49 protein-coding genes (2 of these 49 running past the window's edge) are annotated in these 57,671 nt (G+C 44.2%); 16 read left to right on the forward strand and 33 right to left on the reverse strand.

Annotated elements, in window-relative coordinates; all coding sequences use genetic code 11:
• Both ACVFI8_RS05290 and ACVFI8_RS05295 read right to left on the reverse strand, forming a co-directional pair.
• A protein-coding gene (locus ACVFI8_RS05290; protein WP_457873256.1) for an IS3 family transposase occupies positions 1-311 on the reverse strand; the annotation gives its coding sequence in 2 pieces (ribosomal slippage) (positions 1-26 and positions 26-311; 1,188 coding nt in all); it reaches 876 nt to the left of the window's first position.
• 254 nt (positions 312-565) lie between these two features.
• On the reverse strand, positions 566-754 hold the full coding sequence (locus ACVFI8_RS05295) for a hypothetical protein (RefSeq protein ID WP_457873257.1): 189 nt from the start codon (positions 752-754) through the stop codon (positions 566-568).
• 321 nt (positions 755-1,075) lie between these two features.
• Between ACVFI8_RS05295 and ACVFI8_RS05300 the strand changes: the two genes are divergently transcribed.
• A complete protein-coding gene (locus ACVFI8_RS05300) occupies positions 1,076-1,636 on the forward strand; it encodes a hypothetical protein (protein ID WP_457873258.1) in 561 nt (186 codons plus the stop codon).
• Here the strand turns inward: ACVFI8_RS05300 and ACVFI8_RS05305 are convergent, their stop codons facing one another.
• On the reverse strand, positions 1,637-2,281 hold the full coding sequence (locus ACVFI8_RS05305; protein WP_457873259.1) for a MarC family protein: 645 nt from the start codon (positions 2,279-2,281) through the stop codon (positions 1,637-1,639).
• A 245-nt stretch (positions 2,282-2,526) separates the two neighbouring features.
• On the opposite strand from ACVFI8_RS05305, the gene ACVFI8_RS05310 reads away from it, so the two are divergent.
• Both ACVFI8_RS05310 and ACVFI8_RS05315 read left to right on the forward strand, forming a co-directional pair.
• Entirely contained in the window at positions 2,527-3,120 is a 594-nt protein-coding gene (locus tag ACVFI8_RS05310) for a LemA family protein (protein ID WP_248714500.1), read from the forward strand.
• 17 nt (positions 3,121-3,137) lie between these two features.
• A complete protein-coding gene (locus ACVFI8_RS05315; protein ID WP_457873260.1) occupies positions 3,138-5,126 on the forward strand; it encodes a M48 family metallopeptidase in 1,989 nt (662 codons plus the stop codon).
• Between the two features lie 56 nt (positions 5,127-5,182).
• On the opposite strand, the gene add is transcribed toward ACVFI8_RS05315, so the two are convergent.
• Complete coding sequence (add, locus tag ACVFI8_RS05320) at positions 5,183-6,181, reverse strand: adenosine deaminase (protein ID WP_457873261.1); 999 nt, start codon at positions 6,179-6,181, stop codon at positions 5,183-5,185.
• Between the two features lie 272 nt (positions 6,182-6,453).
• Here add and ACVFI8_RS05325 point away from each other — a divergent pair, with 272 nt between their 5' ends.
• Together ACVFI8_RS05325 and ACVFI8_RS05330 are read left to right on the forward strand one after the other, a co-directional pair.
• Entirely contained in the window at positions 6,454-7,392 is a 939-nt protein-coding gene (locus ACVFI8_RS05325) for an aldo/keto reductase (RefSeq protein WP_457873262.1), read from the forward strand.
• A gap of 213 nt (positions 7,393-7,605) precedes the next feature.
• Positions 7,606-8,619 (forward strand): DUF1214 domain-containing protein, encoded by a 1,014-nt coding sequence (locus ACVFI8_RS05330; RefSeq protein WP_457873263.1) that lies wholly within the window; start codon positions 7,606-7,608, stop codon positions 8,617-8,619.
• A gap of 55 nt (positions 8,620-8,674) precedes the next feature.
• Here ACVFI8_RS05330 and ACVFI8_RS05335 read toward each other — a convergent pair whose 3' ends face one another.
• The 7 genes from ACVFI8_RS05335 to ACVFI8_RS05365 form a co-directional block, all read right to left on the reverse strand.
• A complete protein-coding gene (locus ACVFI8_RS05335; protein ID WP_457873264.1) occupies positions 8,675-9,073 on the reverse strand; it encodes a MerR family transcriptional regulator in 399 nt (132 codons plus the stop codon).
• A 49-nt stretch (positions 9,074-9,122) separates the two neighbouring features.
• Positions 9,123-9,698: a DUF4136 domain-containing protein gene (locus ACVFI8_RS05340; protein ID WP_457873265.1), complete on the reverse strand. Its 576-nt coding sequence runs from the start codon at positions 9,696-9,698 to the stop codon at positions 9,123-9,125.
• A 94-nt stretch (positions 9,699-9,792) separates the two neighbouring features.
• Positions 9,793-10,422 carry a hypothetical protein gene (locus ACVFI8_RS05345; RefSeq protein ID WP_248714496.1) on the reverse strand — a complete coding sequence of 210 codons (630 nt, stop codon included), beginning with the start codon at positions 10,420-10,422 and terminating at the stop codon, positions 9,793-9,795.
• 189 nt (positions 10,423-10,611) lie between these two features.
• Complete coding sequence (locus tag ACVFI8_RS05350) at positions 10,612-12,513, reverse strand: transglutaminase family protein (RefSeq protein WP_457873266.1); 1,902 nt, start codon at positions 12,511-12,513, stop codon at positions 10,612-10,614.
• Entirely contained in the window at positions 12,510-13,490 is a 981-nt protein-coding gene (locus ACVFI8_RS05355; RefSeq protein ID WP_457873267.1) for a hypothetical protein, read from the reverse strand. Before ACVFI8_RS05355 ends, ACVFI8_RS05350 begins: the two co-directional genes overlap by 4 nt.
• Positions 13,491-13,492: 2 nt before the next feature.
• A complete protein-coding gene (locus ACVFI8_RS05360; RefSeq protein WP_248714493.1) occupies positions 13,493-14,404 on the reverse strand; it encodes an AAA family ATPase in 912 nt (303 codons plus the stop codon).
• A gap of 486 nt (positions 14,405-14,890) precedes the next feature.
• Complete coding sequence (locus tag ACVFI8_RS05365) at positions 14,891-15,370, reverse strand: hypothetical protein (protein ID WP_457873268.1); 480 nt, start codon at positions 15,368-15,370, stop codon at positions 14,891-14,893.
• Between the two features lie 542 nt (positions 15,371-15,912).
• On the opposite strand from ACVFI8_RS05365, the gene ACVFI8_RS05370 reads away from it, so the two are divergent.
• A complete protein-coding gene (locus ACVFI8_RS05370) occupies positions 15,913-16,218 on the forward strand; it encodes a hypothetical protein (RefSeq protein ID WP_457873269.1) in 306 nt (101 codons plus the stop codon).
• A gap of 297 nt (positions 16,219-16,515) precedes the next feature.
• On the opposite strand, the gene ACVFI8_RS05375 is transcribed toward ACVFI8_RS05370, so the two are convergent.
• From ACVFI8_RS05375 to ACVFI8_RS05385, 3 genes are all read right to left on the reverse strand, one after another.
• Positions 16,516-17,256 carry a PhzF family phenazine biosynthesis protein gene (locus tag ACVFI8_RS05375; RefSeq protein WP_248714492.1) on the reverse strand — a complete coding sequence of 247 codons (741 nt, stop codon included), beginning with the start codon at positions 17,254-17,256 and terminating at the stop codon, positions 16,516-16,518.
• A 125-nt stretch (positions 17,257-17,381) separates the two neighbouring features.
• Entirely contained in the window at positions 17,382-17,774 is a 393-nt protein-coding gene (locus ACVFI8_RS05380; protein ID WP_457873270.1) for a hypothetical protein, read from the reverse strand.
• Positions 17,775-17,894: 120 nt separating this feature from the next.
• On the reverse strand, positions 17,895-18,308 hold the full coding sequence (locus ACVFI8_RS05385) for a DUF6559 family protein (RefSeq protein WP_457873271.1): 414 nt from the start codon (positions 18,306-18,308) through the stop codon (positions 17,895-17,897).
• A 126-nt stretch (positions 18,309-18,434) separates the two neighbouring features.
• Here ACVFI8_RS05385 and ACVFI8_RS05390 point away from each other — a divergent pair, with 126 nt between their 5' ends.
• Positions 18,435-18,758 (forward strand): hypothetical protein, encoded by a 324-nt coding sequence (locus tag ACVFI8_RS05390; protein ID WP_457873272.1) that lies wholly within the window; start codon positions 18,435-18,437, stop codon positions 18,756-18,758.
• A 785-nt stretch (positions 18,759-19,543) separates the two neighbouring features.
• On the opposite strand, the gene ACVFI8_RS05395 is transcribed toward ACVFI8_RS05390, so the two are convergent.
• Together ACVFI8_RS05395 and ACVFI8_RS05400 are read right to left on the reverse strand one after the other, a co-directional pair.
• Positions 19,544-20,173 carry a hypothetical protein gene (locus tag ACVFI8_RS05395; protein WP_457873273.1) on the reverse strand — a complete coding sequence of 210 codons (630 nt, stop codon included), beginning with the start codon at positions 20,171-20,173 and terminating at the stop codon, positions 19,544-19,546.
• A 120-nt stretch (positions 20,174-20,293) separates the two neighbouring features.
• Entirely contained in the window at positions 20,294-20,818 is a 525-nt protein-coding gene (locus ACVFI8_RS05400; protein ID WP_457873274.1) for an SMI1/KNR4 family protein, read from the reverse strand.
• A gap of 412 nt (positions 20,819-21,230) precedes the next feature.
• On the opposite strand from ACVFI8_RS05400, the gene ACVFI8_RS05405 reads away from it, so the two are divergent.
• Positions 21,231-21,569, forward strand: coding sequence for a cytosolic protein (locus ACVFI8_RS05405; RefSeq protein WP_457873809.1), 339 nt, complete (start codon positions 21,231-21,233; stop codon positions 21,567-21,569).
• Positions 21,570-21,801: 232 nt separating this feature from the next.
• On the opposite strand, the gene ACVFI8_RS05410 is transcribed toward ACVFI8_RS05405, so the two are convergent.
• The 5 genes from ACVFI8_RS05410 to ACVFI8_RS05430 all read right to left on the reverse strand — a co-directional run bounded on the left by ACVFI8_RS05410 (position 21,802) and on the right by ACVFI8_RS05430 (position 26,201).
• Positions 21,802-23,028 (reverse strand): hypothetical protein, encoded by a 1,227-nt coding sequence (locus ACVFI8_RS05410; protein WP_457873275.1) that lies wholly within the window; start codon positions 23,026-23,028, stop codon positions 21,802-21,804.
• 389 nt (positions 23,029-23,417) lie between these two features.
• Positions 23,418-23,675, reverse strand: coding sequence for a CBU_0592 family membrane protein (locus tag ACVFI8_RS05415; RefSeq protein WP_248714487.1), 258 nt, complete (start codon positions 23,673-23,675; stop codon positions 23,418-23,420).
• 219 nt (positions 23,676-23,894) lie between these two features.
• Positions 23,895-24,851 (reverse strand): S1 family peptidase, encoded by a 957-nt coding sequence (locus ACVFI8_RS05420; protein ID WP_457873276.1) that lies wholly within the window; start codon positions 24,849-24,851, stop codon positions 23,895-23,897.
• Positions 24,852-25,010: 159 nt separating this feature from the next.
• Complete coding sequence (locus tag ACVFI8_RS05425) at positions 25,011-25,832, reverse strand: DUF4037 domain-containing protein (RefSeq protein WP_457873277.1); 822 nt, start codon at positions 25,830-25,832, stop codon at positions 25,011-25,013.
• Positions 25,833-25,928: 96 nt separating this feature from the next.
• Positions 25,929-26,201, reverse strand: coding sequence for a DUF2960 domain-containing protein (locus tag ACVFI8_RS05430; RefSeq protein WP_248714484.1), 273 nt, complete (start codon positions 26,199-26,201; stop codon positions 25,929-25,931).
• Between the two features lie 398 nt (positions 26,202-26,599).
• On the opposite strand from ACVFI8_RS05430, the gene ACVFI8_RS05435 reads away from it, so the two are divergent.
• Both ACVFI8_RS05435 and ACVFI8_RS05440 read left to right on the forward strand, forming a co-directional pair.
• Positions 26,600-27,727, forward strand: a complete 1,128-nt coding sequence (locus ACVFI8_RS05435; RefSeq protein WP_457873278.1) for an efflux RND transporter periplasmic adaptor subunit — start codon at positions 26,600-26,602, stop codon at positions 27,725-27,727.
• Positions 27,728-27,739: 12 nt separating this feature from the next.
• Entirely contained in the window at positions 27,740-30,892 is a 3,153-nt protein-coding gene (locus ACVFI8_RS05440) for an efflux RND transporter permease subunit (RefSeq protein ID WP_457873279.1), read from the forward strand.
• 68 nt (positions 30,893-30,960) lie between these two features.
• Here the strand turns inward: ACVFI8_RS05440 and ACVFI8_RS05445 are convergent, their stop codons facing one another.
• Positions 30,961-31,677, reverse strand: a complete 717-nt coding sequence (locus ACVFI8_RS05445) for a substrate-binding periplasmic protein (protein ID WP_457873280.1) — start codon at positions 31,675-31,677, stop codon at positions 30,961-30,963.
• Between the two features lie 548 nt (positions 31,678-32,225).
• On the opposite strand from ACVFI8_RS05445, the gene ACVFI8_RS05450 reads away from it, so the two are divergent.
• Together ACVFI8_RS05450 and ACVFI8_RS05455 are read left to right on the forward strand one after the other, a co-directional pair.
• A complete protein-coding gene (locus tag ACVFI8_RS05450) occupies positions 32,226-33,887 on the forward strand; it encodes an AMP-binding protein (protein WP_457873281.1) in 1,662 nt (553 codons plus the stop codon).
• A gap of 314 nt (positions 33,888-34,201) precedes the next feature.
• Complete coding sequence (locus ACVFI8_RS05455; RefSeq protein ID WP_457873282.1) at positions 34,202-35,299, forward strand: endo-1,4-beta-xylanase; 1,098 nt, start codon at positions 34,202-34,204, stop codon at positions 35,297-35,299.
• Between the two features lie 98 nt (positions 35,300-35,397).
• On the opposite strand, the gene ACVFI8_RS05460 is transcribed toward ACVFI8_RS05455, so the two are convergent.
• Positions 35,398-36,687 carry a carbohydrate porin gene (locus tag ACVFI8_RS05460; RefSeq protein ID WP_457873283.1) on the reverse strand — a complete coding sequence of 430 codons (1,290 nt, stop codon included), beginning with the start codon at positions 36,685-36,687 and terminating at the stop codon, positions 35,398-35,400.
• A gap of 654 nt (positions 36,688-37,341) precedes the next feature.
• Complete coding sequence (locus tag ACVFI8_RS05465) at positions 37,342-38,649, reverse strand: carbohydrate porin (RefSeq protein WP_457873284.1); 1,308 nt, start codon at positions 38,647-38,649, stop codon at positions 37,342-37,344.
• A gap of 438 nt (positions 38,650-39,087) precedes the next feature.
• Here ACVFI8_RS05465 and icd point away from each other — a divergent pair, with 438 nt between their 5' ends.
• Both icd and ACVFI8_RS05475 read left to right on the forward strand, forming a co-directional pair.
• Positions 39,088-40,359 carry an NADP-dependent isocitrate dehydrogenase gene (gene icd, locus ACVFI8_RS05470; protein WP_457873285.1) on the forward strand — a complete coding sequence of 424 codons (1,272 nt, stop codon included), beginning with the start codon at positions 39,088-39,090 and terminating at the stop codon, positions 40,357-40,359.
• 191 nt (positions 40,360-40,550) lie between these two features.
• The gene (locus tag ACVFI8_RS05475; RefSeq protein WP_457873286.1) at positions 40,551-42,926 is read left to right on the forward strand and encodes a methyl-accepting chemotaxis protein; all 2,376 of its coding nucleotides are present in this window, start codon (positions 40,551-40,553) and stop codon (positions 42,924-42,926) included.
• A 40-nt stretch (positions 42,927-42,966) separates the two neighbouring features.
• Here ACVFI8_RS05475 and ACVFI8_RS05480 read toward each other — a convergent pair whose 3' ends face one another.
• From ACVFI8_RS05480 to ACVFI8_RS05505, 6 genes are all read right to left on the reverse strand, one after another.
• A complete protein-coding gene (locus ACVFI8_RS05480; RefSeq protein WP_457873287.1) occupies positions 42,967-43,839 on the reverse strand; it encodes a hypothetical protein in 873 nt (290 codons plus the stop codon).
• Positions 43,840-44,097: 258 nt separating this feature from the next.
• Complete coding sequence (locus tag ACVFI8_RS05485) at positions 44,098-44,661, reverse strand: hypothetical protein (protein WP_457873288.1); 564 nt, start codon at positions 44,659-44,661, stop codon at positions 44,098-44,100.
• A gap of 148 nt (positions 44,662-44,809) precedes the next feature.
• Positions 44,810-45,757, reverse strand: coding sequence for a LysR family transcriptional regulator (locus ACVFI8_RS05490; RefSeq protein WP_457873289.1), 948 nt, complete (start codon positions 45,755-45,757; stop codon positions 44,810-44,812).
• 243 nt (positions 45,758-46,000) lie between these two features.
• The gene (locus tag ACVFI8_RS05495) at positions 46,001-48,022 is read right to left on the reverse strand and encodes a methyl-accepting chemotaxis protein (RefSeq protein ID WP_457873290.1); all 2,022 of its coding nucleotides are present in this window, start codon (positions 48,020-48,022) and stop codon (positions 46,001-46,003) included.
• A 382-nt stretch (positions 48,023-48,404) separates the two neighbouring features.
• On the reverse strand, positions 48,405-49,754 hold the full coding sequence (locus tag ACVFI8_RS05500; protein WP_248714468.1) for a carbohydrate porin: 1,350 nt from the start codon (positions 49,752-49,754) through the stop codon (positions 48,405-48,407).
• A gap of 415 nt (positions 49,755-50,169) precedes the next feature.
• On the reverse strand, positions 50,170-51,126 hold the full coding sequence (locus ACVFI8_RS05505) for a MalM family protein (RefSeq protein WP_248714467.1): 957 nt from the start codon (positions 51,124-51,126) through the stop codon (positions 50,170-50,172).
• A gap of 315 nt (positions 51,127-51,441) precedes the next feature.
• Here ACVFI8_RS05505 and ACVFI8_RS05510 point away from each other — a divergent pair, with 315 nt between their 5' ends.
• Both ACVFI8_RS05510 and ACVFI8_RS05515 read left to right on the forward strand, forming a co-directional pair.
• Positions 51,442-52,731 carry a GGDEF domain-containing protein gene (locus tag ACVFI8_RS05510; protein WP_457873291.1) on the forward strand — a complete coding sequence of 430 codons (1,290 nt, stop codon included), beginning with the start codon at positions 51,442-51,444 and terminating at the stop codon, positions 52,729-52,731.
• 41 nt (positions 52,732-52,772) lie between these two features.
• Positions 52,773-53,591, forward strand: a complete 819-nt coding sequence (locus ACVFI8_RS05515; RefSeq protein ID WP_457873292.1) for a hypothetical protein — start codon at positions 52,773-52,775, stop codon at positions 53,589-53,591.
• Positions 53,592-53,659: 68 nt separating this feature from the next.
• Here ACVFI8_RS05515 and ACVFI8_RS05520 read toward each other — a convergent pair whose 3' ends face one another.
• The 3 genes from ACVFI8_RS05520 to ACVFI8_RS05530 all read right to left on the reverse strand — a co-directional run.
• Complete coding sequence (locus ACVFI8_RS05520) at positions 53,660-55,747, reverse strand: carboxypeptidase-like regulatory domain-containing protein (protein WP_457873293.1); 2,088 nt, start codon at positions 55,745-55,747, stop codon at positions 53,660-53,662.
• 135 nt (positions 55,748-55,882) lie between these two features.
• The gene (locus tag ACVFI8_RS05525) at positions 55,883-57,214 is read right to left on the reverse strand and encodes a glycoside hydrolase family 16 protein (RefSeq protein ID WP_457873294.1); all 1,332 of its coding nucleotides are present in this window, start codon (positions 57,212-57,214) and stop codon (positions 55,883-55,885) included.
• A 160-nt stretch (positions 57,215-57,374) separates the two neighbouring features.
• Positions 57,375-57,671 carry the 3' end of a hypothetical protein gene (locus ACVFI8_RS05530; RefSeq protein WP_457873295.1) on the reverse strand. 1,596 nt of this gene lie beyond the right edge of the window, so 297 of the gene's 1,893 nt are visible here — the last part of the coding sequence; its start codon lies off the right edge, out of view — the gene reads right to left on this strand; the stop codon is at positions 57,375-57,377.

Genomic DNA, 57,671 nt, shown 5'->3' on the forward strand with positions numbered 1-57,671 from the left:
GCGACGAATCGTTGCCACTTTTTTAGCAAATCATTCTCCAGTTCAAGTTGTTTTACTTTCTTTTGAAGTTCAGCAATTTTTTCATTTTCAGAAAGATTCATGGGTTTGCTTAGTTTTTTCCGTCTTCTATCAGACATGATTTTCCCCTCGCGATAATCCTTTCGCCACCGAGATAACATGAACGGATGAATGTCGAGTGACTCTGCAACTCCTTTAACTGTAGCACCTGCCAAGTGGGTTAATTTGACGGCGGTTGCTTTGAATTCAGTTGTGTATTGCTGAGTTTTTTTACCTGTTTTATAAGCTGGCATAAACACCTCATCTTGTTTGAGTGAAGTGTCTACTGAATCGGATCAACTACAATAGGCGCTTCATTTGGCTTGTTATCGGCAGGACTATTTATGCTCTGGCAGTATATCTGTTTAAAACGTTGTAATTTGACTTTAAGCGCTAAACACTTATCTACAAAGGCTCTAGCAGTAATAGTAACTATCGGTTTTCTTTTCATCTTTCCAGGCCAATCTATAGAAAAATCCCGTATAGAAAAAATAGCTGAGCAACATGGTTACCAACCTTGTTCCCCCTTCACATTACTAATGAGCTCGGCAACCATCGACGCTTGGGTTAAGGACTTTAGCCTGTGTAACGATTCTGAAGTTGACCAACGAGCTAGATACGGGTATTCAGACGAACCAGCAAAAATAGCAGCTCTACTCTCTAAACGTGAAGAGACGAACAAAGAGTAATACGCCATTGCACTCCATTGTTCCAGAGAAGCTAATTCCCTTTTTTTGTTATCGACTTATATTCGGAACGGCCACCGCTATTTTAACAAGTGTTACTATTATCCCTATTGCTATCGGCATAACAGTCGCGTTTACTTTTAATACAGTATTTAACTACTTGGATAGCAGGTATCAAATTAGCGAAAAAATCATTAGTGCATTAAACAAGCATGTTGAGGAGCAAGCAAACAACGACGTAATTAAATTAGAGCAAGGCATAAATAGAATGAGTGCCATCTCCAACATGAAAGCAAATGGTTTTTATTTCTAATAGTAGGTAATGTAGTTTAATGAAAGATACTAAGATCAAAAAAGTCCGTTTACTTCAACTTACGATACTGATTGCTATCACTACGATACCAATACTAGTTTTCATGATATATGAGGGAAAGCCTTTCTCTCTAATTCCTAACCAAATATCAATGAATTATCCTGTAATATACATTGATGTTGGATATTGCTTTATTATCGCAGGGTTGCTAATACTGTCTGCGTTTACAATAACTGCCACTCTAAAGATACTGGAAATCAAAAGTGACAATCCAAATAGATTTGGAAAAGCCATTACATTTTTATCTCTTTTTATGCTGGTAAGCGCATTAATAGCGTTTCCAGGTCGAAGCATCGAAAAGTGGAGATTAGAACAACTTATAACAGTGCATGGTTATCAAGCTTGCCCTGATCTAACATTACTATTTGGAACACCGACTATCGATGCTTGGGTTACTGATTTTGGATTGTGTAGTGATCCAGAGATTCAAAAGATTGCGCAAAGTGGCTATCACCTCGAGCCTGCAAAAATTGCTGAGCTTATCGCTATGCGCAACAAAGCATTAACGCGTCCCCAATAACTAAACCGCGCTATGTTGAAACAAGGTAAACGCATCATGTACCCCTTGTATCAACATTTGCATGCCAATTACCGTTAGAATTAAGCCCATTAAACGGGTGGTAATGTTGATACCACTTGCGCCAACTTTATCGATTAGCTTTGGTCCAAACAAAAAGCAAACAAACGTAATAACACACAGTAGGGCAAACGCACACATGGTAACGATGATGTTGAGCACTTCACCTGAAGCCGAATAGTTCATGGCCGTGGCAATGGTGCCTGGGCCCGCTAATATGGGTAAGGCTAAGGGAGAAATGGCAATGTCTTTACCGTCGTCATCGTCTACTTCGCCCGGGATATGAGAGTGCAATTTGGAGCTACTCCCCTGCAGCATATGGTAGCCCACCAAAAAGACCAAAATACCGCCCGCTAAACGCAGCGCGGGTAAGGTAATCCCAAATAGCTCAAAAATAGCTTTGCCTAACAAGCAAAAGGCAGAGATGATAAAAAAGGCACTTATTAAGGCTTTAAACGCGGTTCTTTTGCGCTGCGCTGCGCTTTGCTCACCTGTCATACCAACAAATACTGCGGTATTGGCAATCGGATTCATCATCGCAAAAAAGCCCATGAATACGGTTACCGCCATGGTTGTAAGGTCGTGCATTGACTAACTCGCTTATCTAGAGTTTCAACTAACAATAACAACCATAACACCACCATTACATTTTCGCCGTGAAATAGCCTATACCCCCCCGAATTAACAAACTATATTGCGCTTGTATCCCCCTTATGCCTCGCCTTTTCACATCACTGTTGTTTGCCATTAATCTGCTAACTGGCGCATAGCAATCTTAGAGTAAATCCGTATCATGCTGATATTAAGTATTTAATAATTAGGGAACTTGAGACATGGATGTATCATTAATTGTCATTTTAGTGATTATCGCCGCGACTATTTTTTATGTTGTAGGAATTTATAACCGTTTAGTGAGTTTGCGTAATCGCTACCAGAATGCCTTTGCTCAGATAGAGGTACAGCTTAAACGTCGCTACGACCTTATTCCCAATCTTGTCGAAACAGCCAAAGCTTATATGAGCCATGAGAAAGAAACCCTCGAAGCCGTAATTAGCGCTCGTAATGATGCCAGTGCGCTATTGCGCGCCGCAGCAAAAGATCCAAGTGGTGCCACCTTAAGCAAATTAGCCAGTGCAGAGGGTTTACTGCAAGGTGCTATGAGCAAAATGAATATAGTGATGGAAAGCTACCCTGACTTAAAAGCCAGTGACAACATGATGCAGCTAACAGAAGAGCTCACCACCACCGAAAATCGCGTCGCCTTTTCTCGTCAAGCCTTTAACGACTCAGTGACCGAATACAACGAATATCGCCAATCGTTTCCACCGGTGTTTTTTGCAGCCCAGTTTGGCCACAAAAAAGACGCCAATTTATTAGAGTTTGCTGATAGCGCAGAGATCCAAAGCGCGCCTAAAGTTTCATTCTAATTAACTGAGTTTGCTTCATGAATTTTTTTGCCGAACAAGACCATGCTCGCCGCAACAGTAAATGGTTAATTCTATTATTTGTGGTGGCGGTAATTATTCTAATTGGTTTAAGTAACGTGATTATTGCCGCTTCGCTGTGGATGTTTCAGTCAAGCAACGAGACTAGTATTGCGGCTAATCGCCGCTTCTTCTCTCAAGATATTTTGTTTTTTGTTAGCGCGCTAGTAACCAGCATTATAGCGTTTGCCATTACCTTTAAATGGTATCAGCTGCGTGATGGAGGCCGTCGTATTGCTGAGTCACTGGGTGGGCAGCGGATCCTTCCCAACAGCCAGCAAGCAGAACAGCAACAGATGCTTAATGTTGTAGAAGAAATGGCTCTCGCCTCAGGTATGCCAGTGCCCTCGGTGTATCTGCTCCAAAATGAAATAGGTATTAACGCTTTTGCCGCAGGGCATACGCCAGCAGATGCGGTGATAGGCATCACGCAAGGCGCATTAGAGCAACTGAACCGTGAACAACTACAAGGGGTAGTTGCGCACGAGTTTAGCCATATTCTAAATGGAGACATGCGCTTAAACATGCAACTGATTGCTTTGTTAAGTGGCATTGTATTTATATCTAATGTGGGTGAATTTGTCCTGCACAGTCATCGTTATAGCAGCTCATCGCGCTCTAACCGTATAGAGAGCAATGACGCAAGAGTTGCCGCCGCAGGTTTTGGTTTACTGGCATTAGGCTGGATTGGTTGTTTTTTTGCCAATATGATTAAAGCCGCAATTAGCCGCCAACGGGAATACTTAGCCGATGCTTCCGCGGTGCAATTTACTCGTAATCCCAATGGCATTGCTGACGCACTAAAAATTATTGGCGGCTATGATGCCGGCTCTGGATTGCGAGCGCCGCTTAGCCAAGAAGCCAGCCACATGTTTATTGGTGATGCGCGCCGCTTGGGCAGCTTTTTTGCCACCCACCCGGCGATAGAACAACGTATTAAGCGCATTTTACCCCGCTGGAACGGCCAACTAATTAAACGAGACATCAAGAAAAAGGCTGCGCCTATTTACTCGACAACCAGCCAGCGAAACACCCAGCAAAACCAGCAAAACCAGCAACACCAGCAACAACAATTGAAAAAAACCGTGTTTGTTGCCACCGCAGCCGAGGCTGCCATTGATGCACTAAGCAATAAATCTAGCAAAGCTGAATATACGCTTTCACAAAACACCTTAACGGTCAGTGGTGAATTGGCTCATTTACCGGATGGTTTACTCAGCTTGGCTCATGAGCCCTGTGGGGTGATTAGCGTGGTGTATGCGCTGCTGCTAAGTGAAGAGAACGATCTTAGACAAAAGCAACTCAATGATATTAAAGACAACTTAAGTAAAAGCTCGCGAATAAGCGAAACCTTGCAAGCTTGGGATTGGATTACTTCGCTAGATAAAAGTTACCGCCTGCCATTGCTAGAGCTGTCACTGCCAGCACTAAAATGTATGTCAGGCAAACAATATCAACGCTTTATGACAAACTTGCGCCGCTTAATCAAAGCCGACCAGCAAGTAGATATGTACGAATGGTGTTTATACCACTTAATTAAACATTATCTAGCTCATCAATTTGAAAAGGTATCGCCCAGTAAACCCATTTTTAGCAGTCTGCCAGAAATCAGCCAACCTTTCGCAGTGGTATTATCAAGTTTGGCCTACTTTGGCCACCAACAAGAAACAGATATCCAGCGCGCTTTTGGCATTGGAGCCAACAGCGTCAGTTTGTATACCATTAGTTTATTACCCCGAGAGCAATGCCAGGTAGAGCACTTTGGCCCAGCCGTTAAACAGCTGGCTAATGCCTACCCACAAATTAAACAACGGGTATTACGCGCCTTGGTCGCTTGCGTATGTTTAGACAAACAACTCACTGTTCTAGAAAACGAGATGATCCGCTGTATTGCCGCGGTGATGGATTGCCCCGGCCCGCCTATCAGCTTGGGGGTAGCTAGACCATAAAAAAGCCCGCTTTAGTCGCTAAAGCGGGCGTTCTAGTAGGTTGATCGCAGTAACAATTAGCGAGTAGCAGCTTTTTCGCGTAGACCTTGGCGGGTATGCTCACTAATAAATGCCATTTTTAAACCATTGCTTTGCAGCTTAGCGATTTGCTCGTCGCCGAAGCCTAGCTGTTCTCGCGCAATCCGGTACTCATCGGGTAAATCTATCGCCGAGACCCCAGGATCATCGGTGTTCAAGCTGGCACGAATACCATGCTCTAAAAAGCGTTTAAGCGGGTGTTGGCTTAAGTCTGGCGTGGTATTGGTTTGAAAGTTAGATGACAAACACGACTCCACTCCAATTTTGTGTTTGGCCACATAATCAATTAAAGCCGGATCGTCTGCAATTTTAACCCCATGGCCAATTCGAGTCGCGCCCAGTTCACGAATGGCCTGCCAAACACTCTCAGGGCCGGCAGCTTCACCGGCATGCACTGTAATCCCAAAACCGGCATCACGTGCGCGCGAAAACTGCTCTACAAATAAATCACCGGGTTTACCTAATTCATCACCGGCTAAATCTACCGCGACAATGTGATCACGAAAAGCCATACAAGCTTCTAATTCTTTACTGCAACTTTGTTGGCCAAAAGTACGGCTCATAATGCCAATTAAGTTCACTTGCACATCATGTTTTGTCATCCCGCGGCGCACACCTTCGATCACTGCTTCAACGACCCCTTCAGGATTTAGTTTGTGGCTCATTGCCATGTAACCAGGGCTAAAGCGTAATTCAGCATAATCAATTTTTGCGGTCACTAAATCGGCGACATTTTCTTCAGCCACACGGGCGCAAGCCTCGTAATCACCCAGTACGCTAACACCAAAATCTAACTTAGATAAAAAGGCGACAAGATTAGGTTCTTGTTTAGTGATCTGCACATGCGGGATCAAGGCTTCTAAGCTAGTGGCGGGTAAGGCAACGTTAAATTTTCTGCCCAACTCAAGAATAGTTTCAGCCCGAATGGTGCCATCTAAGTGGCGGTGTAAATCAGTCACTGGATATTGTTTTAACATAGGAGCTCCTGCATTTTTTATATTTATTTTAGTTGGCTCAGTGTAGTCAGCAGTGGCCGCTGTTCCAACCAAGATTAACTCAATTGGGCAGTGCTTTTTCAATTAGTTTCCCGCTTTATTTAATCCTAGCCGAATATGTTGGCAGTTGACGATTATTCCCGGTAACTCTAGCTGTGGTTTTTCTTTTCGCCTAGCGCTTGACTTGGACTTAACTCCAAGTTTTACACTCACTATTCCATCATCAATATTTAACCCGCTTAATAGGAGTGACCATGGAATTGGTACCATTAGGAAACAGTGATTTGCAGATTACTCGCATCGGTTTAGGCGCTTGGGCAATGGGGGGACTTTGGCAATGGGGCTGGGGAACTCAACAAGACCAAGACTCTATCAATACCATACAACACGCCTTATCTTTAGGCATAAATTGGATAGATACCGCGCCAGTCTATGGCCATGGGCATAGCGAAAAAGTAGTAGGCCGAGCGATTAAAGGCTTAAGCACTAAACCTCTTATTTTTAGTAAATGCGGCTTTAACTGGGATCAACACAATAACATTGAACCTTGCTTAAAAGCCGCCAGCATCAAAGTAGAAGTCGAACATAGCTTAAAACGCCTACAGGTAGACACCATCGATTTATACCAAATTCACTGGCCAAACCCAGCCGAAGACATTGAAGAGGCTTGGCAAGCCATGGTCGAGCTACAGCATCAAGGTAAAATACGCTATTTAGGTGTGTCTAATCACTCAGTAGAGCAAATGGAAAGCCTACAGAAAATAGCCCCTATCAGTTCAATCCAGCCCCCTTACAGCTTAATTAACCGTGATTGTGAAGCCCAATTACTGCCTTACTGCCAGCAACATAATACCGGGGTGATTTGTTACTCTCCGATGGGATCGGGATTACTGACAGGAAAAATGACCCGAGAGCGAATAGCCGCCTTAGGGGAGGATGATTGGCGAAAAACAGCCGATGCTTTTAACCCTCCTCAACTTAACCATAATCTAAACATTGTAGAAGCGCTCAAGCAAGTCGCGACCAAACATCAAGCATCTGCTGGCGAAGTCGCCATCGCATGGACGCTAAAACACCCTGCTATTACCGCCGCTATAGTAGGTATGCGCACTCCAGAACAAGCCGATGGCGTGATAAGAGGCGCTAGCCTGCAGCTTGATGCTGAAGATATAGACCTCATTGAATCGGTTTAAACAGACTTCAACAACCCTGCTTGGTCACCAGTGGCATGCTATCCTTACCGCTATTAAGCTTCACCCTTAATCAACTTAATAGTCAGAGCTGATACTTTTACTCGCAAGCGCCGCCTAGTTAGGCAGATTAGATCTATCATTTGTTACTTAACTAGGCGTTTAGCGCCAAGGTATGTGGCGGCTATTAATCTTAAACACTAAGGATAAAAGAGTATGAAAAGGACTAACAAAGTATCATTTCCGCTAGGGATATTTTTGTTAACGCTAGCAACAAGCTCATCGGCCGCAGAAACAGTAACCGTCGATAACTTTGTTCGCGCTGAAACAGACATGACCTTTAAGCGCTATGAAACAACGGGTGGCTTTGGCAAATTTGCGCATATCCGACAGCCTACCCCACTCGATAAGCAAGACGTGATCCGGATGAATCAAGATACCCTCTATTCGATTGGGATTTTTGATTTAACCACCCCCGTCACAATTACTAAGCCAACAACAGAGCGTTGGCAATCTATGATGATAGTGAGTCAGGATCATTCTATTCCTGCTGCAATCTATAAGCCTGGCTCGTATACACTCACTCAACAAGAGATTGGCACCCGCTATGTCGGTGTGATATTCCGCACCCTAGTGAACGCCAGCGATGCCAATGATATAAAACTGGCAAATGCGGTTCAGGATCAAATAGTCGTGAAGCAGGAAAATTCAGGCTCGCTTGATCTGCCAGAGTGGGACGAAGAATCACTGTCTAAGGTGCGTGACGCCATCAACGTGCTTGCTGCGACGCTAAGTGATACCTCAGGAATGCTGGGAGAAAAATCTAAGCTTAACCCTATTCATCATTTGCTTGGAACAGCAATGGGCTGGGGCGGCAACCCCAAAGAAGACGCTATTTATGTCAATGTTGTACCAGAAAAAAACGATGGAAAAGTTAATTACGCGCTAACGGTGAAGGATATTCCGGTCGATGGCTTTGCTTCGATCACGGTATACAATAAAGAGGGCTTTATGGAAAAGAACTCTCTGGGCATTAATTCACTTAACAATTTAACGGCTACCCCAAATAAAGACGGCGGTGCGACCATTCATTTTGGTGGCTGCTCGGATGACCGGGTAAACTGTATCCCCATCACCGATGGCTGGAACTACATTGTTCGCTTGTATCAACCCAAAGCAGAAATCCTCGATGGTAGTTGGACATTCCCAGCCCCCAAACCTGTGGAATAACTAAGCCCGTATTTGCCTTAAAGCAGGCCTTATTTTAAGGCTCAAACATTAAGCATTACTTAATAGTGATGCTTAATTCTCGGCCATCTTGATAGTGCTCAATTTTGCGTTGCACATGCTCAAGGTTGTTATTTAGACAGGCAATTTTTTGCTCGGTTTGCTGCTTATGCTCAAGTAATAACTGCAAGCGTTGAGGTTCGGTCTTTGGGCCTTCAGCCAGCATGTCGCGATATTGTTTAATGGTGTCGAGTGACATTCCTGTAGACTTTAAACACACAATAAACCGCAGCCAATCGATGTTTTTGGAACTGAAGCGGCGATGGCCACTGGGCGAGCGGTTAATGTTAAACAGTAGCCCCTTTTTCTCATAAAAGCGCAGAGTATCACTGCTTATTCCTGCCAGTTCGGCGGCCTGCTTTACACTAAAGCTATGGGGTGTTTGATCCTTTTCCATATCGGGTGTCCTATTTGTAGCCCCTCTCTTAAGCGCTGCGCTTAGCTGCCTAGCGCTGAGGAATATGCTGTAACATACGAGAAACGCCGCGCTCAATAGTTAGTTTACGTTCATCTAACGGTTGATGTTTAGCAGCCATCCCTTGACCGAGTACTCGCCAAAATGGTCCCGTTTCTAGGCTATAAAATAACGCCACCAACATAGAGCCTTTTTGATACAAAGCGGGGTCAACATCGTTGCTAGACATCCCCGCCATTAACCCTGCTCGCTCTAGTATTTGTTGGTCACTCATTTCTGATTCAAGCGCCGCGCCAAAGCCAATAAAAAAGTCTGGTTGCTGATTGGCATTCACTTGAATATAGCCTTTTTCACTCATCACCTTGGCAATGCTTTTGCGCATTTCACTCAGCAGTAAGGCTTCGTTTTCTGCCTTTTTTAAATGTGCTTTGATCAGGCTAGGGTGCCAAGCGTAACGCCCCTTTGAGTTTTGTAAGTAACTCGTATCGCCGCTTACCACCGTAGTAGACCGTTTTTCCGGCGCGCCTGCTTGCTCTGACGATACACAGCCAAACAACCCCGCTAATAAAATAGCTACAAACAAAAACGGCAATGGTTTCAAACGCATATTCAAGTGACCTAAGAGTAAATAGAAGGGCTACCCTATCATAAAATTTAACGTAGATTGATCGGATTTAGGCTTGGCCTCAACATATCGCTTATTACGATGATTGACTAATTGTGTATTCAAATAAGTCTTGGTTATCGGCAGATTTTTTAAAGCCCATTTTAATAAGATACTGTTGATGGCTGCGCACAGCGCTATAACTGAGCAGTTTATTCGCCCCTAGAGCCTTAAAAAATCCAGAGTGATGGTAGAGAAAGTCACCCGTTTTAAAGTCTCGATATGCAGTGAAGACGTAATCGAGCTTCACTTCAAAATCTTGCTGGTGTTGCTTACCCACCAATATTCCCGCAGGCTCACTATTTCGCATTAGCATGTAACAACGTTGTCCAAATACACTATTAGCAGAAAACTGAGGGAAGTACTGCTCTATATCAGATTGGTAGTGCTCTATCCAAAAGCGCAGCAAGGGGCTACTGGCTTCTACTTCAATCAATTTAAATTGGTGTTTGCTGCGATAAATTCCCTGCAAGTAGTAAATATTGGCAAATACAATAAATAAGTTTAACAAGGCCACTGGCATGGCGCCAATAACAAAGCCATAGGCGGAAAACAGCGCCGCTCCCACCATATTCAACCAGCGCAATTTCACAATTGAATTCATGGTTAATGAGATAGCGACCACTACCGATGCCAAGTAACCAAACCACTCTATCCAGTCCATCATAATCTCCATACTACTGATGTTTTTATTGCCGCTCACTTTACGAGCGAAGCGGCAATTAATCTGGTTAGATCAAGCAAAAAAGCAAAATAAACAGCATTTTTAAGTAAAAATAACCAAATGTGTTGTTATTTTTACTCACTAGAGAGACCACTAGGTTAATTGAGTTTCAGAAGCGGATAATACTGCCGCTCAGCGCTGATAACGCTGTTGGTTATAACGCAATATGGCGAGTTTTAAGGCGCTAGATCGCTGCGGGACTTGCCGCTCAACACGCTCAGAAAATGCCGCCAAACTCTCACCTTTCTCGCGGGAGATGCCATGTCGAGCAAGCCACCAGCATTGCCACTTTAAGGCTAAAACGTATTTGCTTGGCACCCGCCATAACCAAGGTTTAGCCAACAGTAAAGCGCTCGTCATTACGCCAAGTAGTAACATTGCTCCTGTTAGCATCAACAAAGAGGTACCCGGTAGCCAAGCCAGCAATTGCGAAAACAAGCTAAGCTGGCGATCTTGGTCAAAGTTAAGCACCCATTTAGCCCACCAGTAATCTGCTTGAGCCATCCACAGCCTAAGTTCATTCAAACCTTGTGAATGCCAAAGCCGTTGACCCCAAGAGCTGATATTTTGCCACTGTTGGGCGGTAGCTTGGCTTTGTTGCAAGCTACGCTCTACCCTGTCAGGCGCAATCCATGCGGTAGGATCTAAGCGTATCCAACGCTTACCGTTCCAATACTCCATCCAAGCATGTGCGTCATAATTACGCACCGCTATAAGCTGATCGGCTTGCTCCCACTCGCCACCTAAAAAGCCGGTCACCATGCGGGCCGGAATGCCTTGCAACCGCGCTAATACCACAACACTCTGCGCGTAGTGCACGCAAAAACCTCTTTGCTGTTCCAGTAAGAAGCGATCTATTCCCTGCAAGCCAGGATAAGCCGGAGGGTTTAAGGTATAGGAGAATTGTTGTCCCAAAAACCAAGCTTCAACTCTGCTCATGGCCTGTTCGGCATAGCCGGCGGAGCGAGAGTCAAGGCCTTGATTAAACTGTTCACTTAAGGCGACTACCTCTGGCGTAATCCCCTGCGGCAAGCGACTTAAAAAATGTAACTCTGCTGCCGCTGGATTAGGCTCTTGCTCATTCGCGGCTTGAAACTGAGTGAAGTTAAGAATTTGCCGAGGAAAACTTTCACCGCTGCGCTGCCAGCTTTTATCCGCCTTATAGTTTGCCCCACCGCTACGCAGCTGACTAGGGGTTAAGGTGGCCAGCCAAGCTTGGTTGGCGGGTTCCAGTAACAACTGGTACTGATTAATGGCAGTCGCGTTATCAGGCTTAAAAGCGATGTTTTGCTGAGCCAGTTGACTGCGTGTCCATTGCTCGCCGTCAAACATGTCTAATACCATCGCTCGCCAATAAAGCGCATCGCGCTTTGGCGCACGGCTAAACTCAGCCCGAAATACTAACTTGTCAGAACGAATAAGCTGGCTAATATCACCGGGACGAACCACATCAGATAAACCCGTTTGGGCGCTGCTCGGGGTGGGCATTTTCCATAAAGGGGCTAAGCGTGGTGCCACCACAAACAACGCCACTGCTAAGGGAGCAATGGCCAAAACCCATATTGCTAACTTCTTAAGCCAAGTGGCATTAAGCTTAACATCTAAACTTAATAGTAATAGTAAGTGCATAAATGCCACTGCCGACACGATCAGCGCGGCTAAGGGGCGGCTGGAAAACACCAACGAGAACGCCAATAAAAAGAGACCGGTTAAGGCGAATATTTCTACGTCACGGCGCTTATGTAATTCAATGTATTTTAGGCTATAACCTAGCATCACTAAGCTAACCAGCTTATCGAATAACTCCACCGAGCGGCTTAACCACAGCGTGAGGGCAATTAAGCTAACCAGTAACAACTTAACCCAACGAGGTTTAGGTAGCGAGGCTAAACCTTTAACGACCCGTAAACGCCACCAGCCAGCCAGCGCGCCAACCAATACCAGCAGCCATGGCAACTGCGGCAATAACACTAATGCCGTGGCCAAATAACACAACAGCGACAAACGAATATGCGCAGCACTAAGATTATTCATCGCAAGTACGGAGCCTCTGCTAATAAACTTAAGGCTTGCCGTTGATGCGCCACGCCGCTACCGGTTGCCAGTTGTTGCGCTCCCACCTGTAAACTAAAGCTTTGTTGCTGTTGTGCTAGTTGACGAACCCAAAATGTTAGCACCGACAAGCTTTGCTCGTAATTCAAGCCACTGTGTAGCCGATCAGTTAAATGTAAATCTAGCCCTGGGTTTCCGGTAAACGCCTTAGATTGTAAACCGCGACCAGCGGCAAATTGCTTCCACGCCAATAAGCTTTTACGCTCTCCAGCTCGATAAGCCTTTAGCCCTGCAAACTCACTTTGTTGCTGGTTGTCATTAGCGCCTTGTTCAATATCATGTTCTTCGGATCGCTCTTGAGCAGGACATATATAACCAGCGAGTGGCGCAGGGTAAGCAATCACTTCACTGTTAAAATCGGCCACCGTCCAACAGCGAAACAACCCTAAAGGGAAAACACTGGCAATAGCGATACGCGGTAATGCCACTCGCCCCCGTTTACTCACGGCTAAATCTACAGCTATTTGCCCATCTAAATGCTGGCTAGCCTGCTCGTTTGGCCACAGTTTAAGTGTGGCGGTAACGGCATTAGGCCACTGGCCGTTTGGTTTTTCTAAAGACAATAACAAACGTAAGGGCCTATCGCATTGACCTTCAGGCCGCTGCACAACACTCACCCTACAGCCCGAAAGGTTTTGATGACATAACAGTAAACACAGCAGCCACAGCGCTAACAGCCACAACGCTAAGGCTAGAATGAGGTTATTTTGATAGTTGCTTCCCATCATCAGCATAACAATTAAGCCAATCAGAAAACTCCAGCCAAAGCGACTGGGTAAAATAAACAGGTTTTTACGGTGCAGCGTCAAGCTGCTGCTAGCAGGAATACGCCGCGCTAACCAGGCTTGAGTGCGTAAACCTTGCCATTGCTTCAATGTTGTTAAGCCAGGTACCTTCATGTTTAGCTCAAATCGCCATAGGGGTCGACATCGGCCAAAATTTGCTTTGCATAGGCTTCGCCGCTATCACCGCGGCCTAAACGGTGGGCACTCACTGCACTAAATACCGCTTGCACATCTTCAGGCGAAACATGCTGTTGATGATGCAAAAACGCCCACGCTTTAGCACACGCCAATAGGGTTAAACTACAGCGTGGTGATAAAGGGTTTGCCCCCTCTAATACGCGGCTACAGTGAATTAAACGCAACAGATAATCTAATAAAGCATCACTACAATGCAGCTGTTCTGCGGCGTGTTGCAGTTGCAATAATTGTTCAATAGGTAAGGCAACCAGCGAACTTGCGGTGTGTTTAGGTCGTTTCAACATCGCCAATTCAGATTTAAGGTCAGGAAAGCCAATGCTTAAACGCATAGCGAAGCGATCTAACTGCGATTCAGGTAAATCAAAGGTGCCCAGTTGCTCACGCGGGTTTTGCGTAGCGATGACAAAAAAGGGAGATTCCAATGGATAACTTTGGCCATCGGTACTCACTTGCTGCTCTTCCATCGCTTCTAATAACGCGCTTTGGGTACGCGGGCTGGCGCGGTTCAATTCGTCGGCTAAGACCAAGTGATTAAAAATGGGCCCAGGATGAAAGCGAAACTGCTGCGTGGGTGGCTCAAAAACCGATACACCAATAATGTCAGCAGGCAATAGGTCACTGGTAAATTGGATCCGCTGAAAGCTTAAACCAAAGCCGGCGGCCAACCACTTAGCTAAACTGGTTTTACCCGCGCCGGGTAAGTCTTCAATCAATAAATGGCCAGAGGCCAATAAACAACTCAACGCTAAGCGCAGCGCTTTAGGTTTACCTAATAACTGCTGCTCAAGATATTGACACAGTGGTGCTAATTGAGGATGTATTTGATTCATATAAGTAAACACCTAGCTTTTAATAACACTAGCATACAAAGCTTTTATCTGTTTGGGCAGCATTTGTACGCCATGTGATGCGCTTTTTGGCTTCCGACCACACTGCCAGCGATAATCATGGCCAAACCAATCAGAAATACCGATATAAATTTTAGCGGCGTTACCCACCCAACAGCTTACCAAGCAAGGTTATGCCACAAGCCGCTTAAAGATGTTTTACTAATTAAGTAGGCAAATACCATGCGAAAACGGGCGGTTTTATCTGTTGTAAGGTTAGGCAAAGAAATACGGCGAAGATCTGAATATGTGATAACAGAGCAGCGAATACGCTGGGCAATTAACGCGTTTCGCGGGTTGAAGCACTCTGCGGGACTCAAAGATTTATGAGGGGATCCTCCAGCGCCCGCTTAAACTGTGAGTGAACGTGTGCCATGTTTGAGCGAAGCGAGTTCGGCACGCGTTTGCGAATAAGATTTAAAGCGTTTGTTAGCTTTTATTTTTAAGTGCAGATGCTGATATTACGCGTCTACAGCTATCCACAACCCCATCTTTATTTTTTGTTTTCAAAGTATCATTGGTTAGGACTATAACTTCTTGCTCAGAATGCAATAACGATGGTTGGTTTACAGCATCTCTTATTATTTTGAGTTCTTTCTCAGCCTGTGAGTTCTTCGGGATAACATCAATATTTGTTATATCCGTGGTTAATTTTTTGTTGTCTAAAGACCATGAACCATCAACATATAAGTCAAACTCCACAATACCACCCGTAGCATCCGTTTCAGTGATTGAGTTTGCCACCCCTTTAAAACTACCATCAGGTGAATAAAGACTTAGTGCGTCGAGCCATGAAACAGGCAATACTGACCCACACTTCCAAGCTCCAAGTAATTGGTCTGAATTCGCGAAAGCCCCAAATGAAGTTGCCATTAGGGTAAGCAATAAAAGAGATCTAATAATCTTCATACATTTCCGTATATTTGACGACTCTACAGATAAAAGCTAACGCTTTTATAACCGGCGAAATTGCGCGCCAGCGTGATTGAGTCCAAGCCCACTGCACGAAGTGCAGGTCTTTGGGCTGCGGTTCATAAACTTGTTACTGGGCATTTAGTAGTGCCCTTATAGCCAATGGTAAAGCTACCAACATTAAGGGTAGAAAACCAAATATTTTCTTGATAGTAGATGAATACCCAATACCGATATTCCTATTAGGCCCAACCAAGCTGGTGAAGTAAAAAGCATCAACATTGCCTCTCCTTCAAGAAGCTCGTGCCTACCAGGATTACCAGCAGAAAAATGATATTTTATTGACCAATAATAAATACATGCAACTGATACTAAAGACAGCGACATTAAAATTGAGTAGTACTTATTCAGGTTAATCATCTTTGCCTAGTAGACATAATGATCCCCTAGTGAAAGTGCCGACCTCCTGCGTTTATCGTGGGTTAGTCAAACTAGCGCCACACTGTTAGATGCAAGTCATAACAGAACAGGAGCTCGACATGTCTACATCTAGCACATTTTTCATAGGACTAGATGTTCACAAAGAAACCAAAGATGCCGCTTATTGTGTTGATAATTCGAGAGATGAGCCTGTGTTCCACGGCACCATTCCCACCAATGTTCGTTCTATCAACAAACTTATCAAAAAATACAAAGGCTTGGCTAGTCATCTTTGTGTGGTTTATGACGCAGGGCTTTTTACATTGGGCTGCTGTTGCTGCAATACTTATCGCGATCCAAACCGACAACAACGCGACCCGGCCATGCCCTTGCTGCCAACACCCCATGCACTGCACTGGCCTTAGCCGAACGAGCTAGCCGAAAGGCGAAAGGCGAAAGGCGAAAGGTGAAAGGTGAACAGTATAAGGAGAATGGCAGGGCTTAACGCGAGGATGAAAAAACACACAAAATAACAACTTAGCACTACGCCAAACGGGTAAGGGCTTAACGCCGTTGACCCCGTCTTAGCCAAACTCGCCTTGCGAAAACTAACAAGGCCTTGGCCCCGCCAACATCAACACCGTAATTTACTATAGAAGGGAGCATCGGGCTTGTTCAACACCCGAATAAGGTGTCGGCTGCGCGACACCTATTCTTATTTGTTAAATGGCTAATTGTCGTAGCTTTGCATTTGCTAACAACGCAATTGAATCACCTGAAATACGCCGTACGCCAAAATAACCACCTGACGACGAAAGTTGATGTACATGAAGTGAATCTGAGTCAAGCCTGTCAAACCAATATGGAGCTAAAGAGCATTGAGCTGAACCAGTTGCCAGATCTTCAGGTATACCAATTTTGGGCGCGAAATACCTTAAGACATACCCATTTTCACCATTCGCAGCTGTCACGATTAAAGCATGGTACTTGCTAAGCTGTTTAAAGCGCATTTGATCAGGCTGAAAACGTCTTACAGATTCTATAGAAGGTAAGACTAAAACTAAGTCTCGAGTTGAAAACACCTCAATAGCATCAGCAGCTAAGTGCGATATTTCTGGTGGAACGCTACATGTTTCACCTTTCCAGCTAGGCAACTCAAGAGTGTATACATCGTTCTTTTTAGCAATTGAGACGTCCCCGTATTTGCTACTAAAAAGTACACTATCGAGTTTGTACTTAGAGATGATTGCAGCACCAGCCCCTAAGCTTCCATGTCCGCATAGGTTAATTTCTCCATCCAGTGCAAACCAGCGAATGTGAAATTGTCCATTAATTTTTATAACAAAAGAGGTAACCGGTAGCCCTGCTTCACACGTTATTTTCTGTAACTCTTCATCAGAAAGCCAACTATCAAGCTCTAATACACCACAAGGGTTACCAGAAGCCGATTCACCACCAAACACATCATATATATCTAATTGGATAACCCACCATCCTCGATTGCAATTTCACGGCTTGCGAAGCCAGTCCCGCGAGGCTGCGCTTTTCAGCGGCCGGAGTGAATTTGCGCAACTTGTTATACGTTTTTTCAACAAGCTAGTTTTCCATTTGAATATATCTCAAGCTTTTTGGCAACCCTGGCGGATACAATTAACTCTGTAAAAAGATGATGAGTATAAAAGTCATGAGAAATGATTTTTACTTTATATCCAAACAAATAGCGTTTTTTAGTAAACTCTAATTCATGTATGTCAAGTAATAAGCTGAAGCTTGGGAAGCCACCAATAATTCCTAGCTGTGTTTCACCAACAATAAAATGTACTGGTTGTGGTTCATCATCAACTCGAACAAAGCCAAAGAACTTTTCTCCTGAAAACTCACCTAAAGCATCGTATGTTGGAAGCTTGGGGCTGTGTCGATACCAATGTACAAACGAACCAAGACCTCCAACTATCGGCAACAAAAAATATAAATAATCCAAGTTCTACCTCAATGCTTCTAAGACGTGTAACGCTGTAAACAGGGGCAAAGGCGGCTCGCCGCGTTGTGGCCTTTTGTCCACGCGAGGAGCGCAGCGACGAGTGCTTGCTGATTAGCCTTGTTAGAAGCCACTGTCACCGCCGCCACCATCAAATGAGCCTCCGTCCGAAGGATAGCCAGCGCCGCCGGTTGAATAAGCCTCAATTGAGGGGGCTCCACTGTACTCTCCCTCACCACGAATTGTAGCCAACCCAAGCTCAACGGCGACTGTATTGATTTCACGCCTGAGCTCTAGATAAAGCTCATACCCTGACTCGGGTTCAGCATCAGATTCCAGATCTTCAAGAGTGAAGCAGAACAGCGCAATGGCACTCGGAATAAGTGACTCGTCCAGTTCAGCCTTTGCCGCGACATGTTGAACTTGTTCAAGGGAATACTGAACCTTGTGGCCATATTCCGAGGAAAGCGTGGGGTACAAGTTGCAGTGAAGGCGTTCAAGTGCCCTCTTTAACCGCTTTTGTTCGCTATTAAACATATTCTTCCGTGGCTTCTAGACATAATGATCCTCAGGTGAAAGTGCCGACCTCCTGCGTTTATCGTGGGTTAGTCAAACTAGAGCCACACTGTTAGATGCAAAGTCTTAACAGAACCGGAGATAAACATGTCTACATCTAGCACGTTTTTTATTGGACTAGATGTTCACAAAGAAACCACTGATGTCGCTTATTGTGTTGATAATTCGAGAGATGTGCCTATTTACCATGGCACCATCCCCACCAATATTCGTTCTATCAACAAACTTATCAAAAAATACAAAGGCTTGGCTAGTCATCTTTGTGTGGTTTATGACGCTGGGCTTTTTACATTGGGCTGCTGTTGCTGCAATACTTATCGCGATCCAAACCGACAACAACGCGACGCGACCCGGCCATGCCCTTGCTGCCAACATCCCATGCACTGCACAGGCATAAGCCGAACGAGCTAGCCGAAAGGCGAACAGTATAAAGATAATGGCAGGGCTTACCATGAGGATGAAAACACAAAAAATAACCACTTAGCACTACGCCAGACGGGTAAGGGCTTAACGCCATTCACCCCGTCTTAGCCAAACTCGCCTTGCGAAAACTAACAAGGCCTTGGCCCCGCCAACATCAACACCGTTATTTACTATAGAAGGGAGCATCGGGCTTGTTCAACACCCGAATAAGGTGTCGGCTGCGCGACACCTATTCTTATTCGTTATAACACCGGAACTTAACCAATCTTGGTTAACATAATTTCCTGTAACTCCTGCCTTGTGCCGTTTTACCTCCAACCTTTACCCCAATAATTACCCAGAGTGCAGCATAAAGGTATGAGGTTCTAAGTAACCACATAGCTAACCGCTGTTTGTCTTCTCTTATCCAGTACTTCACCATTCTTTTGGGAGTAGTTGCAAAGAACCGCTGCGACTTAGCACTAACGGGATTACCACAAAAAACCGATAGAACCCCAAGCCCAAGCCAATTAACAATAAAAAGCACCGTAAGTATTTGTGCAACCAATTCTGTATACATAGCAACTAACCCAGCAAGTCATAAAACGTATAACAAAGCACCGAATCTAAATGTATAGTTGCCTTTTCCAGCCTCAAGATCCCACCAAAAACTGAGTCTTCGATTACCACAACTAAGGTTCAGAATTTAGGTGTTATAACGGCTCACTCAGGCGCTCATTTTGTGTAGTGTTTTTGTGCAATAATTTGGAGCTTGCGACACCTATTCTTATTCGTTATGTGCTTATTTCACATGGCACTAAAATGTTTAACTGCTCATCTGGCAAATAAGTAACTTTTAAGCAGGTTAAACTCCAGACGCCATTTTTTAGTTCAGCCTTGAACTCTAATACACCATATCCAAGTTCACCAGCGATGTCGTATTGCATATGAGCAGAATCAGGGGGGAGTTGCTGCATTGGAGCTGAATCAGATGGTTTGTATTCCTTGATACTGCCTTCAATTAAATCGACGCTAAAAGGAACTCCTATATTTTTTTGAATGGCTTCTGATTTCTCTAGAGTACTCAGTGCCAATATAGTTGCACCTGATTCATTAAAAGCTTTAAATACAGGAAAAGAAAGTGCTGCCACATAAATAAAGGATCCAACAAACAATATACCTGCCGATACAGACCACCTTCTTTGAGAGCTTTTAAACTCTTCAATACTACTCCATTGATTGTTTTCCCAAGCCCATTCATTACCTTTAAAACCCAAAACAAATGGCATGATTATGTTTACAAATGGCACCAAAACCCAAAGTGAACGATAAGTTCTAAAGCGAACCCCCCAAATACAACAAAAAATGAATGCACCCCAGTTCCAGCCTTTTATCTGCTCCGGTACTTCTTTCTTAACCTGCATCAGCTCAAGACTCCTTATGGCACATAACGCCGCAAACAGGGGCAAAGGCCAGCGGCTCGCCGCGTTGTGGCCTTTGTCCACGCGAGGAGCGCAGCGACGAGTGCTTGCTGATTTGCCTTGTTAGCCAGCACTTTCAACCGCCGTGTACATTTCCAACCACTCGCGAAATGAAGCTGCTACTACTTCGACTGACGCAAAGTCATGGTCGAAAACCAAAACAGAAGTGACATTCCCATCGCAGCACTCATTTCGCTTAAACAGAAATGGGTTGCCCATGCAGTCGCTCGCAAAAACCATGTAGCCTTTAGGCATACCAGCATTCTCATAAGCCAAAGTAGCCTCACGTACAGATTCGACTTGCTCAAACTGTTGAATATCAAAAATGTCGAGTTCTAGATCAGTTATGGCATCCAGTAGAGCCGGCGTATGTGGCAAGCCATACCTGGTAACGAATTCTACGTAGTCAGCCGGCAGCTTTATTCCGAAATCTTCTTCAAGCGAAACGATGGCGCTCTTCTCGACAGGAGCTCCGGAATCTTTGCTGGCCCACTTAGCGACAAATTGTGAAAAGGTATCTGATTGCACCGCTATTTTCCCTGTGATGGCTAACAACTTATTAAGAGGAAAAATTCCTTGTTTAAACAAGGAATTTTTCCTCTTATCATACATTTGATAAAAACAAGGTTATCACCTTTCCTAAGCTTTATCAGCCACCTAGCTCTAAAAATAACAAAAACATCAGCATGAAAGTATGCAATCACTTGCAGAAAGTAGGAATTGCAAAAGCACTGTGTAAAATCACAGCGTTTTGTCCACTAAAGTAGAAAAATTAAGGGTACATAGGTTTATTAAGAGTAGTTTTGAGGGAGCGGTAACGCGTGATGGGGCATAAACGAGTCAGTAGCCCCTAGCCCACTTCTGGACAAAAGCGTGTTTCAAGTTAACCTAGTGAATGTCTGTAAACGGCTCAGAATTACCGCCTTTAGCAACTAAATCTCTACTACGTTCGGCCCCTGATAGTGATAAAATATCCGCATCAGAATTACCGAGAAACCCTATGTTTATCCATCATGTTAACGGCATCGACTGGCTGGTGATTACAGCTTTTGAAGAACTGAAAACTATATTTATCGAAGACGCCGGTGCGATCCCCTTTTGCTTCTCTACCGCTAGCGAATTAAACCTGATTGATCAAGCCAAGCGCACTTATGGATATTTGCCTACACTCAGCGGCGTAATCACCGATACCGGCACGTTTCAAAGCAAGGATAACGAAGAAGAGTTGAACCCACAGCTTGCCTGCCTCGTTGTGGGGCGTGGTCGGGTGTTTATCTATTGCGGCGGCTTTGTGGCTTTTGTGGATGACGAGCAAACCTTTATTACCCGAATGGACTGAAAATTATTCAGTAAGTTGAAATCGGCGAATGGGGATCCCTAGCCGTTCATCGGCAAGCGTTTCGTTTATTAACTGGATGAGGTAAGGCAAAACCTTCCCATAAAACAGGGGGTTGGGAGCTGTTGGTCTTTACTCACTTTTTGTATCGTTTGCCTAATAGCTGTTGCATTGATAATAAGCCACCGACGCTATTTGCTTGGCGATGGCTTAGTATTGGCTGATTGTCTGTCATCTAGTTGCTTATAAAGAGACCTGTCAGTCCCTCTATAGATATATTCTCTTCATTGATGACGAAGGTTGATGCAACATCAGTTCGGTTAAAAATGGCGTAACCTTTTTCAAACGCTTTGTAACTGATGCCTTCCGATACTTCAACTCGTTCTCCAGTGGGTTTACCCAAGTCTGTATGAAAAATGTCGTAATACTCGTGTGAGTGAATATTTTGGTCGGGATACAAGATGTAGCCATTGTCTGCAATGACCAATGCCATTGCTGTAAACAGTGCGGCTAGCTGAATGTTGTCATCACTTAAACGCTCTTCATAACCCCCTATGTTCCACGGTTCTAGCGCAATCACTTTTAACCCACTGAGACTTCCATTCCAATACTCAATAACAGCTTCCATTTCTTCGATTGAATTGGGGCCATCAACCTTATAGGTAGGGTAGTGACTATCGGTTGTTGGTTTCCACAACTCTAGGAATACGCCAGATAGGTATTCCGCTGAAGGGTCATTAACGGCCCAGTTTGTATTGCCCATAATGATGAAGTCATCATTCACCGCTTCTCGTATTTTTCGTGCAATATCAACGCGAGCCTGCTCAACCTCTTCATCGGTGAACAGATCGTCTTCATCCCCAGAGCCGCGCCCGTCAGCACCATTATGCCACCAGTCAAATAACACGCCGTTTCCACCATCGGCTTGAATATTCAGCGCTTTCTCAACCAAGCCATCATGTAGGTTGCTATCAAGGATATTGAGGTTATAGGCGCGCCCCCAAAGGTCATCACCATTTTCATGTGGTTGGAAAAGTTCATCCATGTAATATGACGTATTTGGATCTAAGGTATTCCACTGCTCAAACCAATAATTCCACATAGGCGCTACGATAAACAGGGTATTTGCATCTGTGGTGTAGCGCTGTATTTGTTCAGAACTCATGCCACTTAAAGGGCTCGCCACATTTGTTTTACCACCACTGTTCATTCCGTGGCTTTCACGATTAACCCAAACCATCGCGTAAGGTGTGTCAGCGGTGTCACAGTCCATCCATAAGGTGCCTTGACCACAGGAACTAGTAGGGACTTCAGATGCTCCCCAAGGGGAAAATACCGGGACAGTAGGTTTATTGGCGACTTTTTCAGCGGTTGAGTAGCTTGTTGTACCTGATTCACCGCCTCCCCCACCGCAGCCAAACAGAAGTGCAAAACTCATAACAGCAAGAACCAAGTGTTTCATCTATGTGCTTTCCCTATAAAAATAGGATCACATTTAGCATCAATTATTGGGGTTTTATATTGCTTTAGGTCAATATAACTCGCATATCAACTATTTAAGCTGACCGACGTCGAGTATTAAACTTAACCAGTGAAAAACATGGCCTTGAGGGAACGTCTATATTTTCGCCACTGCTCACTGAGCTAATGATAAAGGTAATTTGCGCATTACTTGTTATAGCGAATGAAGTCTAAGGTTGATGTTTTGGCTTAGCGCCAGCATTGTGGCTTGATTAGAAGGGAAAGTAACAGCTAGGTGTTAAGCGATAGAAAAATGCAGAATAATAAAAAGAACTATTGCCCTTAAACACAACAATAGTTCTTATACCTAGCACTAATAGTGGTAACTATTTAGGCAATTGCCGGTTCTCTTTTAAGGTACTTAACGATGCCTACCACCGATGCGCCAATCCAGAATAGCTCGATAATAAAGCTGGCTAGATTAAAGTTAATGCATAAACTAATGAGCAGCAATATTGCTCCACTTAAGTTCATTAGGTTATAGGAAAGTTGTTTTGGGTTTAAACGCTCCAACTGTAAAAGGAAGAACGCACCAACCACAAGGGCAGTACCGAGTAAGCCTACAATGTCGGCAAATATACTTTGCATAAGATTCTCATTAACAAGCAAAAATGTTCGTCCAAATTGCTGGCCCAATCCATGGGGTGGACGCTCTCAACTGCATTGCAGCATTCCATGAGACAGCTTGTTAGCGGCATTAAAAATGCGGGCGTAATCTACCAGAAAACGCTCACCTATGCATGAATAATTTTTACGCAAAAAACACATTGCAACAATCTTTGTCTAACTCAATGATAAGCTAACAATTTAAGATCGGCGCACTCTACCAAGTAACAATAAAGCAATTAAACCAATACCGCCCAAGGCGCCACCGGCGCTTTCAGGCCGTGCGAGCGCTTCTCTTTGCGAACACAAGTTGGCGTCTAAACGCTCTTCCGCATTGGCGTTAATCACTTGATTTATCCACGGGGCTAACTGACCAACATCAGCATATACACCGGGCGCACCAGCACAACTGCTGGTGCCCCAGCTGACAATGCCAGCAAGTTTGTATTGCGAACCTTCATCAATCAACAATGGGCCGCCACTGTCACCCGAACATGAGTCTGCCACTGGGCTATCGGCACAAAACATTTGTGCACTTAATAGATCACTTCCGTAGACATCCTCACAAGCTGCTTGAGCCGTTAGGAATAAGTCGGCTTGTTGTAAGTTGTCCAAATACTCAGGATTATCGGGATCGTTATTCACCCTGCCGAAACCAATCACTCGCATACCAAAACCGGGGCTATAGTCGTCAAAAACGGCTTTTTGGTTAAACGAAATAGGAGTAACGCTGCTGGCTTGCGTTAAGCGCAGCAATACCAGATCATTGTCACCGGTAACTCGGTCAACGTGGTTGTCGGAAAAATCAACGTAATCTGGGTGCTGACAAACTTCGCTAACGCGCTCGCCGTCATTATCTAGATAAGAAAATACATCATCGCCTATTTTAAGCTTGATGGCTGAAGGTTGAACATGATGGCCCGCAAAATACTGATCAAAAGTACAATGAGCAGCACTAAGCACCCATTGTTCGTTGATCAACACCGCACCACAATAACTGCTGCCAGCTTTAAGCTGTGTCATCCATGGATACTCACCTTGAGAGGCATCTTCTCCGCCCACCACATAAGGGACAACTCGCTCTGTACTGGCTAAAGACAAGCCAGATGGGACAAGCAAAGCCGTTACCGCGAGAACTCGCCCTAAACCAGTTAACATCTATACATCCTTGTTTTTATTTTTTACAGTGCCTTATCTTCACATTAAAATTAATTAAATCAATAGTGTGAGATCAACCTAAGCAAAGAAAAGCGGCAAACTGTTATTCCAACCAACCAACAATAACTCACCAGTGGCCCCGCCCAATGCTTTGCCAGGCTAGTTGCCCGGTAGAGTAAAACCCGTCTCTTGCTGTATGCATTGTTGAAGCCCTTCAACTAGCTCTTTTAGGGTATCTAGTAAACTAGATTGCGCTTGGCCTATTTGGCTTAGTAGCAAATTAACATTCTTGACTAGATTAGCCGGGCGGATAGCACACTGTGACTCAGCGTATTGCAACATACGTTTTTCGCCAGGGTGCGGTACCGCGTTCACAGCAAAAAGAATGTCAAAATAACTCGCCAAAAATTCGGCACAACGATGATTTACACTCACCCTATCTTGGCGTTTCAAGGCCTTTTCTAGCTGATAATAATAGGCGGGGATCTGGCTAATTAATAAAGGAAAGTTTTTATCGATAACGGCTTGTTGTAGCGGGCTTGGATAAACTACCGAGAAGCGTTGTTGTAGCTGTTTGGCCCTCCCCTTAGCATCATACAATACCTTCGAGCTTAGCAAATTAGCCCAAAAACACGTGCTGTATCCTACCTTGGCTTGATGTTGCTCTACAACTGCCTGCAATTCTGTTTCTAAAAAGGCCAAGTCACGATAAATCAACTCAATGTCGATTCCATCAAGCAATACGCCATCATCTTCGGTCTCCCAAAATTGATTATTTAATTCCATGTATTGGCAATATTGGTCGCATATCCCTTGCCGTGTGGAAACATCTAAAGGAGCGTTAAGATAGATATAAACATCGTAGTCTGAATGCTCATCTGCTAAACCGGTGGCTCGAGATCCCGCTAATAAAATGGCCTCTACCTGTGGAAGCTGGGAAAATTGCTCCACCAAGGCAAAGAAATGGGCTGACTCTGTCATGAATAATGCTCAAATTAGGTGATATGATCACCATAAGCATTATTCAAACACATACCAGCGTGGTATATGCAAAAAGCGCTTTCAAGCAAACTTTCTTTAGTTGTTTTCGCTTTTTAGTTGCTCTTGCTCTTCATCTTTAAGGAAACGAATGTGGCTAAAGCCCATACGGGTAAAGCTTAACTCTCTATACTGCTTTATGGTGGCTTTGTCCCGCGTAGACATGGACAATTGTTTTTCCATCTCTAAAAAGTTTGAAATATCTACCCCTTCCGCAGCCGCCGCTGCTTCATACATATCGTGATATTTATCGAAAGAAAAGCTAATGACTTTCACTTGTTTTTTGTACTTATACGTAACTTGACGTGCCATAAAAACCTCTGCTGTTTGACAATGCGGCTAGATAATATAGTAAAGCGCAAATTGATGTTGTGTTTATTTAAAGGTGTTTGTCTGCATGCCACTAGATCACTGCCTAAGTAGCCCCTTTAACCAAAATAAACACAAAGCCTATATAAACCAAACCTCAATTCTGGCGAAAATAACCGATGCTATGCATCGCAATTTCTGAGGCTAAGTTTAACCGGTTACGGTGTATATTGAGCGCCTTAAAATATTTTAATAATTACTAAAATAATTTTGACGTCTAAAGAGGCGTTTCGCAAGGATAGCGTTCTAGTTAGCATCCGCCAACTTTACAAATTGCAGGGAGTATTTGGCACTCTTTCGACAACGAGTTCAGCAGTTTGTATAGTTTGAGGATAGTGTTAATGTTTTTTCCCCGTCTTAAATGGGTAGCCATAATCTCTGGGCTACTGCTACTTAGCGCTTGTAATTCAGCCGATGTACCTACTTCGCGGCCAGCGGCGAGCTTAGTAAATACAGAATCAGTAAAAAGCATTTTTTATGCGCCGTCTCAACAATTCATTGGCCGTATTGAAGCCTACAAGGACGTTGATATTCGCGCGCAAGTAAGTGGTTACTTACTTGAAAGATACTTTGAAGATGGACAAATGGTCAAACAAGGTCAAGTTCTTTACGATATTGACCCAACCCGCTATCAAGCCGCTGTAGCGCAAGCTAAAGCCTCTCTTGCCCAAACCAAAGCCAACTTAACCAATGCGCAAATAAACTGGCAGCGTGCTAGTAGGCTGTTACCACAAAAAAACATCAGCCAATCTGAATATGATCGTTTAACCGCAGAGAAGCTCTCTAGCGAAGCGCAACTTGAAGCGGCCGAGGCGCTACTCAGCGCTAGCTTAGTTGATTTAAAACATACCCGTATTGTCGCGCCATTTGATGGTCGCATAGGTCAAAGCGAAGTGAGTCAAGGTGACTTAATTGCTAACAGCAACGGGCGTTTAACCAATTTGGTTAGCCTAAATCCAATTCGTGCCAGCTTTAAAGTCTCTGAGCGAGAGCGCTTAAACATGGGCTTAGACCAAGTAGACGCCCACTCTAGTGCCCAAACAGAAACAGCAATAGTGCAGTTAAAAATTAGTGATGAACGCATTTACGCCCACAAGGGGCAATTAGATTTCATTGATAACCGAATCGACTTAAATACCGGCACCATTGGCATCAGCGCTAAGTTTGCCAACCAGCAACAGCAATTACTGCCGGGCCAATATGTCGAAGTGCAGCTCACCAGCCACGCCTCTGTATCAGCCTTAGTTATCCCTCGTAGAGCGGTACAAAGTGACTTAGAGGGTGAATTTGTGATGCTAGTGAGTGAGCAAGGTACTGCCGAGCGACGCAATGTCAGCATTGGCCCAGTGCTTGAGCAAGGTGTAGTGATTACCACAGGCTTAAAAGGTGATGAACAAGTGATTACCGCCGGATTGCAACGCATACGCCAAGGCGTTCCGGTTCAAGTTGTTGAACCACAGGCCGGATAATAGGAAAACACCATGCTAAGTCGCTTTTTTATTCAACGACCAAAGTTTGCTTTGGTCATCTCTATTTTGCTGTCTTTAGCTGGCGCCATCGCCTTGATGGTGTTGCCCGTAGCAGAATACCCGCAAATTAGCCCACCGTCGGTGAGCGTAACGGCCTACTACACCGGCGCCAGTGCCGAAACTGTAGAAGAAGCAGTAGCCGAAGTGATTGAAAGTTCGGTAAACGGCGTGGAAGACATGTTGTACATGAACTCCAAAAGTGCAAATGATGGTTCTTACTCATTAACCGTGACCTTTGATATTGGTACCGACCCCGACATGGCACAAATTAACGTGCAAAACCGGGTCACCCAAATCGAATCTAAACTCCCACCAGAGGTGCGCCAGGTAGGCGTAACAGTGCGTAAGCGTTCACCTGACTTATTGATGGTGCTTAACTTCTTTTCACCAGACGGTCATTACGACGATACTTTTTTAAACAACTACGTCACTCTCAATGTTGAAGATCAGTTGGCGCGAGTTAAGGGCATCAGTGACGTTCGTGTTATCAGCTCAGCCGAATACTCGATGCGTGTTTGGCTAGACCCATTAAAACTGGCTAACCTTGGCCTTACAACCAGTGATATTCGTGGGAGTTTGGCAGAGCAAAACGTGCAAGTTGCGGTAGGCTCTATTGGTGCGCCGCCTTATGACGCCGCTAACGATGTACAGTTTAGCCTGCTAACCAAAGGCCGTTTAGACACCGTAGAAGACTTTGAGAACATCTTACTGATCGCCCATGCTGATGGATCAAAGGTTTACTTAAAAGATGTGGCTCGGGTAGAGCTAGGTAAGCTTGGTTATTCGGCTTTTAGCGAATTTAGAGGCCAGCCGTCGATCTCGGTGATTCTATCGCTGCAAACTGGCGCCAACGCGCTAGAAAGTGGCGAAGCCGTTATGACGCTGCTCGAGCAGTTAAAGCGTAACATGCCAGAGAAAATGGATTATGAGATAGCCTACGACACCACCTTGTTTGTCTCTGAGTCAGTAAAAGGCGTAATTAAAACCCTTATTGAAGCGGTACTACTGGTTATTTTAGTCACCTATATATTCCTTGGTAGCTGGCGCTCAACCCTGATTCCCGTGGTGGCGATTCCGGTATCACTCATTGGTACTTTTGCAATAATGCTAGCCACTGGCTTTACCATTAATACCATCACCCTATTTGGTTTAATTTTAGCGATTGGCATTGTGGTTGATGACGCCATTCTGGTGATTGAAAATGTTGACAGTAAACTCACCGCTCACCCCGAACTAAGCCCGCGCCAAGCCACTTTGAAAGCCATGCGCGAAGTGACAGGACCGATCGTCTCCTCAACCTTAGTATTGCTGGCGGTATTCTTACCAGTAGCCATGCTACCGGGGATTACCGGAGTAATGTACCGCCAATTTGCGATTACTATTTGTATTTCGGTGGTCATCTCATCAATTAATGCCCTCACCTTATCACCCGCTATTTGCTCGTTAGTATTAAAACGGGGCAAGCAAAAGCAAGCTCGCTGGTTTGCCTTGTTTAACCGTGGTTTAGTGGCGGTTACCCAGCGTTATGGCCAAGCTGCTGGTATGTTAGTTAGGCGTAGTTCAGCCTTGGTACTGTTCTTCTGTTTAGCCATGGCAGCGGTAGTTTGGATGGACCAAAACACCTCAAAAGCCTTTGTACCGCAAGAAGATAAAGGCGTATTGCTGGCTAATGTGCAATTGCCAGACTCGGCTTCGCTAAGCCGCACCGCTGAAGTGTCTGAGCGCCTAGCCAACATTGTTGAGCAAGAACCGGGCGTAGAAGCCGTAACCTTAGCCAATGGTTATGGTTTATTGGCCGGCGCTATTCAATCAAACGCGGCCACCATGTTTATCAAGCTAAAACATTGGGATGAGCGAAATGCCTTAGCGGGCGACCATTCCTCGTTTGCGATTAGCCAACGGATTAATCAACAAGCCTTTGTGACGATTCAAGACGCTCAAATCTTCACTTTTGGTCCACCAGCGGTACCCGGAATGGGCACGGCATCGGGTTTTGAGTTTGTGCTACAAGACGGCTTAGGCCGCTCGCGTAGTGAATTAGCCAAAGTAATGCAAGACATCACCATCAAAGCTAATCAAGCGCCAGAGATTGGCAGTGCCTTTAGTACCTTCCGCGCCGACGTGCCACATTTTTATGTAGACATAGACCGCAGTAAAGCTAAGCAACTAGGTATTCCATTAGGTGATTTATTTACCACGTTGCAGGCCAATTTGGGCTCGTTATACGTAAACGACTTTACCCTTTACGGTAAAAACTTCCGCGTAACCATGCAAGCCGAAGACGAATACCGCAGTCGCTTAGATAACCTTGGGCAATTTCATGTTCGCAGCGCCAGTGGCGACATGGTGCCTTTAAGTACGTTGGTTAGCATTGAACAACAATTTGCTCCAGATGTAGCGTGGCGCTATAACCTTTACCGCAGTGCAGTGCTGCAAGGCCAGCCAGCTCTTGGTTACTCGTCGGGTGACGCCATTGCGGCAATGGAGCGCATTGCTGCTGCAGAGCTACCCAATGGTTACCAATTTGAATGGACAGGCTTGGCTTATCAAGAGATCCAAGCGGGCAATATGGCCATTTTTGCCTTTGCTTTGGCGTTGCTATTCATCTACTTATTTATGGTGGCCCAATATGAAAGCTGGACCATTCCGCTCGCGATTATTTTGGTGGTGCCAGTGGCAACCCTAGGATCTTATGTGGCCCTTGCTTTAGCGGGCTTACCTATGAATCTATATGCGCAGATAGGATTAGTGCTGCTGATTGCCCTGGCGGCTAAAAATGCCATTCTAATTGTTGAATTTGCTCGTATGCAACGCGAAGACAAACAAATGCCCATTGATCAAGCCGCTGTAACGGGAGGCACCTTACGATTTAGGGCAGTAAACATGACCTCTTGGTCATTCATCTTCGGCATGATCCCACTGGTGTTAGCTAATGGCGCGGGTCATATTAGCCAAAACTCTCTGGGTATTTCCTTGGTCGGCGGCTTACTGTGTGTATTATTAGTGGGCACCTTTTTAATACCGGGTTTCTACGCCATGATTCAGCGCCGCCGCGAAGTTCATCACGGTGGTTCAACGAAGTTAGAGGAAATAGAAGAAGGCTAAACATTCTTCTCTATAGGTACCAAAAAGCAAGCTATTACAGCTTGCTTTTTTTATTGGCTAAATAACAGCTAAAAATCATCTCGGTGACGCCTTATAGCCCTATTTATATCCTGTAAATGGTCTACACAAGGAGACGATTTAGACATCACCATATAAATTAGTTGTCGACTGATACTGGGCTGCATATCCACCAACAAATCGGCATACTCTGTATTAGCAATTTTCAACCTGCCCCCATGCGTGGCATACAACAAGTAATCAGCCCGTTGCAGTGCTACCAGCTTTAATGCTCGGTCTAAATCAGGCATTTCCGAAATAGTAAGATGTTGTCCTGCATAACTGTCAAACTGATCTCCAAAACTACTGCCCAATATTTGCAAACCCCGTTTACCCATCAGGCTTGTTACATCGTTATAGTTAAGGGCTTGGTCTTTACGAATAAACGCGCTGCTGTATTCTACGCCTATCGTTTCGCTGAATATAAACTTTTCACCACGCTCTTGGTTATAAAAAGCAGCAATAATTAAATCTAAATCACCCGTCTCTAGCTGCAAAAATTGCCGCTTCCAAGGCACCATTGCTTGGTAGTCAACCTTGATACCTACATCGGCAAATACTTGATTAGCTAACTCTACGGCTAACCCTTGCAATGGGGCTTGCGAGTTTTCTCTAAAAGACACATCAAACCAATTATGCTCGCCATTAATGCGGATCCGTTCGCAAGCCGCTTCTGCTGCGAAACTGAATATCCAGAACAATAACAACCACGGTAGCTTGGTGAACATAGTTACCCCGCATGACTTATTAAATTAAAGTTAGCTTAAAAAACAAAAAATTCAAAACAAGCCATTGATAATAATGTCTATTAGATATCGATTAACCACTGCCAAGCATTTCGAAAATGAACCAAAAACAATGAGACAACGCTGATTCAGCGACCACTAAAACAAGCTCTAAAGGCATTTTGTATAGGTAAAAAGACCTATTACCCATGCTCCCACGGCGACTATCTGGGTTTGGCTTAATTGCCTTTACTCTCCCCTGAGTAGCGGTAGGTTTATGCTTATCAAGTGATGCTTCACCAACTAAAAAACTACAATTCAACGGAAACACTCAGCATAATCCGTGTTTTATCCACAAAAGTGGTTACTTCATAGCGTTTGATGATGATTCAGCTCAATGATCTTAAAAAATAGACTAGGGTTTATCAGACCAATCAGCTAATCTTGCGAGCAAAAATAGATAAGCGCTGTGTGCGGCAAAAATATCAACATGCAAGAGTAGTATCGCTAAATATACTCGGCATACGCCAACCACAGGGTGAGGATAGAAAATGAATTCAACAGACCAACCTTGGTTAAACAGCTACCCTGACGACGTGCCAGCAGAAATAAGCACAGAACAGTTTGAAAACTTACTGGAACTGTTTGAGCACAGCTGCAATCAATCTCCCGAACAAATTGCCTTTGTGAATATGGGGCACAGCCTTAGCTACCAAGAGCTCGATCAAAAGTCCTTAGCCTTCGCCGCCTACTTACAGCAACATTTAGGTATGAAAGTCGGTGAGCGCATCGCTTTAATGATGCCTAATGTACTGCAATACCCTATTGCTTTATTTGGCGCACTGCGCGCAGGCTTAGTGGTGGTCAATGTTAATCCACTCTACACGCCGCGAGAGCTAAAACATCAGCTTTGTGATTCTGGGGCCACCGCCATTGTAGCCGTCACCAATTTTGGGAATAGCTTGCAACAAGTCATTAAAGACACTCAAGTCAAGCACGTAATACTCACCAGCATTGGCGACCAACTGGCGGTACATAAGCGCACCTTGGTGAACTTTGTCGTTAAGTACGTAAAAAAGATGGTGCCTAAATACAATCTACCCGGTGCCATTTCTATGCGCAGAGCCTTAACTCAAGGCAAGACCATGGCTTACAAAAAACCACAACTTAGTGGTGATGACATGGCATTTCTGCAATACACCGGCGGTACGACTGGTGTAGCTAAAGGCGCGATTCTTACTCATAGCAATGTATTAGCCAACGTAATCCAGGTGTTTTACCACTTTGGGCCTCGCACCTTGTTAGATAAAGAACACGCCGTAACGCCCTTACCTCTTTATCATATTTTTGCCAACACCGTGAGCATGATGTTCATTTTGTATATTGGTGGAAAAAACCTATTAATTACCAATCCGCGAGATTTAGACAGCTTTGTAAACGACTTACGTAAATACCCGTTTACCATGATTTTTGGCTTAAATACCTTATTTAATGGTCTACTTAATCATGCCGGCTTTCGCCAATTAGATTTCTCAAGAGCCCGCTTCACTATTGCTGGCGGCATGGCCACTCAAAAACACATTGCAGACCAATGGCAAGAGCTAACCCAAATGCCAATAATTGAAGGTTACGGTTTAACTGAATGCTCTCCAGTTGTGGCTGCTGGTACTCACCAGCAACAAGCGTTTATCCCCTCTATTGGCGTGCCAATGCCTAGTACACAAATCCGCATCGTCGATGACAACGGCGCAGAGCTAAACGTTGGAGAAGTGGGCGAATTGCAAATTAAAGGCCCGCAAGTCATGAAAGGGTATTGGAATCAACCTGAAGAAACCGCCAATGTGCTCACCGAAGACGGCTGGGTTAAGTCTGGCGATATTGGCCGCATGGACGAAAAAGGCTACTTCTTCATTGAAGACCGTAAGAAAGACATGATTCTAGTATCTGGCTTTAACGTATTTCCTAGTGAAATTGAAGAAGTGGCGACGCTACACCCTTCGATTGTTGAAGCGGCAGCGATTGGTGTGGAAGATGACGTCACCGGTGAACGGGTTAAACTGTTTGTGGTGTGCAATGCTCGAGTCGGTCGCGATGAGATTAAAAAGCACTGCCGTAAGCACCTTACTGGCTATAAGATGCCGAAAGACATTGAGTATCGAGAAGAGTTGCCCAAAAGCAACGTTGGGAAAATTCTCCGCCGAGAATTACGCTAAATAAATTCTACTCGGGATAAATCAACCAACAAAAACGGCGCAGCTGAACACTGCGCCCAACACTAATAATATCTGCCAACACACAACCCCTCACAATAACCACTTTTAATCTATTGATTTATCGAAACTATTCCCCTCCCTCCCAGCCTGAAATAATGAAAGACCTCTAACTTCACAAAAGATAATTCTGGTAAACAATGAAACAGTTTTAGCAATGTGATGACAACGCATTGTTCGGTTTAATAGTGAGCAGACACCTAAGCAAGTTGAACTTGGTGGATTTGCTTAGCGCTAACACTTAATAAGGATTTTATATGCGTTTACTGTCTTCAGCTTTACTTCCTATAGCAATAAGCATGGCCCTTAGCGGCTGTGGTAGCTCTAGCTCAGAGCCCAGCGAACCGATTCGTGTACCAGAAATTGAGAGTTTAAAAGCCCTTAGCTCTATTTATATGGGAACCGCTGTTCCCGCTGGATATGAAGGCCAATTTTCTAACGGCATAGAAACCCGTCCAGATCTACAAGACGTGGTTATTCAACACTTTGACCAAATTACCGCTGAAAACATCATGAAATCGGCTTATATTCAACCACGCCAAGGTGATTTCACCTTCGATGATGCCGATACGTTGGTTGATTGGGCCCTTGCTAATAACATTACCGTACATGCCCACGCTTTGGTCTGGCATTCACAAATGCCGAGCTGGATGAGCAGCTATAGCGGCGACTGGTCAGCGATGATGGAAGATCACGTCACTACCGTTGCCGATCACTTTAAGGGCCGCGTAGCCAGTTGGGATGTGGTAAACGAAGCCTTTGATGACAGTAACACCGGCGGTTACGCACCTTACCGTAGTAGCCCTTGGTACAATAATTTAGGCAAAGACTTTATTCCTGAAGCATTTAAAATGGCGCGTGCTGCCGATGCAAACGCCGAGCTCTTTTACAACGATTACAATATTGAAGACGATGGCGCAAAACTTAACTCGGTATTGAGAATGGTGGAAGAATTGCAAGCCGCGAACGTGCCGATTGACGGCATAGGTTTTCAAATGCATGTTAACTACGACTGGCCAAGCATCGCTGACATTGGCAAATCGTTTGCCAGAGCCGCTGACACCGGTCTAAAAGTTAAAGTGACTGAGCTTGACATAAAAATGAACCCTAACGGCAATAATAACTCATTTGACAACGCGAGAGCCGAAGAGCAAAAACAGCGCTATAAAGAGATTGTTGCCGCCTATTACAGCAATGTACCCGCTAACCAACGTGGTGGTATTACGGTATGGGGCGTGAGTGATGCTGACAGCTGGATCCCAGGATTCACCGGGCATAATGATTGGCCATTATTATTTAACAGTCAGCTAGAGCAAAAACCTGCGATAGAGGGTGTAGCCGAAGCACTGCAATAAACTCAGACCTGAACATTAAAAAGGGGGGAGGCTTTAGCCTCCCCCCTTTTTTACTGACTGATCGTTATAAAATGACTAAAGCACTTTAAACGAGCGGCTTACCACCAAGACTCAAACATCGCACCTAATGCTAAGGTATCTTGTTTTGCTTCAAGAAGCTCATTAGAGCGTACTTGGTTGTCAGCTTCACCCACTGTCGCGTAGAAGCGTAACATCGGACGGCTGTTAGCAAATGCATTTAGCGTAACGTTCTGAGAAAGCGTGACTTTCCAAGCGGTATTTTTGCCACCTTGGTCATAGTCAACCACAGAGTAACCCGCTTCTAACCAAGTAGAATGCGTTTCGTTCCAGCTATACATTGGGCGTACAATGCCACTGTAGTTAGTACGATTGTCATCTGACGACTTAGCATCATAGTCATGATAAGCCCCTAAGTAACCTAAGCTAAAGCTTTCATTAAAGTTCACCGCCCCTTCTAAACTTACGTATAAGGTGGTTAGATCTTCTACTTTATTAAAGGTACTGGTGTCGGTGTTATCAGCATAACGCATAATCAGTTGATTACGCCCTTGCGACCAGTTTTGGTCAAATACCGCAGCCACTTGGTAAGCACTAATTTTGTCTTCGTTAGTGCGATCGCCGTTCTCATCATATTGATCGCTTTCAAAACCGTAGTTAAACAGTACGCTCATGTTTATTGAGTCGGTAACCCCAATGCTGTGTAGCTTAGAAGTAAACGCGTAGTTGCCGTTGTCACCGGGGCCGTCAACTTGACCGACAACCGAGAAATCCAATTTAGCGGCATCACCCAATTCCAAATTGTAAATACCACCACCTTGACCATCGTGGGTCATCCAGAAGTAGTCATTTAGATCTTGTTGTGGGCGCTGATGAAAATCTCGACCGGCCCAAATATAGGCATTGGGTTGAGAAGCCAAAACATTGGTACCACCCGCATAGAATTTTTTCAGCGCTATATCACCATATTCCGAGATCTCCTCACCGCTTTGTAGTTCAGACTCATACTTCCACCAGTTTTCTAGCATCAGTACCACATCCCAAATGGCACCACTGTCACTTTGAAATGCTTTAGCAAATTGGAATTCACCACCGTTACTTTCATTACCTAAACGGCCCGTTGCTCGCCCAGCTAACTCACCTTCAGCTTGAACATATTTTTGAAAGTCATCAGAATAATGTAAGCCGTAACGAGCGTAACCAGAGAATATGACGCCTTTTTCAAGCTCATTACTTGGCGTAAGAACGATAGGCTGAGACTTAGCCACCTGCTCTTCTAAATCAGCATTTACATCAGCTTCGGCTTCAGCCAACACTGTCATTGGAGATAACGCTAAAGCCACAGCAGCGGAGAGTAATTTAAATTTCATAACTTTACCTATATTTTTGTATTGGAATAATCGCTTTAATTCTTATAAAGCTTCACTTATTGGACTCCGCCTAGTTATTAATGCTGCTTTCCTGCGCAATTTAAGTGAAATCGATAATACACATTAGGAAATCGCTTTCAAAAATCTTCAGTCACATAAACACAATGAAATTAAAGCTAATACTAAAATTGTGAGCAGGAACGCTACAAACACAATAAAAATGATAAAACCATGAAATTAAAAACCATGAAATGCGCATTGAATTATAAAAAATATTGCATAGTGAGTATTATTAGAGAGTTAACTCATTAGGCATTTAGGTGATCACGCTCTGCCATCACCGCTACAAACAACAAAGGGATTTGTCGCGTAAACAGCGCACCGACAGTGAATGGGTGCACAGAATGATTAAGCGATTGTTACAGGATGGCGTTGCACGAATAGGTCATGTGGCCAGCAGTCGCTAATAGCGAAAGCCGCCAACAGTTAACCTCGCGCTCGGCTTATAAGAAATGCGAGGAACAGTGAGAAGGCGCATGGCCAAAGTAGTGTAATAGACCGTGAAGTGTAGCGAATAGAAAGGCGCAGGTTTTCACCAGCACCTTTCGCTAAATCACAGGGGCTACATTAACAAAAAAGTGTTAAGCCTGTGGCTTACCACCAAGCTTCAAACATAGCACCTAACGCTAAAGTATCTTGCTTAGCCGCTACAAGCTCGTTAGCCCGAATTTGGTTATCGGCTTCCCCTACTGTCGCGTAGAAACGTAGCATCGGACGGCTATTAGCAAATGTATTTAGCGTTACGTTCTGAGAAAGGGTGACTTTCCAAGCGGTATTCTTGCCACCTTGCTCATAATCAACCAGCGAGTAACCCGCTTCTACCCAAGTTGAGTGCGTGGCGTTCCAACTATACATTGGGCGCATAATAGCACTATAGTTAGTACGCGCTTCATCTGCTGGTTTGGTATCAGAATTATGATATCCCGCTAAATAAGCAAGACTAAAATGCTTATCAAGATTCGCCAAGCCTTCTACACTCACAAATAGAGTAGTTAGGTCTGCGACCTTGCTATAAACACTGGTATCGGTGTTATCAGCATAACGCACAATCAGTTGATTACGCCCTTGCGACCAGTTTTGGTCAAACACTGCGGCCACTTGATAAGCGCTAATTTTAGCTTCGTTAGTGCGATTGCCGTCTTCATCGTATTGATCGTTCTCAAACCCGTAATTAAATAGAACGCTCATGTTAATTGAGTCGGTAACTCCGATGCTGTGCAACTTAGAAGTAAAGGCGTAGTTACCGTTATCACCGGGGCCGTCAACTTGCCCCACCACCGAAAAGTCTAATTTAGCGGCAGCCCCTAATTCTAGATTGTAAATACCACCACCTTGACCATCGTGGGTCATCCAGAAGTAGTCATTTAGATCTTGTTGTGGGCGCTGATGAAAGTCTCGCCCCGCCCAAATGTAGGCATTGGGTTGAGAGGCAAAAACATTGGTACCGCCCGCATAGAATTTTTTCAATGCTACATCACCATACTCAGAAACGGTTTCACCGCTTTCTAAATTGGTTTGGTATTTAGACCAATTCTCTAGCATTAGCACTAGGTCCCACAGTGCCCCTCCCTCATTTTGAAATGCTTTAGCAAACTGGAATTCACCGCCGTTACCTTCGTTACCTAAGCGCCCCGTGGCATTACCTGCTAACTGACCTTCGGCAAGCACATAATGTTTAATATCATCAGAATAATGTAAACCATAGCGAGCGTAACCAGAGAATATGACGCCTTCTTCAAGCTCATTGCTTGGAGTGAGAATGACAGGCTGGGAGCTAGCCACTTGCTCTTCTAAATCAGCATTTACATTTATATCGGTTTCAGTTTCAGTTTCGGTTTCAGCAAAAACAGCCATTGGTAATAATGCTAAAACCACAGCCGCGGAAAGAATTTTAAATCTCATAACATACCTGTATTTTTGTATCGGAATAATCGCTTTAATTTGTGGTGAAATGTCACTCATAGAACTGCACGTCGTTATTGATACAGCTTCCTTGCTTACGTTGAGCGAAGCGATAGTACAGACCATGAGAACGCTTTCAAGAGTGACTGGCGATATAACTTAATGGAAACTGCGGCGAATGCTTAAATTGTGGGCTAAAACACTGTAAGCGTTTGTTTAGTGAAACCTTTATGAACCCAAAAACCAAAATTAGTAATACTTAAAATCACCTGTCCGCGAGGAACAAAAGACCAGGGTGCCCCGAAAAGTCAGACCAAGGTCACCACACTTTGTCATCATCATTGCAGCCAACAAAAACGCACAGTAGAGTAAACAGACAAACGACAGTGAACTCGATCACTGACCAATACGCACTTTGATAAGGTATGGGTGTTTTTGATGCGTTACCAACATATTGTGCCGCCAAAAGATGGTGAAAAAATCACGCTAGACCACCACCAAGTATTACAAGTGCCGAATAAACCGATCATTGCTTATATCGAGGGAGACGGTGTAGGGGTAGATATAAGCCCAGTCATGCTTAAGGTGGTAGATGCTGCGGTCGCCAAAGCCTATGGTGCTGGCCGAAAGATAATGTGGATGGAGGTATTTAATGGCGAAAAGGCCGCCAATATGTACGATGGAGACTGGTTTCCACAAGAGACCTTAGGCGCAATTAGAGAGCACCGAGTCGCAATTAAAGGGCCCCTAACCACGCCTATCGGTGGGGGCTTTCGTTCACTAAACATATCATTGCGTCAAGAAATGGACTTATTTGTCAATATTCGTCCTATACGCTGGTTTGAGGGCGTACCTTCTCCCCTTAAACACCCTGAGTTAACCGATATGGTGGTATTTAGAGAAAACTCTGAAGACATTTATAGTGGTATAGAGTGGAAAGCCGGTAGTCCCGCCGCTGAGCGAGTGATTGATTTTCTTCAGCAAGAAATGGGCGTTAGCAAAATACGTTTTAGTGAAGAATGTGGCATTGGCATCAAACATATTTCAGAGCAGGGCTCGAAGCGTTTGATTCGCCATGCTATCCAATACGCCTTAGAGCATAAGCGGGCATCGGTTACCTTGGTGCACAAAGGTAACATCATGAAGTTTACTGAGGGCGCGTTTAAGAATTGGGGCTATGAGTTAGCAGAACAAGAGTTTGGCGCACGCCTTCACAATAACGGCTATTGGTTAGAAATTCCACGTGGTGAGCAACAAGCACCATTAATCATCAAAGACATTATCTCCGATAGTATGTTTCAACAAGTCACCTTGCATCCAGAACTGTATGACGTTATCGCCACCATGAACCAAAATGGGGATTTGTTGGCTGACGCGCTGGCTGCACATGTTGGTGGCATTGGGATTGCTCCTGGCGCCAATATGAGTAGCGAAGTGGCTTTTTTTGAACCCACTCATGGCACTGTGCCTCGCCTTGCTGGACAAGATAAAGTCAATCCTTGTTCGATTATTTTATGCGCCCAAATGATGCTAAAACACATTGGCTGGATAGAGGCGGCAGAATTAATTAGCCAAGGTGTCAATGGCGCCATAGGTGCGCGCACCGTTACCTACGACTTTGCCCGTATGATAGAAGATGCTACCGAAGTAAGCTGCTCAGCATTTGGTGATGCGGTAATAAAACATATGGATAGCACCCACTCAACTTGACACCGCCGAGTGTGAAATCAGTCAAGCAGAGCCAGCCAAATTAACTCGCTAAGCGCTGCTTAAAGTACCTATAAAAGCCAATAGTCTACAGTTTGACCGGTATCACAATTAGTCGATTTTCAACCTTGCCTGTTTAATGGAATTGACACTAAACTCAATGATAAACCTAATAAATTTATAAGACTGTTGGCATGAAATTACAATCCAAGCTTTTGCTGAGTACCTCAACGCTCACTTTATTTTTTGTCATTACCAGCTGTTTAATCCTTGGCGGCATTACCATCTCTGAGTCGAAAAAGTTATTACTGGTGAACGCTGAAAATCAGCTCATTTCCAACCGAAATCAAGTGGCTAAACAGGTTGAAGGTTATTTTGGAACGATACGAGGCCAAATAGAAACCTCAGCCAGTAACTTAATGTACCAAGAGGCAATGGCACAATTTAAAACGGCCTTTTTCAAGCGCCCCTTAGCCAATACATCAAATCAAACCTTAGAACAGTACTATACTCAAGATTTTTCTGCTGAATATAGCAAGCAAAACCCTGGCGAAACGTCCCCTTCCAGCATGGCACTTAAGCAACTGTCGCAACGCACTAAAGAGTTTCAACAAGTATTTATTGCTGATAACCCCGCTCCCTTAGGCAGTAAAGACCAGCTCACTAATATTGACGAAACAAGCGCGTATGCTCAAGCACACAGCAAATACCATTCTGCTATCCATCATTTTCAAAAAGAATTTGGTTACTACGATGTATTTTTAGTCGAGCCCGATAATGGCTACATTGTCTATTCGGTGTTTAAAGAGTTAGATTTTGCAACGTCCTTAAAAGAAGGGCCATATCAACACACCAACATTGGCCAAGTCTTCAAGCAAGTATTACAAACCAAGCAAACCGTTTTAACCGACTTTGCCGCTTACCCGCCTTCCTATGATGCCCAAGCGGCCTTTATCGCGAGTCCCATTATGGCCAATAATAGCGTGATCGGTGTATTAATTTTTCAAATGCCCATCGACCGGCTAAATAGCATCATGACTCATGACAATAGTTGGAAAACATCCGGCTTAGGAGATAGCGGTGAAACCTATTTGATCGGTCAAGATGGCTTAATGCGCTCTGATGCGCGTTTTTTGATTGAAGATTTAGCCGCCTATTTAACAGCAATGCAGAATTTGGGGATGTCAGAACAGAACATTGAAAAGATGAGAGCCAAACAAACCTCTATGGGGCTGCAAAAAATCGATACCCAAGGCAGTCAGGCGGTCATTGCCGGAAAAACCGGAACCGCTGTATTTGATGATTATCGTGGGGTGAGTGTTGTGTCGGCTTACCAGCCTTTATCTATTGAGGGGGTGAGCTGGAGTGTATTAAGTGAAATGGATGAAAGTGAAGCCTTGTACTTAGCCAGCCAAATACAAGAGAAAACCATTAGTAGCTTAGTTGGCTTAGCTATTGCGGCCTTGATTATTGCCAGTATCGTTGGCTGGCTGCTAGCGAAAACCATTACTGCGCCAATCAGAAACATGCTAACGACTGTCAGCCAGCTGTCTTCAGGACAAGGTGATCTTAGGATCAGGCTTGCCGACAAAGGCAGCGATGAGATATCGACCCTAGCCAAGGGGGTAAATCTGTTTATCGGCTATTTAGACCAAACTTATTCGCAATTAATGGGCTCTATTATTAGAATGACGCCCATGTCTGAAGACGTTAAAGACATTAATGGTTCACTCACTGTTTACGCTAAAAACACTCAAGAGCAATCGGAAAATGTCCGCGAACAACTGACCCTAGCCTTAAATAGCAGCCACTCCGTCAATCAAGAGCTTAACAATATAAAATCGGCGGCAGAACACACCACCGGTGAAATCATCGTAGGTCGGGATACGGTAGGTTCTACAGCGAACAAAATGGCGGCACTAAAACAAAATATTGTTAGTACCTCGTCTGCAGTAAGCCAGCTAGAAACCGATACCGACGAAATTGTCAGAATTGTTGATGTGATAAAAGGGATTGCAGAACAAACCAACTTATTAGCGTTAAACGCCTCCATTGAGGCTGCTCGAGCAGGAGAAATGGGCAGAGGTTTCGCGGTGGTAGCCGATGAGGTTCGTGGGCTTGCATCAAGAACAAAAGAGTCTGTAGATGATGTCACCAACATAGTGAATAAGATTACCCTCAGCACCACCCAGGTAACTAACATCATGGAGCAGGGATTAGCCTCAACGGAAGAATGCTCAATCAAAGTCAACCAAACGCAAAGCAGCTGGGAGGACATTGAAACGGCAATTACCACCATTGAAAAGTATGTGCAGAGCATCGACTCAGCAATTCAGGGGCAACTTCAATGCCTGTCAGATGTATCTGACAACTTTCAGCAAATGGATTCAAGCTTTGATAACACCTTGGAATCGATTCACTTGTGTGATCATGTGAGTAGCGATATCGGTAAACTGGGAGAACGCCTATTAGAATTAACCAATAGCTTTCAAGTCACCGACAATCAATTTTCTAGCCAACGGCGCGAAAAAGTAAGAGCGGCAAATAGTGACGAAAGCAACGGGAAATAACCCCCCTTGTTACTGCCAAGCTCATTCGGGCTTGGAATGCTTAAGGCTCAATGGGAACGAGTACCGGTAGGGCTTGAGCCAGTTGTTGTTGCGATAAGCTATGCATAGTAAACCACTGCCACTGATTATTGATACGGCTAAACCGCCCAATGCCTACATCTCCATTAGTGGACCATTGTTGCCAATTAGCTTGCTTATCTAACCAATAATCTGAGCCTACACTCATCAAGTATTGCGCTTGGTCACGATTATCGGGACCATTGATATCATCCATCACCAAGCGAGCAGCCACCACAGAAATAACCCCTGCAATACGAGATTCACTGATACTTTTACGCCCACTATACTTAGGCCAAAAGTGAAAGTTATACCCCTCGGTCATAGCGACAGAGCTGGCCACCAATTCGTCTTTTAATACTGCAGGTTTATTTTCATCATCTACAAAATCTTCACGGTAATGATGGCCAGAGACTTCAGTAGAAGACTGCAACACATACCATTGCATATCTTGGCTATCTAACACGTAGCTGGTTAAATGGGCTATTTGTATTCGCACATTTGCTACTGGCTGGGAGCCAGCCGCTAAATAGGCTTGGCCCCAAGTGAGAAATGCAGAAAAACTACCCGGATAATTACCAAAACCAATACGAGGGGCTTGTGCCCAGTCAAAAGATGATGGAACACCGTTAGGTAACAATTGATGCGGTAAACTCATATCATCGCTTAAACGCAGGCTGAATTCAGCTTGCACGGCCACTGGCGCCAGTGATTCTATTTCCAATAAAGAAGATTGGCGTTGTTCAGTGCTTGGCGAGGAATGGCAGGCTATCAGGAAACAGCTAGTAGCAATTAACATTAATACACGTATTTTTGCTAAAGCCTGCACACCGCAGCCCCTTATATTTTCGAGCATGATCGTCTCCATCAGTAGGGTTAATACTATTGCTACCAATAACCAGCGCATTGTGACAAGTAAAATAAGATAGACTCTTATTGGATAGGTATGACCACGATGTCATGCGCTGATTTTGTTTTCTGAGATCTAGATAGATGGATAAGTGATTAGCTACTCATGAGCTGCTGATTTCATAAAGTATCAGTGAGAAACGTGAACTAAGTGGAAACTAAAAACGAGGCTTTCGCCTCGATTTTTAATGATTGATGTTACCCGCTAGCCGTGACTTACCAGCGCCTTAGGCTGACTGTATTCGGCTCGCTGGCGTGCTTGTGCTATGCAAGCTACGTTATCGATGGGGCGAAGTACTTCAATATGTATAGTGCTAAATGTTAGCAAATCATGAGCGCGATTAAATACCGCTTCCATTAATTCGGCTTCAGCTACATTACTGGTACTTAAAGACAACATCATGTTTTGTTGCTCGGCAAGCATTGTCGTGGTGAGTACGTCTAATATACAACTTGGAATAGCGCAGCCATACTCGTCTAAAATCGCTTTGCTGCTACCTCGGCTAATATTAATGGCCGATTTTGTCTGGGCGCTGTCTTGGCATAATTGCAAATGATCTTCACCGGTCATCTCTTGATTACTTTGATTGAGTCGACGATAGGTTCCACCAAATTCTTCTACCAAGACAGATAAAGCCTCAAAAAACTGAGCCGAACTAACGGTGCTATTAGTGAGCAACTGCTGCTCAATAAAAGTCAGTAAAGAGGAGTCAATAAATAGGTTGTCTCTGTGCTGGTAGCCTTGACCGCTTTGTTTAGATGTATTCATGGTCAATTTCCTTCTGGTGATTTTTGTTATTGTTTTGTTTGCTCAGCGAATGTCCCTAACTAAGCCTCACCTTCAAGATAGCGCGACGCTAATATAAAATGAAATTGTAGTTTTCTATACAAACTATAGATTTAATGAATAGTAGGGCTTATCTATCTTCCACCGAGTGGGAAAACGCCAGTAACGAGCGCCGCAGCCATTGATGCGCTTTAGAGTGTTGCAACAAAGGACTCCAAATCATTTTGGTCTCAATGGGCACTATTTGAAACGGCACACGAACAATCCGTAACTCAAGCTGATCTTTATGTAACATCGCATAGCGTCTTGGCAAGGTAGCAATGAGTTGTGGCTGAGACAGCAACAAACTCGTTACGCCATAATGCCTTGTATAGACGCGAATATTCCTGGTTTGGTCAAGCTGGGCTAAGGCCTCATCTACCCAGCCTAGTTTTTGGCCCGAGTTTTTACTCCCCACCGCCTTCTCTGCCCCCCAGCCAGCTCGATTTACCCAAACATGCTCTGCGGCTAAATAACTATCGAGATCTAAGGCTTGTACGTAAGGGTGATCTTTATGCAGTAAGCAACAAAAGTTGTCGCGCCAGATGCTCGATTGATGGAAGGTTTTAGGCAAACTCGTAAAACGATTAATCGCTAAGTCAATATTGCCCTTTTCCATATCCGATAGATCTATATCACCGGGACTAAATAGATCGAAATTAATATTGGGGCAGGATTTCAGCACCCCTTGAATAAATGGTGCAAGCAAAGTGGCCTCTAGGTAGTCATTACACATAATACGAAAAGTATGGCTGCTTTGTTCTGGCGAAAAGTCTTTATCTGGCTGGGTTATTTTTTCTGCCATACTCAGCAAGCTGACTATTTCAGGCTTTAACTTGTTGGCTTTCTCGGTGGGCGTCATGCCTTCGGCGGTGCGCACCAACAAAGGATCATCAAACAACTCGCGTAAGCGCTTCAAGGCATTGCTCATGGTAGGTTGAGTAAGTGATAACTTACTGGCTGCCCGAGATACATTGCGCTCTTCAAGCAATACGTTGAGATAAACTAAGAGGTTGAGGTCAACCTTTCTAATATTCACCTAGTTGATACCTTTAAGAAAAACAATTTGTTATATCTATTATTAACCTTGATGCAAACGAGAGTAAAGCCCCTTGCTTATGGTTTGCCTAATACGGCACACCTGTGGGGTAAAATACGTGTAATGGCAGAGGTGAAACTAAATAATGAGCAAAGGGTAGCGATATTAAGCCCCATTAACTTCATGTAGCGCGGGCAAACAAGGCGCATGCCCGGCTAGTTAAGCTGAATTTAAGGTGTGGCTTTATACTTTAAAACCTAGCACCAACGCATTTTGCTGATGCGCTAATTCATCCAGTTTATTACTGACTTTTGCCACTAAATCGATAGACTGGCTGTTTGAGTCGGCAACATGATTTATATCTTCAAGATTACGCGCAATATTATTCGCGGTAGTGGTTTGCTCTTCTGCCGCATGAGCAATTTGATAACTCATGTGGCTAATTTCAGCGATACTAGACTGAATATCTTGCATCGCATTATTGGCTTGCTCAGAATGCTCAACACTATTGCGCATCTCCGACACACAGCGCTGAATAACCTCTGAGGCATCCTCAGATTTGTCTTGTAAATTTTTAATCATGCTTTCTATTTCACTAGTGGCTTCAGTGGTGCGCTTAGCCAGCACTCGCACTTCATCAGCCACCACAGAAAAGCCTCGCCCCTGCTCGCCAGCACGTGCCGCCTCAATGGCAGCGTTAAGTGCTAACAAGTTAGTTTGCATAGCGATTTTCTGAATCACATCAAGAATAGAGCCGATATCCACACTCATTTTTTGAACATCTGATACCACATCAACCGACTCGTTAAGCTGCTCTGATAACAGATTAATGGTCGTGCTATTACTGCTCATCACTTGAGTACCGGTTCGAACCGCTTGCTCAACATCGCTGACTTTGTCCATTGAGCTACGCGCACTGGCTTCTACATCTTTAACTGAGTGCTGCATTTCAGTCATCGCTGTCGCTACCGATGCGGTTTGCTGGCGCTGCTCACTCAACCTGCCGCTAGAATCAGACATTGCCGATTGGTTCTGCGCCGAAACATCGGCTAAGTTTTTCGAGGTTAAACCTAGTTTAGTGAGAATATCTTGAAGGTGCGAAGCTAAGGTATTGATATGTTTGCTAAGCTGATCAAATTCAACAAATGAATTACCACTGACTCGCTGGCGCATGTCTCCGTCAGTTAAGGCCTCTAAGGCGGTCAATATTGACGCTAATGGTTTACGTACGTTTTGGGCTAATAACCAACCCAAAAATAGTAAAAATATGCTGACTACACCGCCGATTAGAAACGCTTGCTTGTAATTATCTTGATAGATGCTTTCTGCATTATCAATCGCGCCATCTTTTAACGAATCGGCTTGTTGACGAAACACACTGAGTATCTCTAAAGATTTATCTATTTCACTCGCCAGTACTGCGATATTGGCATACAGTAAATCGCGTGACTTAACCGATTGAAAGTGAAGGTCAAGCACCCCACCCTTGTTACCCACGTCTTGGATAAACTGTTTAGTAGACTGCTCATACTTTTCTTTTAACTCGGGTAACTGAGCCACCAAGCCAAGATAAGAGAAATTAAGTTGAGTGACACTGCGCTTATTATTTTTAATTGCCTTAGCGATTTTTTTAGGGTCGTCGCTGGCCAAAGCATCAGATGTGATGGTTTCAGTTTGTTGGAGTTTTTGAAAATAGCTTTTAGACATCAACTTAACGGCTAAATCGTCTTGGCTATTAACGTAATCACTCATGCCTAAACGCAACTCTGTTTGCAGCTTTTGAAAACGGCGAGCAGTAATGACTCTTTCTTTCTGGGCCGCAATTTGATTCTGGTAGTTAAGCATGGCTAAGCGCGATTCAGAAAAGTAGCGGTCTTCTAATTGAATTAAGGCCGCTAATTGCTCGCTTAAGGCTGGGATACCCTGCGAAGTTTTGGCTAGCTGCTCTAGGGCTTGGCTAAAGGCTTGATGGTTAATTTCAAACCGGTCGGTAAATTCTTGCTGCTTAATCGGGTCTTCGGTGGTTAAGAAGTCTTTGAAGGTTTTATCTGCGATCAGCAAATTAACACTAGTGAGGTTGGCATAGGTCATCAAGGGTAAAGCATTTGAATTAACCGATAACAGCTGTTGATGCACTCGGCTTGTGCCATCAAGCATCAATGCGACGGTAATGATAAACAGCGCTACCATCAACATGAAGCCACCGTACATTCGGCGAATCACCGACATGTTTGCCCGCCGTTTAAAAGAGAACCACCTAACCATAAACATCACCTAATACTTAATATTCTAAATATATCCACTACCACTGCATAACAAATTACGACTAGTAAGAACAAACCGATAAAGAGCATAAAGCCTCCGTAATTAGTCTTATTCGTAAGCATTAACAACAATGAGAGAAACTAAAAAAAGGGCGAGGAGCAGATTTCAATAACGTGCATACAGGGCGCACTAATGAATTGAACAACATATAAAAGTAATTAGTGAGATTGTTCAGCTAACTCTTGGTGACTAATTACTTTCAACGTTTACATCTAGCCCCTCACCGACGTTCCAAAAACACAAAAATGCTAAAAAGAACAAAAGGAAAGGTTAAAGCTAGAGAGTGCCTACGACTGATAGCGCACTCTCAGGGGTTTAGTGTTTACCACCAAACATCTGCTTGAACACCCACAATGAAGTCTGCGTCAGAGTTGCCCGCATCATCAGTGGCAGTCCAAGACTTAGGAAGGTAAGTCGCTAACAAGCGAATTTCTGGAGCAGGTCCCATGCCTGATGGCAAGATAAAGGTCGGTGCTACAGTGATTTTAGACGAGTTAGACGTTGCACCACTCCAGTTGTTATAAACATAACCAAGTTCACCTTGAACATAGAAATGTTGGCTAACTGGGAAGGTTGGACGCACCATTGCTGAGATCCAGTAATCGTAAGCACCTAGGTCATTTTCGTGGTGGTCGTTGTATTGGCCTTGGATAGATGGAAACAAACCAATACCATTATCAAAGGTATAGCCACCCCATAATAACAAGCGAGCCGACGTATCTTTCTCATCAACCATGGTTAATAAGCGTGTTGCATCACCACCATTAGAGGCAGAGCTCCAATCCCAATCTGGGTGTTCACCTTGGAACTGCGAACCAGGGTGGTAAGCGTTATAAGATGTAATTGTTGCGCCTAACAAATTACCTGAACCTAAACCTTTACCAGCTTGAGCGATAATCGTAGAAAAGCCATTCTTAAGACCAAAGAAGCTATTTAAGGTGTAAATTGCGGTTAAATCGTAACCGGTTTCAGCCCACTCAACCCCATCATAATCCCAGTTATCAGGCATTGTTTTGTACATTGCAGATAACTCTAAGGCACCGTAAGTCACGGAAAGCTGGAAGGCATGCATCAAGTTATTTAGGTTTTCTAAATTGCCGTCGGCATCTTCTGCCCAACGATCGATTGTTGGGTCTGTTCTATCACTGGCAATATAAGCAAAATCTAGCATGGCATCGCCAGCTTCATAACCGCTTATACCAACACCGGTTCCTGACATATCTGAATAGAAGAAATCAGTCATAAAGATGTAGTTATCTTTACCGTAATCACGTCGACCGGCCCAAAAAATACCGCTTGGCGAAACACCCTCAAACTCTACAAATATTTGACCAAAACCCATCTGATACGCATCAGCGCTTGAGCTCAGTGCACTTTCATTACCAAAGTCACCTAAACCCACGTTAATTTTTGCTGAGCGGCCGTCATCGAATACCCACGTTCGAGCAAAATCTAAACTTGCGTCGTTATCAGCCTCTAAGCCTAAACGCCCTAGTGTCTCTTTTTGGCCAGCAAAATTGGCCTTTTTAAAATCATTCTCAGCACTCAGCAATACGCCAGCGCGAAAGTAGCCGTGAAACTCAAAACCTTCGGTTGCTGCAGCCGCAGTACCAGTTACAGATAAGCTTGACACAGCAGCTAGGCATGCCAGCGTTAATTTGGATAATTTCATTTTAACTCCATTAAAACTCATTGTTTTCCATACAGAAATCAGCAACCAAAAAAGTAAGCGCTTTCTTTTTAGAACTAAAAAAATGAAAGTTTTTAACGCGCGTTGCAAAAAATACGCCCTTAGCGATAATTCATCGACTAAACGGAATAAAAAACACATCAATTAACTTTCAAAATCAGTATAAAGGCTTTAAATAAAACTTTTTGTGACTTTTATCCCACAAAAGAAAGCGCTTTCTAAATTTATTTAGGCTGAATAAAACCAGAACAACGCTTTGCTACACAGCGAGAGATAAAGGATAAGCCACTGATAATTATAGGTAATATTAATTTACATAGAGGGTGTGGAATTCTATTTCACTTTTAGCGAGGTTCGCTAAAAGTGAAACAGAGTGTAGCGGATAAGGTAATAATAGCTATTGAGCGTGTTTCTTCATCGCATCGACCAATACATCTCTTGCGGTAGATGAACCGGCTTTCTCCGCATCTTCTACAATTTTAATCGCTTTATTGTAGTCACCACTGGCAACCGCTTTTTCAATTAACCCGCTAAACATCTCATCAACTTCAGGTTGAATACCAGCTTGGGGGGTATTTTGAGTTAACGGCTCGGTAGCTACTGACTCATTGATAACAGTAGCAGCGCTAGCGTCTACAATCGCTGCCGCGGCAACGGCTTCAGTAAGCGATTGACTAGTAGGTGTATAGTCGAAGGCAAGCCGAACAGCGCCAATAGCGGTATGAGGGATCGGCTTGTTCATATGTATTTTAACATTAGCATCTACTCGCCCAGACTCTGCCGCCCTGCTGCTGGGTGGTGTTAAGGTCGTCTGTTCATCCATCGCCGCGGCGGTGGTAAACACCACTAAATAACTGGCTTTCTGGCCACCAGCGTAGCTGGCAGGCAATTCAATATCACCAAATAAACGGTCAACGGTAATGATGGAGCTATTATCATAAGCAATCGCATCGTCACCAAATACTTTAAGCGGTTTATAGTCTTGGTCCAGTACCAAGATCGATGGCGCAAATACACTGTTCAATATAGGTGCTGACACTGCAATTTTAATTGCTGCCTCTGCCTTAGGCAGCGCAATCGCTTTAACAAATGAGCGACCAGTCGTGAAGTCAAACACCGGGTCATCGGCAGTAATCGTAAAATCAAATTTACCAGGCTCTAGAACAGGCAGGTAACTCAGCTCAGCTAAAGAGGCACAACAAATTGGCGCTCGAGCTAAAGCTTGGTAGCCCTCTTCCGCCGATACTTGTTGTATTGCTGGTGCTTCATCGGTGCCATAATCAACCACCATACTGGCGTTGTTGCTGCAGCCGACCAACGCGAGCATTACACTCGTAGCAAGAATTAACTTCATATCTATTCCCTAATTTATATTTTTTGACTGGCGCTTTTACACTCTCTACCGTGTTCGGTATAGCACTTCGACACAAAAACACGGGCTAAGTTCACGAATCCATTCATTCAGGAAAGCGCTTACTTTCTATCAATGTAATAATTATTGCGCTAAATACAAGCTATATGTCCGCTTAGAAAGCCTTTTTGTGAGATCGCAGTGCGAGCGAACCCAAAGTCTCGATAAACACCCTATACAAACAGATGAACACAGTTTACCTAGCAACGGCATGCTGAGGTCGAATTGAGCAGTAATAAAACATGATTGGTTGTTAGTATGCGCATTTTACGTCAAGAAATTTACTACCCTTTATTAGTGCTGGTCACTTTAAGCTTAATGCTTTGGCAACAACTAGGAATGAATCATTATCTGCACGTACCGGTAAATCAATCACTTAAGGTGAGTACCTTGAATGATGATATAAATGGTGGAAAGTCACTGGCAACACTAACCATCAACCAAGACAATGCGCACCTTAATTGCCAAACCGCTCAATCTGCTACCTTCCCTTTTTGTAGTATGCTAATTCCACTGAGCCAACAACCAGACCAATACCCTGATCTACGTAAATTTCATTCCATTGTATTAGATATGGTAGTGCATAATCCGCAGCGAGATACCATTTTAGTCTATCTATTAAATAGTGAGCAAAACGCAACGCCAGCAGAGTCGGCTATTGGACAAACTAGGGCCAACCTTCAAACGATTAACCCTAGCTCTGGTAGATCAGAGTATACGCTCGCAATGAATCGTTTTTATGTTCCCTCATGGTGGATCTTTTCTAAACCTTATGGCATCGACACCAATGCAAAAATGGATCAAGTCAAGTACTTGCAGATCGCAACCGGCGACAGTTACCAGTTAAAAAATGTCGATATAAAGCTGTACTCATTTACCTTCATTGGTAAGTGGATCGCTGCACAAGATCTTTATTTGGGGTTATTGTTTATTTGGATTACTAGCATTATTGGCCACTCTATCTTTTTAACAATAAGCCTACGTAAAAAATATTTGAGTTCGAAAACAAAAGCCGCAGAACTCGATCGAATTAATAATTTCCTAAGCATCGAACGCGACAAGTTTGAATCTATGGCTAAAACTGACCCTCTGACCAAAGTATTTAATAGAGCCGGTTTGAGTAGTGTATTAAGTGAACTCATAAGCCAGTTCTCAACTCACTCTCAGCCCGCGAGTTTAGTGATGTTTGATATAGACTTGTTTAAGCGAATCAATGATACCTATGGTCACGACGAAGGTGACAAAGTACTGATTAACCTCACCGCTTTAGTCTCTTCTAAAATTAGAGAACAAGATGTATTAGCGCGCTGGGGGGGAGAAGAGTTTGTGGTTGTTTGCAGAAATACCGACATGACAGGTGCTGCTATTTTCGCTGAACATCTAAGAGCCAGTATTGAACACGAGCTGCTAAGCCGCTTGTGTTCTGTTACCTGTTCCTTCGGTGTTGCCCAACTTCACTCGGCCAACGTAGATACTTGGTTCAAACGCGCAGATGAGGCGCTATATAGGGCTAAATCTCAAGGCAGAAACCAAGTAGAACAAGGCTAAGCCGTAACTCTCCCCCTAACTCTCCACAAAGGATGATGTAAATGAAACGCTGGTTCAGTAGTAACAAAGGTTTACTACTGCTGTTGTCGACAATGTTCAGTGCTTCTTGTAACGCGACCGACACTAAACATGTTGTTGTCTATCCCAAATATAGTCAACGCTCAGAGTTTTACGTACAAGTGCTAAACTTGGCTTTACAAAAAACCGCTAACGAATATGGAAGCTATGAACTTCAACCCTTTGAACGAGAAGTCAGCACTGAGCGCCTGCGCCGTTATCTGAAACTTAACCAACACATAGATGTATTATGGAGTTCAAGTAATAAGCAAAGAGACCGGCAGCTACGCGCAGTAAGATTTGATTTGCTAAAAGGTTTAAGCCAATACCGCTTCTTACTCATCAAAAAGGGCCAGCATACGCGCTTTTCGACTATCAATAAGCTAGAGGATCTACGCTATTTCACCGCCGGTTCTGGTACTTACTGGAGCGATACTCAAATTCTTAAATACAATGGTATTCCTACTATTAGCTCGGTGAACGACAGCCTGCTCCCCATGCTCGCAGCGGGTCGTTTTGATTATGTATCACGAGGAAGCTATGAGGTATGGTCTGAGTTAAATACCTACAAAGGGCAATTCGACATTCTTAAGCATGTTGTGTTGCATTACCCTGCCCGCTATTTTTTCTATGTTAATCCAGACAACACGCTATTAGCTGAACGCTTAGAAAAAGGCTTATATATGGCGTTGGCTGACGGCAGCTTTGATCAATTATTTTTCTCTGTGGCAGACTTTCAACAAGGTTGGGATAAGCTGATTGAGTTAGAAAACAGTACCACTATTTCGCTACAAGTCCCCTAAGCCTAAACCCTAATACAACAAGCAATAAAAAAGGAAGCTGACGCTTCCTTTTTTGTTATTACCCTTAGTTACTCGTAAAAGTAAATATTATCCAGATATACACTATCGCTAGTGGTTCCCCAAAGCTGGACGCCTAATTGAGATAAACTAGCCGCGTCAAAAGCACTGGGTTGAACCATATCTGCAAATATCAGCTCAACGCTAATCCACTGCTCAGTTGCCACTGGTAGCATGGTATGGATAACTGGACCACTGGCAGATACAACCTGGAATACAGCTTGGCTGACGCCACGGGTAGCATACATATCAAAGCGTAAGCCGGTCATGCCAGAAGCATTCACAAGCCCATCTTGAATGCCGTATTGAATGCCCGTTACACCGCCTTCTACGCCATCTGGGATAATCTGTAAGCGAGCAACATTGTTACCTGCTATTTGTATCTCACTATGGCTTGGCGCATTCCACCAATTATCAGACCAATAAGAAATAGGCTTATCGACCTGCAAACTATCACTGTATAAAACCAATACTTCATCATCGCTCACATTAGGATTGTCTGCCGCAACACTTGGCGCTGGGTTTTCAGCTGCTAGCACAATCTCCAGGCTGGCATCACTTCCCAATAACTGCTGATTTTTTTGCGCAGCACCGTAACCACTGGCATCGGCTTTAACCTTGTGCTCGCCTTCTGCGAGGCTGAGATAAGCCACACCGCTGGCGTTGGTGGTGGCACTTTGCTCACCCACACTCACTTCAGCCCCAGCAATAGCTTGAGAGGATTGGTTTACAACACTTACTGCTAATTCAAAGGTATTTGACTGACCAGAGAAATACAGGTTATCGAGAAACACCGCTTTGCCCTCTTCTCCCCAAAGCTTAATGCCAGCCATGGTTAGGGTGGCAGGGTTTAGCACTCCGTCGCCATCACCGTCTGCATCTTGCATATCAGCAAACGGCATTTGATAGGTCACCCACTGCTCGGTTTGAGGTGAAGCAACGGTATACAAGGCCGAACCATCACTGGATACCAAGTGAATTTCCATACGGCTAATACCCGCTTCTAGATATAAATCTAGGTTCATATTCACGTGGGAAGACGCATCAACGCTACCATTTTCAATACCAAACTCGATACCGGTAACGCCGCCTTCTACGCCCAATCCAGCAATCTCATAACGGGCATAATGGTTATCATCGATAACACCTGGCGAGTAAAATGGCGCATTCCACCAGTTGGAATTCCACACCGATACATACTTATCTTCATTCAAGCTATCACTATAAATCACGACCGCTTCGTTATCAGCTAAGGCTGGCGGTTGCGGGGCTGCGCTACTTGGTTGGCTAGTCACTAGCTCTTGGCTTAACATGTAAATATCTGTGAGTAACAAGCTATCACTGATGGTGCTATCAAAAATTAAACCCAGCCAAGTTAGCTGGCTAAATCCATAGGGCAGAGGAACTTCCATTTCTACCCATCCATCATCCAATGGCGTGCCGCTGCTCAAGGCGTAAGCGACTTTAGATTCAGGATTGCTTGGCCCCTGCAATACCACCTCTACCGCAGTAAATGAATTGGCTTTTATCTTAAATCTAAGGTGGGTATAAGCATCAATCGCTACCGCATTTTCAGGCTCGTTTCCCCAAGCAATAGACGCCTTATTGCCCCAGGCGGTACCACTGGTGATATTAACGGCTCGGCCCAATGTAAAATCATCTACCTCACTAATGTCACTGCCAGATCCCCAGTTATCCCCCCAGTACTCAATGCTATACGAACTATTATTATTAGAATGAAAGACATACAGAGGCTCGCTAACTGTTGGCAACGCTTCTAAATTAACGTTTAACGTCAGCCCCAGTTCGCCAAGCTCCAGGGATTGCTGGTAAGCTTGATACCCCGCCAAACTCACGCTTAGCGAATAGCTACCAGCGGCTAAACTAAAGTTAGAGTAACCTTGCTGATCACTTGTTTGAGCCAGCTCTGCAATGCTTATCTGAGCATCTGCTAATGGTAACTGACTATTAGCATCCAATACCGTGATAGCAATTGGATAAACATTTTGGGGGTCGGGACTACTGCCGCTGCTCCCTCCACACCCAACCACTAAAGCACAACAAACTGCTAAAAAGTAAATTTTAAGCATTTCAATCATCACTAATATCCTTATTAATTTTAATGAATTCCAGGTACAAAAGTGCCTACCCAGTTGGGGACAGCAAGGCGAAAGGTAAAGCTTGGCTAAGCGAAAAAGCTCAGCCAAAAAGTGAAATAGCGCTTAAGTCAGCACTTACTTGAAGTGTTTACGGCGAATAAACAGTAGGCTTACTAAACCAAGTAATGTCGCTAAACCCGCACTGCCGCCGCCCGAGTCATCACCTGATTGGCTATCAGAAGGCTCACTGCTAGCTTGTACGGTAAAATCTAAACCATCGCGAGTGCTAAGTTGGCTATCGGTGTTGTGCTCTAGGTTTACTTGCAGGGAGTAACTACCATCAAGCATTGAAGAGGGGTCAAATTGCAAGGTGGTTCCTTGCATAATAGGGCTCGGTAATTCATCTGCTTGCCAATACAAGCTGTAATTGGTGAGAGGTTCTTCACCCTGTTCAACACTGGCCGTTACTGTAACCATGCCAGCGGAGGGGTCTACTAAACGAGTATTACTGCCTGCTTGAACAAGACTCAACTCAACACTAGCTAAACTGTCGCTTGGTTCTGAATCATCGGCTCTAGGAGCATTTTCATCACAATAACTGGCGTCACTGCTATCACTGAGTTGGCAATGGGCAATGTAGTCTACTTCCATGGTGGCAAGCGCTAGATTAGGGTCAATAAAACCGCCTAAATTGCCACCCATGGCCAAATTCAGCAGTACAAACATAGGCTCTTGATACTGGCTACAGCCGCTAATGTCTTGGCTAACCACCAAGGTCTCATCAACGTAAAAGTCAATGTTATCTTGAGTCCATTCCATGGCATATTTATGCCAATTTAATACATCGCTACCACCATTGGGATAACTGTAACGATGCTCTTCGCCACAACCTGATACGTTAAAGAAATTAGTAATGTAGGTATTGGGTTCATTAGAAAACCATTCCCATACATCAATTTCTCCAGCGCCTACATTCGGCCAATTAACGTTATCGTCATCGCCTTTAATCGGCTGTTCGGAAATACGATTTTCTAGCATCCAGAATGCTGGCCAAGTGCCGGCTTCTAAGTTGTGAAAACGGATCCTTGATTCAACCCGACCATAAAGGAATTCTTGTTTGTCTTTCGAGTTTAAGCGCCCTGATGTCCAGGTTTTTTGCTGTCCACCTAAGGTGGCGCAGTTTTGCGTTTTTTTGCGAGCTATAATTTTCAGGCTACCTTCCGATACCTCATAGTTTCGCTCACCGGAGTAATCATCGTCGGTATAACATTGCACTTCGTTGTTATAGTTTGCTTGAGTTTGCGCTGTCCAATTGCTCCAATTTACCCGGCTACCATCAAAGGTATCGATCCACTGTACTTCCCAGCCGGCTTGCGCCGATGAAGAAGCTGCAAAAAACAAACCGGCCAACAGCGTTGCTTTTTTAGCAACTGTAAAACGGCTTACTGCATCGTCTTGAGAAAACATCTTGCTTACTATCCTTGAGTTAAGCTGAGCCGTTTTGCTAACCGCGCAGATCGCAGCCTAGCAAAGGGCTAAATAAAAAAGGCGATGATCAAACTGGTTTAATCATCGCCTCTGGCTTACGCGCTAACGACTGGTACGCTAGCTAATGGTTAGAGGCGCTTTACTCCAACCAAGAAATGTTACGAATTTCTATGTTGCTTAAGGTTGGCGCACTGCCACCTGATTCAGCATAAAGATCCGCAATAGTGAACGGTGAGTTAACCACGCTAAGATCAGCAGCAGCAAAATTAGAGAAGCTGCTTAAGCTAATAGTGTGTTCAACCCACTGGTCAGTTAAGTTGTAACCTTGGCCATCGTTAAAGCGAACCCAATGATTAGTGCCGCCCGAGGCCGTTGTTTGGAAACCAAGGTAGAAGCCATAAGCAGCATCGCCTTTAATTTCAAAAGTGATTTGGGT

It is taken from the genome of Agarivorans sp. MS3-6 (assembly GCF_054112545.1).

Bases quoted from the DNA above. Each gene is read 5' to 3' on its own strand.
- ACVFI8_RS05295 (WP_457873257.1), bottom strand. From the start codon at position 754: ATGGCGTATTACTCTTTGTTCGTCTCTTCACGTTTAGAGAGTAGAGCT.
- ACVFI8_RS05300 (WP_457873258.1), top strand. From the start codon at position 1,076: ATGAAAGATACTAAGATCAAAAAAGTCCGTTTACTTCAACTTACGATA.
- ACVFI8_RS05305 (WP_457873259.1), bottom strand. From the start codon at position 2,281: ATGCACGACCTTACAACCATGGCGGTAACCGTATTCATGGGCTTTTTT.
- ACVFI8_RS05310 (WP_248714500.1), top strand. From the start codon at position 2,527: ATGGATGTATCATTAATTGTCATTTTAGTGATTATCGCCGCGACTATT.
- ACVFI8_RS05315 (WP_457873260.1), top strand. From the start codon at position 3,138: ATGAATTTTTTTGCCGAACAAGACCATGCTCGCCGCAACAGTAAATGG.
- add (WP_457873261.1), bottom strand. From the start codon at position 6,181: ATGTTAAAACAATATCCAGTGACTGATTTACACCGCCACTTAGATGGC.
- ACVFI8_RS05325 (WP_457873262.1), top strand. From the start codon at position 6,454: ATGGAATTGGTACCATTAGGAAACAGTGATTTGCAGATTACTCGCATC.
- ACVFI8_RS05330 (WP_457873263.1), top strand. From the start codon at position 7,606: ATGAAAAGGACTAACAAAGTATCATTTCCGCTAGGGATATTTTTGTTA.
- ACVFI8_RS05335 (WP_457873264.1), bottom strand. From the start codon at position 9,073: ATGGAAAAGGATCAAACACCCCATAGCTTTAGTGTAAAGCAGGCCGCC.
- ACVFI8_RS05340 (WP_457873265.1), bottom strand. From the start codon at position 9,698: ATGCGTTTGAAACCATTGCCGTTTTTGTTTGTAGCTATTTTATTAGCG.
- ACVFI8_RS05345 (WP_248714496.1), bottom strand. From the start codon at position 10,422: ATGATGGACTGGATAGAGTGGTTTGGTTACTTGGCATCGGTAGTGGTC.
- ACVFI8_RS05350 (WP_457873266.1), bottom strand. From the start codon at position 12,513: ATGAATAATCTTAGTGCTGCGCATATTCGTTTGTCGCTGTTGTGTTAT.
- ACVFI8_RS05355 (WP_457873267.1), bottom strand. From the start codon at position 13,490: ATGAAGGTACCTGGCTTAACAACATTGAAGCAATGGCAAGGTTTACGC.
- ACVFI8_RS05360 (WP_248714493.1), bottom strand. From the start codon at position 14,404: ATGAATCAAATACATCCTCAATTAGCACCACTGTGTCAATATCTTGAG.
- ACVFI8_RS05365 (WP_457873268.1), bottom strand. From the start codon at position 15,370: ATGAAGATTATTAGATCTCTTTTATTGCTTACCCTAATGGCAACTTCA.
- ACVFI8_RS05370 (WP_457873269.1), top strand. From the start codon at position 15,913: ATGTCTACATCTAGCACATTTTTCATAGGACTAGATGTTCACAAAGAA.
- ACVFI8_RS05385 (WP_457873271.1), bottom strand. From the start codon at position 18,308: ATGTTTAATAGCGAACAAAAGCGGTTAAAGAGGGCACTTGAACGCCTT.
- ACVFI8_RS05390 (WP_457873272.1), top strand. From the start codon at position 18,435: ATGTCTACATCTAGCACGTTTTTTATTGGACTAGATGTTCACAAAGAA.
- ACVFI8_RS05395 (WP_457873273.1), bottom strand. From the start codon at position 20,173: ATGCAGGTTAAGAAAGAAGTACCGGAGCAGATAAAAGGCTGGAACTGG.
- ACVFI8_RS05405 (WP_457873809.1), top strand. From the start codon at position 21,231: ATGTTTATCCATCATGTTAACGGCATCGACTGGCTGGTGATTACAGCT.
- ACVFI8_RS05410 (WP_457873275.1), bottom strand. From the start codon at position 23,028: ATGAAACACTTGGTTCTTGCTGTTATGAGTTTTGCACTTCTGTTTGGC.
- ACVFI8_RS05415 (WP_248714487.1), bottom strand. From the start codon at position 23,675: ATGCAAAGTATATTTGCCGACATTGTAGGCTTACTCGGTACTGCCCTT.
- ACVFI8_RS05420 (WP_457873276.1), bottom strand. From the start codon at position 24,851: ATGTTAACTGGTTTAGGGCGAGTTCTCGCGGTAACGGCTTTGCTTGTC.
- ACVFI8_RS05425 (WP_457873277.1), bottom strand. From the start codon at position 25,832: ATGACAGAGTCAGCCCATTTCTTTGCCTTGGTGGAGCAATTTTCCCAG.
- ACVFI8_RS05430 (WP_248714484.1), bottom strand. From the start codon at position 26,201: ATGGCACGTCAAGTTACGTATAAGTACAAAAAACAAGTGAAAGTCATT.
- ACVFI8_RS05435 (WP_457873278.1), top strand. From the start codon at position 26,600: ATGTTTTTTCCCCGTCTTAAATGGGTAGCCATAATCTCTGGGCTACTG.
- ACVFI8_RS05440 (WP_457873279.1), top strand. From the start codon at position 27,740: ATGCTAAGTCGCTTTTTTATTCAACGACCAAAGTTTGCTTTGGTCATC.
- ACVFI8_RS05445 (WP_457873280.1), bottom strand. From the start codon at position 31,677: ATGTTCACCAAGCTACCGTGGTTGTTATTGTTCTGGATATTCAGTTTC.
- ACVFI8_RS05450 (WP_457873281.1), top strand. From the start codon at position 32,226: ATGAATTCAACAGACCAACCTTGGTTAAACAGCTACCCTGACGACGTG.
- ACVFI8_RS05455 (WP_457873282.1), top strand. From the start codon at position 34,202: ATGCGTTTACTGTCTTCAGCTTTACTTCCTATAGCAATAAGCATGGCC.
- ACVFI8_RS05460 (WP_457873283.1), bottom strand. From the start codon at position 36,687: ATGAAATTTAAATTACTCTCCGCTGCTGTGGCTTTAGCGTTATCTCCA.
- ACVFI8_RS05465 (WP_457873284.1), bottom strand. From the start codon at position 38,649: ATGAGATTTAAAATTCTTTCCGCGGCTGTGGTTTTAGCATTATTACCA.
- icd (WP_457873285.1), top strand. From the start codon at position 39,088: ATGCGTTACCAACATATTGTGCCGCCAAAAGATGGTGAAAAAATCACG.
- ACVFI8_RS05475 (WP_457873286.1), top strand. From the start codon at position 40,551: ATGAAATTACAATCCAAGCTTTTGCTGAGTACCTCAACGCTCACTTTA.
- ACVFI8_RS05480 (WP_457873287.1), bottom strand. From the start codon at position 43,839: ATGCTCGAAAATATAAGGGGCTGCGGTGTGCAGGCTTTAGCAAAAATA.
- ACVFI8_RS05485 (WP_457873288.1), bottom strand. From the start codon at position 44,661: ATGAATACATCTAAACAAAGCGGTCAAGGCTACCAGCACAGAGACAAC.
- ACVFI8_RS05495 (WP_457873290.1), bottom strand. From the start codon at position 48,022: ATGGTTAGGTGGTTCTCTTTTAAACGGCGGGCAAACATGTCGGTGATT.
- ACVFI8_RS05500 (WP_248714468.1), bottom strand. From the start codon at position 49,754: ATGAAATTATCCAAATTAACGCTGGCATGCCTAGCTGCTGTGTCAAGC.
- ACVFI8_RS05505 (WP_248714467.1), bottom strand. From the start codon at position 51,126: ATGAAGTTAATTCTTGCTACGAGTGTAATGCTCGCGTTGGTCGGCTGC.
- ACVFI8_RS05510 (WP_457873291.1), top strand. From the start codon at position 51,442: ATGCGCATTTTACGTCAAGAAATTTACTACCCTTTATTAGTGCTGGTC.
- ACVFI8_RS05515 (WP_457873292.1), top strand. From the start codon at position 52,773: ATGAAACGCTGGTTCAGTAGTAACAAAGGTTTACTACTGCTGTTGTCG.
- ACVFI8_RS05520 (WP_457873293.1), bottom strand. From the start codon at position 55,747: ATGATTGAAATGCTTAAAATTTACTTTTTAGCAGTTTGTTGTGCTTTA.
- ACVFI8_RS05525 (WP_457873294.1), bottom strand. From the start codon at position 57,214: ATGTTTTCTCAAGACGATGCAGTAAGCCGTTTTACAGTTGCTAAAAAA.